The following is a 43,178-nucleotide window of genomic DNA, read 5'->3' on the forward strand; positions in this document are numbered from 1 at the left end:
ACCGGCTCCGGGTGGCCATGCTGCGCGGGCAGCCGGAGATCCGGGTCTGCTTCTTCGAGGGGTCCGCGGCCGACGCCTTCGTGCTGGCGGTGAAGTCGAACGTCGGTCACGGTCTGCCGCTGACGCTGGCCGAACGGGTGAGCGCCGCCGAGCGCATCATCGCCTCCCACGCCCAGTGGTCCGACCGCGTCATCGCCTCGGCGACCGGACTCTCGGCCACGACCGTGGGCGGACTGCGGCGCCGCAGGAGCGAGGCCGGCACGGCTCCCACCTCCCGCATCGGCCGGGACGGCAGGGTCCGTCCGCTCAGCGCGGCGGAAGGGCGCCGGACGGCGGGCAGGCTGATCGCCGCGTCACCCGACGCGCCGTTGAGGGAGATAGCGAAGCAGGCGAACCTCTCGCTGGGAACGGTGCGCGATGTACGCGACCGGGTCCTGCGGGGCGAGGACCCGGTACCCGCCCCGCGCCGGGCAGCGCCGAGGCAGCGGACGCGGCCACCGGCGCCGAGCCCGGCAACCCGGCTTCCCGGGAAGATCGGCGAGGCGGAGAAGCCCCTCGCCACCGCGCCGGACGCACCGACGAACCCGCCGAACCCGTCGGCCGCGAAGACCCCCGACGGCGACGCACAGGCGGATCTGACCGCGGTCTTCAAGAACCTGTGCGGAGACCCGTCCCTTCGCTACACGGAGACGGGGCGGCTGCTGCTGCGCCTGCTGGAGACGCAGATCGCCGGTGTACGGCGCTGGGACGAGATCGCGGAGTCCGTCCCCTCCCATCAGGCCGCGATGGTCTCCGCCGCAGCCGCTGAATGCGCCAGCGCCTGGCAGATACTCGCACGGAAGATCTCGCAGCGATCTCCTGCCTGACCAGCGAACCGAAGCGGTCGACGCCGCCCGGAAAGTGTCTTCAGCGGCACAAGAACCCCTTTGACGTGATCCGCACCACATACATCTATGGGCCGAACGGCTCTGGCAGCGCAAGGCCGAAACGCGTTGCATGGGGGCCGCCAGACCTGCCAGTGGCACCGACCCTGTGCGGCGGACGAGTACCGCCGTGTGCGAAGGACATCCGCCCATGACGCATCGGTTACCTCCCGAGCCGCGCCGCACCGTGGACCTGGACCCCGACGAAGCCCTGCGCCTGCTCAGCAGCGTCCCCCTGGGCCGCATCGTCTTCCCGACCGACTTCCCGCAGTGGGCGCTGCCCGCCGTACGCCCCGTCAGCCACATCCTGGATGACGGCGACATCATCGTCTGCGCCCGCAACGGCGCTGTCCTCACCGCCCCCATGGAGCAGGCGGACTCCCAAGGCGTCGCCGTCGCCTACCAGGCCGACGAGATCGACCACAACACCGGCCTGCGGTGGAGCGTCGTCGCCACCGGCCACTGCCACCTCGTCACGGACCCGGAGCAGGTGGCGCGCTACCGGGCGGCGCTGCGCTCGCAGTCGGACCACGGCCCGGACCACGTCGTACGCATCCGCCCCGACCTGGTCACCGGCATCCGACGGGCGGTGAGCGACTAGGAAGAGCCTCGCCCCAGAAGGCTTCGGCCTCGGACGAGCCGAATCCGGTGGCGTCGATGAGCAGTTGAGCGAACCGCCGCATCACGGAGGTCCTGGCAGGCGGCACTTCGATGCGGAACGCCGTGTCGAGGTGGCTCCTGGGGGCGAGGAGCCGTTGCCGGGAGTCGAGTGCGAGCGTGGCGCGCGTGCGGCTGTCGGCGGCGGCTTCCAGCTCGACGCCCTCGTGCCGCAGGGCATCCGCGACGGGGACTGGCCGGGAGCCGTGCCTACGACGTGGGAGGGCGTCTGCTCCTCTCTGCCGTCCAAGTGGGGCTGTTCCGCAGACTCGCACGTCGACGCGGTAGGCCCTCTCCCGTGGCGGGTCGGCCGTGTCACGCCGGGCCGGTCATGGATTCCGCGACGCAGCCACCCGAACATGCCCCGCGCTCGTGGCGGCTGCCGCCGTACGACCGGAGCCCGAGGAGCGGCCTCCATCGCCCGGGAGGCCGCGGTGTGGCGAGCGACCGTGGTCTCACCAGGTGTCTCGGTCCCTCGGTCGGTCGTGGTCTCAGGCCGCGTCTCGTCCGGAACACAGGGCGACGGACGCGGCGCCTGCCGGTGCCGACGGGCCTCGGTGAGCGCCTGCCGCAAGTCGGCCCGGAGGCGGCCGATCTCGTCGGGGTCGTCTGCTGTCATGATCCGGGCGGTGATCCGGCCGGCGGCCGATTCGGGTGCCCCGCTCGCGGACCGCGCGGGCTCCAGACGGCGCAACTGGGCGCGCTCATAGGGACCTTGGACGATCTCCGCCACCTCCACCGGATCCAGCAGGGACGCCACGGCAGCGGCTCTCACCCACGGATCCTCCGTCTGCCGCAGGTGCCAACCGAGGTGGCGTCCGCGCCAGTTACGGGGCCGCAGGTCCAGGCCCGCGTCCAACTGATCGCGCAGCCCTTGTGGCGTCGTGCCGGTGAGCAGCAGCGCGTTCTCCTCCTTGGCGGCGAACTGCTTCAGCTCCTCGGCCAGATACAGCCAGACCACGGCCCGGTAGCGGTTCAGATACCACTTCACCGGCACGAGCAGGCCCAGGCGTGCCAGCCGAGTGAACCTGCCGGGCGCCACCCCCATCAGGGCCGCGCCGTTCCTTGTGCCCACGGTCTTCACCCGCTCCCGCAGCGCCGCGGGGAAGCCGTCCTCGCCGCGTACGCGGTCGATCTCGGCGCGCGTGACACGACGGCCTCCACCGCCCTCGTCGGGAACGGTCCGTACGTATCCCAGCCGTACCGCGAAGTCGAACTCGCTCTGCTTGAGCTCCAGTTCCCGTGCGGCGCGGCTCGGGGTCAGTGCGGGGTGCCGTGATGCGGAACCCCTGGCGCTGCCGGTGGTGTCGGTGGCGGTGGCCGTGATCGCGTTCGCTGCCATGGCGGTTCTCCCCCGTGGAGTCCGTGGCGAGTGCGGTGTGCACCCGCTTCGGACAAAACGGTAGCTGGAGAACGAAATCGGCGTGCGGGCCTGTGGATAACCCTGCCCGCCCCGTCATTTCCCTTGGTCAGAGGGGTGATTCAGAGGGGTGATGGTGACGCGGTCAGCGGGTCGAGTCCGGTGTGTCTCCCTGCTGCCTGGCGTCCACGGCCAGATGCTCCCCGACCCTGTTCACCAGCAGCGTCATCTCGTAGGCGATCCGGCCGATGTCGGCCTCGGCGGCGCTGAGCACGCACAGACAACTGCCCAGCCCGGCAGCGGTGACGAAGAGGAGTGCGTCATCGAACTCGATCATGGTCTGGCGTACCTGACCGGCGCCGAAATGGCGTCCCGATCCCTTGGCCAGGCTGTGCAGCCCGGACGAGACCGCCGCGAGATGCTCCGCGTCCTCACGGCGCAGCCCGGTGCTCGTGCCGGTCACCAGACCGTCGTTGGACAGCACCAGTGCGTGCCGTATGTGTTCCACGCGCTCGGTCAGATCGTCCAGGAGCCAGCCGAGCCCCGTGTTCTGCGCCATGGTGCCTTCTCCCCGTGGTGTCGCTCCCCCCGGCCGGAGGGTCCCATCAGCAAGCCTTCACCACGGTCGCCGTCCCGGCAAGCAGAATGAGGGCATGGCACACAAGATGACCGACGAGGAATGGCGCGCCTTCGTCTCGCACGGCACCCGTACGGGCAAGCTCTCCACGGTCCGCGCCGACGGCAGCCCGCACGTGGCGCCGATCTGGTTCCTGCTGGACGGAGACGATGTCGTCTTCAACACCGGGAAGGGCACGGTCAAGGGGCGGAATCTGGCCAGGGACGGCCGGGTCGCCCTGTGCGTGGACGACGACCGTCCCCCGTACGGCTTCGTCGTACTGCAGGGCCGGGCCGCGCTGTCGGAGGATCTCGACGAGGTGCGGCACTGGGCCACCCTGATCGGCGCCCGGTACATGGGCGAGGCACGGGCCGAGGAGTTCGGCACCCGCAACGGCGTTCCGGGTGAACTGCTCGTCCGGGTACGGATCGAGAAGGTGCTGGCCTATTCGGGCGTCGCGGAGTAGCGCGTCAGCTCACGGAGTCCAGCAACCGGGCGGTGTGCACGCGCCCGGCGTACTCGACGAGGCGGATCAGCACGTCCTTCCCGGATTCCCGGTCCCGGGCGTCGCACAGCACCACGGGCGTGCCGTGGTCGAGGTCGAGGGCGCGCGACACGTCGTCGGCGTCGTAGGTGCGGGCTCCCGCAAAGCAGTTGACGGCCACCAGGAACGGGATGCGGCGGCGCTCGAAGTAGTCCACGGCGGGGAAGCAGCCTTCCAGGCGCCGGGTGTCCGCGAGGACGACGGCTCCCAGGGCGCCCTGGGAGAGTTCGTCCCACAGGAACCAGAAGCGGTCCTGGCCCGGCGTGCCGAAGAGATAGAGCGAGAGCCCGGAGCGGATGGTGATGCGTCCGAAGTCCATGGCGACGGTCGTGGTGGCCTTGTGGTCCACTCCGTCGGTGTCGTCCACGAACTGGCCCGCCCGGGTCAGCAGTTCCTCGGTACGCAGGGGCCTGATGTCGCTGACCGCGCCCACCAGGGTGGTCTTGCCCACGCCGAATCCGCCGGCGATCAGTATCTTCAACGCCAGGTCGGTCGTCTCGCCCTCCGTCCTCTCTGCCTGGGCCGTCTCGCCGTCGGGCGGCTCGTCGGAGTGCTCGGAGACCATCGATCACTTCTCTCGGGAGTGCCGACCACGGTCGACGCCTGCACATCTGTACGGAGTCAGCATCATGTCAACTGCGCTGTCATCTCAATGAGTTGAGCGGCATATCGGCCAAGATGCGGGCCGAGAAGTGGCGGGATCCGGCGCGAGCGAGCCAGGGAACGATCGCACCCTGCTCGAATGCGCGTACCGACACACCCTTCGCCCGAGTAAGGAATCATGCGAAGCATGAGCAACGACCACACACAAGTACAGGAGTTCTTCACCGCGCGCGCGGCCGACTGGGACACGCGGTTCCCCGACGACGGTCCGGCGTACGGCTCGGCGATCGCCGCGCTCGGGCTACGCGCGGGGGACCGTGTGCTCGACGCGGGATGCGGTACGGGCCGGGCCCTCCCGCCGCTGCGCGCGGCCGTGGGGCCCTCGGGGGTGGTTCTGGGGGCCGATCTGACCCCGGCGATGCTGGCAGCCGCCGTACAGGCGGGACGGAACCGTGACGGGCACCTGCTGCTCGCCGACGTGGCCGGGCTTCCCTTGCGTACGGAGTCCCTCGACGCGGTGTTCGGAGCGGGGCTGATCGCCCATCTGCCCCATCCTGCCGAGAATCTGCGGGAGTTGGCGCGCGTGGTGCGGCCCGGGGGTCTGCTGGCGCTCTTCCACCCGATCGGCCGGGCGGCGCTCGCGGCCCGCCAGGGGCGGCAGATCACCCCTGACGACCTGCGCGCCGAATCCAATCTCCGCCCTCTGCTGGCGGGTTCCGGGTGGCGCATGACGTCGTACGTCGACGAGGACGCCCGCTTCCTCGCGCTGGCCGTCCGCGAGGGCTGAACTCACTCGGCGGCGGAGACCGGCGCCGTCCTCGCCCGGTGCACAGGGCAGCCCTTCACTCCGGGGACCGGACGCGTGCCCAGGTCGGTGATGCGATAGCCGTTCGGATAGCTCCGGATCTCCCAGTTCTGCCGTGCGAAGTGCGGGGCACGGCGCGGCGGCATGAGGCGTACGAGGCGGCCACGCGCGCGTACCGCACGGCGCACCCACGCGCGCGTGGCATCGCTCGGCCGCTCGTACTGGAATGCCTTCAGCAGCGGGTCGTCGAGCAGGGAGAGTGTGGTGAGCTTCAGGAGGGGGGCGAGCGGGCGCGGATACCAGGAGGCCATCAGGTTCAGGGTCGCGTCGGCCACGCGGCGGCCGTCGGGGTCCCACGCGAAGTGGCTCTTCTCGTAGGCATCGAGGCAGGCCTCGAACTCCTCGTACGTCCCGGGGATGTCCTTGATGCCCATGTGCCGCCCCAACGTGCGGTAGTGCACGGCGGAGGCGATGGTCTCGTGCCGCGACAGTTCGCGCCATCCATAGGCGTCGATCCACCGCTTGGGCACGACGACGAAGGTGCAGAGCACGTACCTCATGTCGTCGTTGCTGATGTCGTAGCTGCGGTGCATCTGGTTGATACGGCGGATCGCGGTGCGGCCCTCGTCGCTGGCGAAGCCGTGCTCGACGACCGTGTCCAGGAGAATCGCGGTGTCGTCGTAGCGTCGCTGCGTACGGTCCGTGAGTTCGGCGGTCTCGGCGAGCAGCCGGCCGATGGACGGGACGGCGTACGTGCGGTAGAGGGCCAGTTCCAAGGCGCGGGTGTGGTCCCAGGGGAACTCGTAGGCGCTGCTGAGCCGGTAGATCTCCGAGGCGTCCCGCTCGGGATCCATACGCAGCATCTGCTCGAGCCGCTCGAAGCGTTTCACCGTCCGGTCCCCCTTCTGCACCTCCGGAGATCCCACTCTACGGGGCACGGCGAGTCGCCAAGTGCGGTCGCGCGCACGCCTGTCGACACGCACGCTGCCCGACATCGCGCCCGGGCCGGTCGTTTCGCCCCGGTTCTCCCTTGTCTCCGCAGCTCTTCAGGGGGTCCGGGGTCGTGACAACCGATTCGGGGGCGCATTAGGGTGCGCCGACGGACGAACCGATGGGGAGGGTGACATGGTCGGGACGGGTGATGACGCCGTCGCCGTCGGGGACGACGCGCTGTATCTGCTGACCGCGGTGCTGTTGACACCCGCGCAGTTCCCGAGCGTGCTGGGCGACGACTATCCGGAGGCCTGCGCGGCGCTCGGTCTCCCTCCTGTGGCCGAGGGCTATGGCCTCGTGCTCGGTCAGGACGGCGACGGTGCGCGCTGGACGGTGGCCACCGACGATGTCTCCCTGGTCGCCGTGGCGATCGCGTCCTGGGACTGCGGGATGGAGCACGACCTGTCGCCCGCCGAGCGCACGGTCGTCGCCACGCTGCCGGGGTGGCCGCTGGCCGTCGCCGTCGCCGCGCCCGGTGTGCCCGCCCCGCACGATCCCGCGCCCGAACTCACCGAGCACGCGCTGCTGGCCCCGCCCGACACTCAGACCTGGGGTCCCGCGCAACGGCGCCTGGGAGCGGACGAGATCGCGCTGCAGTGGGCCCAGTGGCGTGAGCAGATCGACGATGCCGACTTCGCGCCCGCGGGCAGCGGGGCGTCGGCCGGAACAGCCGCACGACCCGCGGCGGGTGAGGGCACGAGCCCGCCTCGCGGCGGCGTTCGTCGGGTCCTCGCGGAGGCGCGGGCGTATGTGGACACGCCCCCACCGCCCGGCCGGGTCCGCTCCTCCTTCGCGCCCGGTGAGGCGCGCACCCTGCGCGCCGACGGGCCTGGCTGGTCCATGGTGGCCAGGACCGACGACATCGCGTTCGTCCTGCTGGACGAGAAGCCCGGCGAGGTGCTGCCGGTGGGGCGGGGCCCGGAGTTGCCCGGACTCCTCGAGGCGCTCGACAGGATGGCGGTGCGCCCGGCGTGACGCCGTGAAGGCGCGCCCGCCCGCGAGGCAGGGACACACCGGAGCACAGGCCGGAGGGCGCCCCTCCCTCAGCGGCCGAGTTCCTTGCGCGTCACCCGACGCAGTCTGCGCCGCTGCGAGGGGTCCAGCGTGAGGTACGCGGCGGTCGGGACTCCCAGCACGATCAGGAGGACAGCCCACCAGGGCAGCCAGATCCACAGGATGAGCCCGACCACCACGCCCCCGGTGGCGATCTTCGCGTTCTTCGACATGTGTCGCCTCCTTCACGGCCAGTGCCGCTCTCTGTGGTGAGAACGGGTGCGCGCCGCGCGCGGTTCCGGGCCGTGACCCTGATACGACCCTGAGACCGGATCCTGATACCGCTCAGGATTCCCGGCATCCCGCGCGGCGGCCGGCCGGTCTCTCGGCCGGCCGGCCGGTCGGGAAGGCTCCGGCAGCGATCAGCCGCGAGCGCCCAGCAGGTGGTCCATGGCCAACTGGTCCAGGCGTTCGAAGGCCATCCCGCGCGCGGCGGCAGCGTCCACGTCGAAGTCCTCGAAGGCACCGCGGTCCGCGAGCAGAGCCTGGAGTCCGTCCGCGGCGGTCGGCTGCGCCAACTCGTCCAGGCGGGAGGCACGCAGCGCCTCCCGGACCTCGGGGTCCGCCCGGAACGCGGCCGAACGCTCCTTCAGGATGAGGTAGTTGCGCATGCAGCCCGCGGCCGACGCCCACACGCCGTCGAGGTCCTCGGTCCGCGGCGGCTTGAAGTCGAAGTGGCGCGGTCCGCTGTAACCGGCGCTCTCCAGGAGGTCGACCAGCCAGAACGCGGCGCGCAGATCGCCCGCTCCGAAGCGCAGGTCCTGGTCGTACTTGATGCCGGACTGGCCGTTGAGGTCGATGTGGAAGAGCTTGCCCGCCCACAGGGCCTGGGCGATGCCGTGCGGGAAGTTCAGCCCGGCCATCTGCTCGTGCCCGACCTCGGGGTTGACGCCGTACAGCTCCGGGCGCTCCAGGCGCTCGATGAAGGCCAGGGCGTGGCCGACCGTGGGCAGCAGGATGTCACCGCGCGGCTCGTTCGGCTTGGGCTCGATGGCGAAGCGCAGGTCGTAGCCCTGGGAGGTGACGTACTCGCCGAGGAGGTCGAAGGCCTCCTTCATACGGTCGAGGGCGACGCGCACGTCCTTGGCTGCGCCGGACTCGGCGCCTTCCCGACCGCCCCACGCGACATACGTCGTCGCGCCCAGTTCCACCGCCAGGTCGATGTTGCGGATGGTCTTGCGCAGGGCGTAGCGACGCACGTCCCGGTCGTTGGCGGTGAACGCGCCGTCCTTGAAGACGGGGTGCGTGAACAGGTTGGTGGTGGCCATCGGCACGGTCATCCCGGCCGTTTCGAGGGCCTGCCGGAAGCGCTTGACGTGCGCCTCGCGCTCGCTGTCCGAGGAGCCGAAGGGGATCAGGTCGTCGTCGTGGAAGGTCACGCCGTAGGCGCCGAGTTCGGCGAGTCGCTGCACCGTCTCGACGGGGTCCAGGGCGCCGCGCGTGGCGTCGCCGAAGGGGTCCTTGCCCTGCCAGCCGACGGTCCACAGACCGAAGGTGAACTTGTCCTCGGGGGTGGGCTGATAGCTCATGTCGTGGCTCCTTGCTCGCTGAAGACTATTTCGTCATGGCGCTTAACAAATTAGTATGCGGGGGCATCTCTGGGAAGAGACGCCGTGTCCCGTCCGGAGAGTTCGTACGGTGACGAGGGCGCGCGCCGGGCCGAGGCGGCCCGGTGACACGCGCGCCGACACGCCAGAGTCCCGCGAGCCGCGGAAGAGGGAGAGCCGGATGTCAACAGCCGAGGGTCCGCTCGTCGTCGGGGTGGATTCGTCCACCCAGTCCACCAAGGCCCTGGTCGTCGACGTGGCGACCGGCGAGGTGGTGGCGAGTGGTCAGGCGCCGCACACCGTCACGTCGGGCGCAGGCCGTGAGAGCGATCCGCGTCAGTGGTGGGACGCCCTGTGCGATGCCCTGCGCCAGTGCGGCGAGGCGGCGCACGAGGCCGCCGCGGTGTCGATCGGCGGCCAGCAGCACGGCCTGGTCACCCTGGACGCGCAGGGCGAGCCGGTGCGTCCGGCCCTGCTGTGGAACGACGTGCGGTCGGCGCCGCATGCGCGCCGCCTGGTGGACCAGCTCGGCGGCCCCACGGCCTGGGCGGAACGCACCGGGAGTGTGCCCGGCGCCTCGTTCACGGTGACGAAGTGGGCCTGGCTGACGGAGAACGAACCGGAGGCCGTCCGGGCGACCGCCGCCGTACGGCTGCCTCACGACTACCTGACCGAGCGTCTGACGGGGCAGGGCACGACCGACCGCGGCGATGTCTCCGGCACCGGCTGGTGGGCTTCGGCGACGGAGGCGTACGACGAGGAGATCCTCGCGCGCGTGGGCCTCGACCCGGCCCTGCTGCCGCGCGTGGTCCGGCCCGGAGAGGTGGCCGGCACCGTGCGCGACACCCATGACCTGCCCTTCTCCAAGGGCACCCTGGTCGCGCCGGGTACCGGCGACAACGCTGCCGCCGCGCTCGGCCTCGGACTGCGGCCCGGCACCCCGGTGTTGAGCCTCGGCACCTCCGGCACGGTGTACGCGGTCGCGAAGCGGCGCCCGGCCGATCCGACGGGAACCGTGGCGGGCTTCGCGGACGCCCACGGCGACTGGCTGCCCCTGGCCTGCACCCTGAACTGCACGCTCGCCGTCGACCGGATCGCCGCGCTGCTGGGTCTCGACCGCGAGGCCGTCGAGCCGGGCTCGGGCGTGACACTGCTCCCCTACCTCGACGGCGAGCGCACCCCCGCCCTCCCGCACGCCTCGGGACTGCTGCACGGGCTGCGGCACGACACGACGGCGGGGCAACTGCTGCAATCCGCGTACGACGGGGCGGTGCACGCGCTGCTGGGCGCACTGGATCTGGTGCTCGAAGCGGACGCGGACCGCAGTGCTCCGCTGCTGCTCATCGGCGGTGGCGCGCGGGGCAGGGCCTGGCAGGAGACCGTACGTCGGCTGTCGGGACGTCCTGTCCAGGTGCCGGTGGCCAAGGAACTGGTCGCGCTGGGGGCCGCCGCGCAGGCCGCCGGACTGCTGACGGGCGAGGACCCGGCGGCCGTCGCCCGACGCTGGGGCACCGCCCGCGGACCGGTCCTGGAGGCCGTGGAGCGGGACGAGGCGACGCTCGCGCGGATCACCGGGGTACTCTCCGATGCGGCGCCGCTGCTGGAGCGGGAGCCGGACCGGCGCTGACGAGTCGCCGACGAGACCCGGGGGAGGCATGCCCGCACCACTGCACGAAGCCCATCCGTCGAGCCCCGGCCGTCGACTGCCCGACACCCAGCAGGGCATGCGCCGCCGCAATCTCGCGCGGGTGATGCACACAGTCAACGCCGAGGGTCCGCTGTCGCGTGCCGCGGTCGCCTCACAGATCGGGCTGACCCGGGCGGCCGTCTCCACGCTGGTGGACGAACTGATCCGCTCGGGGCTGCTCGAGGAGCTGGGACCGGAACGTCCCGGCCGGGTGGGGCGCCCCGGATCCGCCCTGGCCGTCAGCGGGCGTGGCCCGGCCGGGATCGGCGCGGAGATCGGCGTCGACCATCTCGCGGTGTGCGCGGTCGATCTGCGCGGTGCGGTACGGGCTCGGGCGGTGCGGCACGGCACGAACCGTCGGCGCCCACCGCAGCCGGTGGTCGCCGAACTGAGCGCCCTGGTGGAGCAGGTGGTCGCGAAGGCGGAGTCGGAGGGGCTGTGGCCGGCGGGCCTCGCCGTCGCGGTGCCCGGTCTGGTGGCGCGTGACGCGCGCACCGTGGTCCGCGCCCCCAACCTCGACTGGCACGACATCGACCTCGGCGCGCTCCTGCCCGCCGAGCTTGCCCTGACCGTGGACAACGAGGCCAACTTCGGTTCGCTCGCGGAACTCTGGCTGAGGGACGACACGCCGCTCGACTTCCTGCATGTCTCGGCCGAGATCGGCATCGGCGGCGCGGTGGTCGTGGACGGGTGCCTGCTGCGCGGGACACGCGGTTTCGCGGGCGAGTTGGGGCATGTGCCGGTACGCCCGGAAGGTCCCGCCTGCGCGTGCGGCGGGCGCGGTTGTCTGGAGCAGTACGCGGGCGAGGAGGCGGTGTTGCGTGCTGCCGGGCTGACGCCGGGTGTGGATCGCGTCGACGTGCTGGCCGGGCGTGCCGCGCAAGGGGACGAGGAGGTTCGTCGGGCCTTGCGTGACGCCGGGACCGCGCTCGGGATCGCGTTGACCGGGGCGGTGAACCTGCTGGATCCGCAGGCCGTGGTGCTCGGCGGCGCGCTGGCCTCACTCGCTCCCTGGCTCCTGCCGTCGCTGGAGCGGGAGTTGGAGCAGAGGTCCGCCGGGCGGGCCTGCGCCGTGCGGGTCTCCCGGCTGGGACCCGAGGGCCCCCTGCTGGGTGCCGCGCACTCAGTGGTACGGGCGGTGCTCGACGATCCCGCGGCCGTGGGGACTCGGGCGTAGGGCCTGTCCCACGTCGCCCGTCCGCCTGCGCCACGAGGCCCGGCGATCCTTGGCGGACCGCCCGGCGTGTTCAGGGCCGCTTCCCTCGCAGGAGTGAGGGGGTTGTCCACATTCCCGCCGTCGTCCACCGAAGACACCGGGCTCTTCCTGCCCGATCGCCGAGCGCCGTACCGTGATGCACACGAGGTCGCAGCCACGGGGGCTGTGTGCCGGTCGCTTCGGGGGGTCACATGGCGAACGCGACACCAACTGCACCTGCGTGGCCAAGCTCCGCAAGGAATGGCTTCCGACGCGCGAGACTCACCGCGGACACACGCCCGGCTGCGCGACGCAGCGGCAACGCCGAGGCGTTGAGCACACGTACAACGCGCTGGACACAGGAAGAACACGGCAGAACGATCCCGGCACGTCTCCACGGAAGGCACTGTCTGCATGCGGAACCCCGAATCGGAGCGGGTGAAACCGCTCATGAGCCGGCGCGGGTTACTGAAGGGCGCGGCCCTGGCCGCCGTTCCCTATGCGCTCCTCCCCTCGACGTCGGCACAGGCCCGGCCCCGAGTCGTCGACCATCCCTCCGCGGACTGGACGGCAGCGGATCCGGAGAACTACACGGCTTCCGACCGGCCGCTGAGCTATCCACTCGACTTCGTCGTCATCCATGTGACACAGATGACGTACGCGGGCACCTTGGGTATCTTCACGAACCCGCAGGCGAAAGTGTCGGCTCACTACGTCGTCAGATCGGCGGACGGGAACGTCGCGCAGTGCGTCCGTGAGCACGACATCGCCTGGCATGCGGGCAACTGGGACTACAACACGCGCAGCGTCGGCATCGAGCACGAAGGATGGGTGGACCGGCCCGAGTACTTCACGGACGCCCTCTACGAAGAGTCCGCCAAGCTCACGGCGGCGATCTGCGAGAGACACGCCATTCCCAAGGACCGGGCGCACATCATCGGGCACATCGAGGTTCCGGGGAGCGACCACACGGATCCGGGGCCGAACTGGAACTGGCGTCGCTATATGAGACTCGTCCGCGCCGCTTGAGCGACGTGAGCACGTGGTGTCGCCCACGAGACCGATCCCTTCGTGAACGGCTCGGACACCGGACGCATCCCGCCGAACGGGTGAGGGTGTCGCGGGGCGACTCCGCACCGGGCGACGCGCGGCCGACCCGGCTCTGGGCAGCGACCCTTAGCTCAGGACCACCCTCCGTATGCTCTCGACACGCGGAGGATTCGGTAAAGGTTTAGCGTGGGAGGCGGGCGCCCGGTCGGGGAGACAGACCGGAACCCCGGCCCGATTCCGGCGGGCCGGGGTTCTCGTTCCTGCCTCATGGGCGACTCGGTCAGTCCCTGTCGTAGTCGTCGCCCTTCTCGTCGTGGTGGTGGCGCTTGATCACGCGGAAGCTGCCCACCACACCGTGCTTGACCTTCACGCCGCCCTTGATGTGCCGCAGGAACAGGCCGTCCGCCTGGCTCCAGGGGCCGACGGTCGCGATGGGAGCGCCGTTGTCGCAGGTGGCACCGTTGAAGACCTCGACGGTCCGGTGGCTGTCGTTGCGGACGTTGAGGCTCGTGGAGCCGAGACCGCTGACCACGACGACACAGCCGTCCGGGATGGCCGGGTACTCACGCTCATTGACACGGATCTTGCCAATGTGGAAGTGGTGCCGCTTCTCGTGCCCACCACCACCCTCGTGGCCCTCATTGCCCTTGCCCTCATAGCCCTTGCCGGTGTCGCCGCCGCCCTGGGGGACGGAGGCGGGGGCGGCGATGGCCTGCTGGGCGACCGGAGCCGCCTGAGCCGGCTCGGAGGCCGCGGAGGCGTAGGTGATGCCCGTGGCCGCCAGCGCCGCGGCAGCCGCGACTGCGGCGGTAACAGCGGTGGAACGCGTTGCCATGTCACTTCTCCTGTCTGAGAGTCGTCGGCTGTGAGCCGATGCGAGATTGAACGTACAGATGATCTCCACACGTGTCATATCCGACATACCGACAATATGAGGATCAATACGTTTGGCGTAATGGCGCCGCTGATGCCCTGTGGAATACGCGGCGTCGGAGAGCCGTTGGGCTCTGCTGTGATCGAGCAAGCCCTGTGACACATGGGCGGCCACAGCGGCGCATACGGAGGGACGAGACACATGAGCGACGGGACGAGCGAAGGACGTACGAGCACTGCGAAGGAGGCCGTCGGGCGGTACGGCATCTGGAGCGCGGCACTGCGTTCGGAAGACCCGAGCAGGCGCGGGGAACTGGCCGAGGCTGCCGCCGAATTGGAGGAACTCGGGTTCGGCGCCGTCTGGTTGGGCAGCAGCAGCGCGGTGCGCCACGCGGTGCCGCTGATCGAGGCGACCTCCCGCCTCACCGTCGCGACGGGCATCCAGAGCATCTGGCAGTACGAGGCGGCCGAAACTGCCGCGAGCTGGGCGGAGTTGGAGAAGGCCACCCCGGGCGCTTCCTTCTCGGCCTCGGTGTGAGCCACGCCGTCCTGGCGGATCAGCACCGTCGCCCGTACTCGGCCATGGTCGGCTATCTGGACGCTCTTGACGCGGCGGGCGTGCCCGCCGGGCGCCGGGTCCTGGCCGCGCTCGGTCCGAAGATGCTGGAGCTGTCTCGTGACCGGGCCGCCGGCGCGCACCCGTACCTGGTCACGCCCGAACACACCGCTCGGGCCCGGGAGATCATGGGCGAGGGCCCGCTGCTCGCCCCTGAGACGAAGGTCGTCCTGGACACCGACCCGCACAGTGCCCGCGCCAAGGCCCGCGGCAGCCTCGCCGTGTACCTGGGGCTGCCCAACTACATCAAGGCGCTGCGGCAGTTCGGCTTCACCGACGACGACTTCACCGATGGAGGCAGTGACCGTCTGGTCGACGCGTTGTTCGCCTGGGGTGACGACGACCGGATCCGGGAGCGGATCGGGGCCTTCCGGTCGGCGGGCGCGGACCATGTGGCGCTCCAAGTGGTCGACGACCAGCCGCGCGACTCCCTGCCGCGCGCGGACTGGCGCCGCCTGGCCGACCTGCTGAGCTGAGGGCCGGGACCCGAACACGCGGGAGAACGGCGCCGGTCAGCATGGGTCGACACGGAATTCGGGGTGAGACAGCGGGGATTCCTCAGGTCACGTCGGCCCGTGCGGGGGTGGTGTCGTCGAGGAATCCGCCGGACTGGTGCTGCCACAGCTTCGCGTAGGCGCCGTCGGACGCGAGCAGTTCCTGGTGGGTGCCCTGCTCGGTGATCTGTCCACGGTCGAGGACCACAAGCTGGTCCATGGAGGCGACGGTACTCAGTCGGTGCGCCACCACGAGCGCTGTCCGCCCCTCCATGAGCCGCCACAGCGCCTCCTGGACGAGGATCTCGCTCTCGGAGTCCAGGGCGCTGGTCGCCTCGTCGAGCAGCAGGATCGGCGCGTCGCGCAGGATCGCCCGAGCGAGGGCGACTCGCTGGCGCTGCCCGCCGGACAGCTTGATACCGCGCTCCCCCACCATGGTGTCGAAGCCCTCCGGGAGCGTGTCGGCGAACTCCGTGACATGCGCCGCCTCGGCCGCGCGGCGGATCTCGGCGTCCGTGGCGTCCGGCCGGGCGAACGCGATGTTGTCCCGCAGGGTGCGATGGAACATCGCCGGGTCCTGCGGCACGTAGGCGATCAGGCTGCGCAGGTCGGCCTGGCGCAGCCTGCTGATGTCCTGGCCGCCGATGAGGATGCGACCGGCGTCGATGTCCGTCATCCGCAGCAGCAGTCGGGTGAGCGAGGTCTTGCCGCCCCCGGACCGGCCGACGAGACCGATCTTCGCCCCGCTGGGTACGGCCAGGTCGAGGCCCTTGAACAGGGGATCGGCGCCCGCGTGGGTGAAGGTCACCTGTTCGAAGCGAATGTCGGCGGACCGGTGCGCCAGCGGCTCCGGCGAGGCGGGGTCGAGCACGGTCGGCGGCGTCATGAGGAGTTCGGTGAACTGCGCGGCCTCCGTCATCGAACTCTCCAGACGCCGGTAGATCTGGTTGAACTCGAACATGATCCGCGTCGCGTTGGAGTAGTAGGTGAAGGCGACCACGACCGCCTCCACGCCGTGGTGGCCCCCGTCGAGGCTGATGGCGAGGAACAGACCCAGCGCGTTGGTCAGTACGGACATCGGCGCGACCAGCGTGTCGATGCGCAGGTTGCCGTAGTCCCACGACTTCAGCGTGAGGTGCCGCGACTGCGCGACGCGGGAGCGGTGCTCGGCGGCCTCGCGGTCCTCGGCGGCGAACGCCCGGACCGTGTCCATGTTCATCAGGCTGTCGGCGACATGGCCCGACACCCGGGCGATGGCCTCCTCACGTCGGCCGACGAGCGCCTGGCGGCGTCGGATGAGCGGTGCCACACACAGCCCCGTCAGCGCGATCATCACCAAGAGACCGACGACGAGCAGCGGTTCATAGCGCCACAGCACCACCGATCCGAACACCAGCGGCACGAAGCTGCCCACGACCGAGAAGGTCAGTGTGTCGACGCAGTCCTCGAAGCGGGAGGCGAAGCTCAGGACCCGCTTGGTCAGCGAGCCGGCGAAGTGGTCGTGGAAGAACGCCGCGTCCTTGGCGAACAGTTCGTCCATACCGACCACGTACAGATGCTCGATGCCCAGGGCATCGAGGCGGTTCAGGCAGTGCAGACCGATGCGCCACAGCGCCTCCGCGAGCAGAAGGACACCCGCGAAGCCGAGGACATAGGGCAGCGTCGAACTCATGGTCGTGCCGGTGTCGCCGGCGATCCGGCCCACCAGCTTCGCGACGACCAGCGGTGCGATGTAGTAGATACCGATGTTGCCGAGCGCCGGCAACAGCATGGCGGGCGCCGTCCAGCGCCGGAGACGGGACAACTCCCGTCCGTAGTAACGGAGTGCAAGGAGCACCGAGCCCCTGCCTGGCGGAACCTCACGCGATTCAGGCGATCCCATTCCAACCCTATGGTGGCGAGTAGGTACCCACGCTCGGTCGTTCGGTGACAGGCGGGGCACGACGACGGAGCCCCGGCACAACCCGACAGTGATCCGATTTGTACGAGTACGGGCGGGCCGGGAACGGCAGTGTCCCGCGACGGCCCACAGAGCGTCCAAGCGTTTTCTCAGCCGAACAGGGCGGCGTCAGGATCCGGCAGCGGACGCGTCGCGGGCCAACTCGGCTGCCAGGCGGCGCATGACGATGCGGTTGGCGCGCCGCATCGTGGCCCGGACGACGGGCTCCAGCAGGCGGTCGGCGAGCGGGGCCCGCACCCAGGCGTACGTGAACGAGACGCGGCTCCCGCCCGTTCGCAGCGGGGCGATGGTGTACGTGCCGTGCGCTATGCGTCGTCCGGCCGCGCTGACGTTCCGTTCGACGATGCGCCGCGGTGGGTCGACCTCGACGACCTCCATGGTGACGTCCGTCTTCGTACCGCCCAGCGCGGCGGTGACCGTGACACAGGCTCCTGTGCCACGGTCGGGGCCGCTGTAGCGCCAGTTGGTCAGATAGTGGTTCGTGAACCGCTCGTGGTGGGCCATGACGTCGAGGAAGGCGTAGACCTGCTCGGACGGGTACGGAACATCGATCGACACGGTGACGGGCCTCATCCACCCCACGGTACAGAGAGCATGTCCACCAGGTGTCCCATACTCACTGCCCGACGACCCCTGTGCCGTGAGGCCGCGTCAGCGGTGCGACGCGGGGCGCTTCGGCGGGGCTATGCGGACGCGCTTCTCCACGGGGGCGCTCTCGATGTCGTCGAGTTGGGCGACGATCGTGCGGCGCAGGTCGTCATAGTCCTCGAAGGAGTAGTCGTGGAAGAGGGTGTGGCCCGTCCACATGAGGTTGGCGCACACCCGCGCGGGCACCCGGCCGGTGCGGGCACCCATGCCGACCAGCGCCACGGACTGGATGCTGCCCGGTGCCTTCTTGTTCTGCTGGTGGATCGCCTGGAACGCGGCGGCGCAGGCCAGGGCCACGTTCAGGGTCTCGCTGACGTTCTGCGAGGACGTCTCCATCGTGGGCGTCGAGATCAGGAACCTCGGCTTGACCGCCCCGGAGGCGACGCACACCGCGCTGCCCACCGGAAGCGACCCCGCGAACCGGTCGCGGATCGCCTTCTGCACCCGCAGTTGGATGCCCGCGCCGAGATACCGCTTGATGACCGCGTCGACCCCGCCGTCCATCCGGCCCCGGGAGTTGGTGGGGCTGACCCAGGCGTCCACGTCCTCGTCGAGGATCGAGCCCTTGCGAATCTCGATCTCGGGGGTGTCGGCGAAGGCCGCTCGCCACGCCTCCACCACGGCGGTGTTGACGTCGGTCAGTACGACCCTGAGCGGCGTCTGCGGACGGTCTGCGGTCATGGTTCACTCCGATCGAAGCGGTCACTCAACTGCTCCAGACGCTAGCGCGCCCCACTGACAGAGCGGTCGTCCCGCCCCACTCACCGGCGACGGAAGGGGGATTGTCAGTGGGCGGCCCTATTCTCGATGGCACTTCGTCAATCAGGCCCTGTACCAGCACAGTTCGGCTGTTCGACCTTTCGGAGCCCTCCATCATGAGCGATGTCCAGACCCCTGCTACGCCCGACCCGAGCGACCCGCTCGCGCTCGCGGAGTTGTTCAAGGGCGGCGGTGAGCCCTGGCTTCCGCTGCTGAAGCCGGTCATCGAGGCCCAGCCGGACGCGGCCTCCTTCATCGGCCCGTCGCGCAGCCCGGAGGTCGTCCCGGTCCGCGAACTGACCTTCCAGGCGCTCAAGCCGAACGCGCCGCACAAGTGGAAGGTCGTCGTCTTCGGCCAGAACCCGTATCCGCGGCCGGAGAGCGCCACCGGCATCGCCATGTTCGACAACACCTTCCACGACTGGAAGGACAGCCAGTTCGGCAGGGTCGTCAGCATCCGCTGCATCATCAAGGCGGCGGCCATGTGGAAGTACGGCATCCCCAAGAAGACCCCGATAGCGGATGTGCGCGCGCTGCTGAAGAAGCAGGACACCGTCCAGCCGCCCGAGTGGTTCCAGGCCATGCTGACGCAGGGTGTGCTGCTGCTGAACGCGGCCCTGACGGCCAGCAGCGACGGGGCGACCGGCACCGACCGGCACACCAAGTTCTGGCGGCCGGTCGCCGAGCGGATCGTCGAGGAGATCCTCAAGGCCAAGCAGAACGCCGAGGACGAGGAGGACCGCGGTGTCGTCTTCGCCTGGTGGGGGGCGCACGCGCGCAGCCTGAAGAAGGTCGTTCTGCGGCTCCAGCAGAAGTATCCCGACGTCGAGGTCCGGCACATCGACCACGCCAACCCCGCCGCACAGGGTGACATCTTCTGCGAGGGCGACCACTTCGCCACGGTGAACGAGGCCCTCGCGTCGCTGGGCGCGGACGAGATCGACTGGCTGCCGAGCACCGGCTGGGACAAGCTCACGGCAAAGACCGGTGGGGCCGACAGTGGCACAGCCGACCGCATGGGGACGTTCATCGCGTCCACCATGGAGCTGCATCAGCTCTATCTGGACCGCCTTTCCAGCGTCAAGGACGAGGGACTCGTCCTGCCCGCGATCACAGGCGTGTTCGACACCCCGCTCATGGACTTCCGTGAGGCCGTCGACCCGGTCGCCTCGCTGCTGTCCGGGCTGCGCCGGAACATCGACGAGTCGCACGAGTTCGCCAAGCGGCGGGCGGACGAGCTGGCGAACGGTCTGTCGGCCGACGCGATCGCCGCCCTCTACCTCTACACCTGCGAGTCTGCGTTCTACCGGGAGATCAACGCCGTCCTGCGGTCCCCGGACCGGACCAAGCTCGTCCCGTATCTGCCGTATCTGCGGCTGCTGTTCTCGGCGGTGTCGCAACTCCCCGCCCGTACCGCGCCGTTGTGGCGAGGGGTGTCGCTGGATCTGCGGGCGCAGTATCCGCTCGGGCGGACCGTGACCTGGTGGGGCGTGTCCTCGTGCACGTCCGAACTGCACGTGGCCAAGGCGTTCCTCGGCGGTCGCGGCAAGCGGACCCTGTTCGAGGTGACGCCGGCGCGGGCCGTGGGCATCCGTGACTTCTCGGCGTTCACCGGCGAGGAGGAGTTCATTCTCCTGCCGGGCACGCAGTTGAAGGTCACGGACGTCAAGGCCGAGCGCGGGGGTCTGTGCACGGTGAAGCTGGCGGAGGTGGAGGAGGAGCCTCTGGTGTCCTGATGACGTGAGGCCGACGCCCTTGGCGAAGGCCCCGCACCGCGCGGCGGTCTCCCCCTCCCCCGTACAGTCCTCCCCTGCCCTACGCCATATACGTGACCAATACGGTCAAAACGACTGTTCCGCTGTTACGTTCGGCAGGTGGTGCATGGCGAAGACGAGGGGGAGGCCGACGTTCCCGCGGCGGCTTCGCCGGCGGCGAAGGTGTCCTTCCTGACCCTGACCTCCATGGTCGTGGGCTCGATGGTGGGCGCGGGAGTGTTCTCGCTGCCGCAGCGGTTCGCGCAGGAGAGCGGCGTCGCGGGAACGGTGATCTCGTGGGTGATCGCCGGTTTCGGCATGCTGATGCTGGCGTTCGTGTTCCAGACGCTGGCCGTGCGGCGCCCCGACCTCGACGCCGGGGTCTACGCCTACGCGAAGGCGGGGTTCGGCGAATACCTCGGCTTCTTCGCGGCGTTCGGCTACTGGGCCAGCGCCTGTGTCGGCAACGTCACCTACTGGGTGCTGATCATGTCGACGGTCGGGCAGGTGGCCCCGGCGCTGGGCAACGGCGACACCGTACCGGCCCTGGTGCTCGCCTCGGTGGGCCTGTGGGGGTTCTACTTCCTGATCAGGCGGGGGGTGAAGGAGGCGACGGCGATCAACCGGATCGTCACCGCGGCCAAGCTCGTCCCCATCCTGGTCTTCGTCGTCCTGGCGCTGTTCCAGCTCAGGCCCGCCGTCTTCGCCGACAACCTCCAAGGAGCGGCGCACGTCGGGCCCCTGTTCCAGCAGATCCGCGGCACGATGCTGGTGACCGTCTTCGTGTTCATCGGTGTCGAGGGTGCCAGTGTGTACTCGCGGCACGCTCGGCGGCGTGAGGACGTGGGCCGGGCGACGCTCCTCGGATTCCTCAGTGTCTTCGCCGTGTTCGCGTCGGTGACCGTCGTGTCCTACGGCATCCTGCCGATGGAGCGGATCGCGCGGTTGCACCAGCCGTCCATGGCCGGGGTCCTGGAGGCCGCGGTCGGCACGTGGGGCAAGGCGCTCGTGAGCGTCGGACTGATCGTCTCGGTGCTCGGCGCCTATCTGGCGTGGTCGCTGATGGCCGCCGAGGTGCTGTTCGTCGCGGCCAAGGACCGGGACATGCCCCGGTTCCTCGGCAGAGCCAACCGCGCGGACGTACCCCTGCCGGCGCTGCTGATGACCACCTGTCTGTCCCAGGTCATGCTCGTCGTCACGTTGTTCTCCGACGACGCCTTCGACTTCGCCCTTGACCTGACCAGCGCTCTGGTCCTGATTCCCTATCTGCTCGCCGCCGCCTACTGCGTACGCCACACCGGTGGCCCGCGCCGCGCGCGGACCGGTGCCCGACGCGACCTGATCACGGCTGTACTGGCCACGGTCTACACCATGTTCCTTCTCTACGCGGCCGGGCTGAAGTTCGTCCTGGTGTCGTTCATCCTCTACGCGCCCGCGACCGTGCTGTTCGCGATGGGGCGCCGTGAGCAGGGGCGCAGGGTCTTCTCCCGGCCGGAGGCCGCCCTCTTCGCGGTGTCGGTGGTCGGCGCGGTCCTCGGTGTCCTCGCGCTCACGCTCGGCTGGATCCACCTGTGAACAGCGCGTCGCAGCACGGGTATCGCCCACCCGGCCCCTGGGTACGGATGGGATCCGGCTCGGTCTCACCACACGCTTGTCTGGAGGACTGTGTGACACGCAGACATCGACTTCACCGGACGCTGGCCTCTGTCGCTCTCGCCGCCGCCGTCGCGCTCGGCGCGGCACCGCCCGGCTCCGCCTCGCCACGCCCGTCCGCCGATGCGGAGCAGGCGGCTCCGCCGGTGTCCCTGCGCGTGGCCACGTACAATATCCATGCCGGAGCCGGTGAGGACGGCGTCTTCGACCTCGATCGCACCGCGCGGGCGATCCGAGCGCTCGACGCCGATGTGATCGGGCTTCAGGAAGTCGACGTGCACTGGGGTGCCCGGAGCGACTTCGCCGACGAGGCAGGCGACTTGGCACGACGGCTGCGTATGCGGGTCTTCTTCGCTCCGATCTACGACCTCGCGCCGGCCGAGGGGCACGCGGAGCGGCGTCAGTTCGGCGTCGCGGTGCTGAGCCGCTATCCGGTGACCGGCGCGGAGAACCACGAGATCACCCGCCTGTCCACCCAGGAGCCCGACCCGGTACCGGCGCCCGCACCGGGCTTCGCCGAGGTGACGGTCCAGGTACGGGGCGCGTCCGTCCACGTCTACTCGACCCACCTGGACTACCGCGCCGACCCGTCGATCCGACGGATCCAGGTCGACGACATGCTGGCCGTCCTGGCCGAGGACTCGGGTCCGAAGGTACTGGTCGGCGACTTCAACACCGAGCCGAATGCGCCCGAACTGGCCAAGCTGTGGGGGCCGTTGGCCGATGCCGCGCCGAGCGGCGGCATGACGTACCCCGCGGTCGACCCGGACCGGCGCATAGACCTCGTGACGGTCTCCCCCGAGATCACCGTGACCAGCGCCCATGAGGCAGCGACCGTGGCGTCGGATCACCGGCCGGTGGTCGCCGATCTCCAGGTCCGCCGACGCGGCGGCGCGTGACCCGCTCCGCGACCACCGCGTCCCCCCAGGGCCCACCCTCCGGACGGGCCCTGGGCTCGGTCCTACGCCGGGTCGGCGGGAGGATCCGTGTGAAGAGTGAGACGGGAGATATGGCCCGCCTGGATGAGGGGACCGTGCTGGGTTCCCCCGCTGACGGTGTTGGTCACGGCGCTCCGTTGTGACTCCGCGCGCGCGACGTCCTGGAGGGATGCGAGCAGGTCGCGCAGGTCGTCGCCGGTCGCGGAGTCCGGCTGGAGGAGGTGGCGCAGGTAGGCGTACCACTGGTTCCTCGCCTGCGGGTCACCCGTAGCCTCGGCGGCGAGGATCCTGGCTCGGGCGGTGTCGAGGTCCGTGATCTCGGCGCTGCCCGACCCCGTGCGCGAGAAGAACCGTCTGACGACCTCGCGGGCGTGGGTCCAGGAGTCGGTGATCATGAGCGCGACCAGCGTGGTCGCTCCTGATGCGGCGAGAGCCGTCAGCTCACTCTCCATCAGGGGTCCCGTCCAAAGGCTCGGACGACTCGGACGACTTGGATGACTCGGGTGACCTGAACGACTCGGACGGGGAGGCCCCAGGAGTCCCGTCGGTCGTGCCGGGCGCGGAAGCCGGTGGCTCACCGGCTTCCGGTGCGAAACCCGTCGGCGGGTGGAGCCTCGCCAGGAGTTCCTCGGCGATCTCGTCCTGGTCCTGGGTCCGCAGGACGTCGGCGAACTGCTTGGCCACCATCGGCCGCCGGTCGTCCTCCTCCGTCATCCCCATGCTGGCGAGGAACGCCTCGAAGAGGTCCGCGGGCATCGGCTCTTGTTCGACGGGAGGCGCCGTTTCCCGCGTCTCGTACGCATCGGGCTGTTCGCCGTACGGCCGCGGCATGAGATCACGCAGCCGCTCCGGTACGTCGGTGTCGTTGGCGGCGGAGGTGAGCCGGGCCAGCAGCCCGAGGTCCGCCACGGTCTTCTCCACATGGTCGTCGTGCTTCGCGAGCCACCAGACGACCGCGCTGCCCGTGTCCTTGAGTACGTCCTCGCTCAGGTACTGGCGCTTGCTCTGCTCGTACTTCCGCTGGTGTTCCCACACCGCCTTGTCCTTGCGTACGTTCGCGAGCCGGGTCAGCCGCTCCTGGTCGTGTTCGCGCAGGACGAGCGTGATGTCCTCCGCCATCGCTTGCAGGTGCCCGGCCGGGTCCGGGCTCAATGTGCTGAGCGCACCGCTCAGTTCGTGCTGGACCAGGGAGGGGCGGCCCGGCTCCCGCTGCTCGGTGATCCGACGGGCTCGGTCCAGAACCGATTCGACCGCGAGACCGGCCGGATTGAGGACGGGATCGGTGCCGGGCGCGTCGAGGGGGTACCACCGCACGGTGGCCGAGAACAAGAAGTCGTAGTCGGCCCAGTTGCTGGGCAGGGCCACCCGCCTGATGTGCAGTTCCCTGCGTTCGATGGGCGGATCGGTGCGTTGTTCCTCGACCTCGACGTGCAAGGGTCCGCGCCGTAGCGCGGCGACTTTGAACGCCACCGCGGGAACTGCGACGAGCAGCACGGCCAGTACGGGCCAGGCCGCCGTGGGCCACTCCTGCGTCAGACCGAGGATGGTCAGCAGCAGGCCGCACAAGGTGGTGAGGAAGATGGTCGTCGTCTTGCAGCCGGTCGTCACGGTGCGGTCCCCCTGGATGATGCCGCCCGCGGCGGCGTGGTGTGCGGGCCGAGGCCCTGTGCTGCGGAGATCTTCTGGAGCAGCCGGTCGGTGGTCGCGGTGGCCCGCTCGGCTCCCGCGGGGCAGGTGCGCTCGGCGGCTCGGGCGCTCACGTACAGCGCGGCGAAGGTGGCGCCGCGCCTGCCCTCGCACCGGTCGGCCGCGCGGACGACGAGGTCCAGCAGCAGATCACCTCGGCGTCCGCTGTCGCTCGCCACGTGCAGCCAACATTCCGCGTACCGCTGCCACTTCGCACGCGGGTGCCCGCCCAGTACCGCCTGCCAGCACCTGGTCACGGACTCCTGCACCCCCCTCTCCTCTATCAGGGCGCGTGAGTTGTCGTAGGAGGCGATCAGCCGCGCCGGTTCAACGGCCCTCAGGAAGATGCGTAGTTCGGAGGGTGAGAGGGCCGAACGTGCCAGTCGGTCCAGCAACTGCCGGTACAGTCGGCTGCTCGTGGCCACCAACTCGCCGAGCGCGTCCACCGCTCGGGTGCTGTCACGCTCGCGGCGAGCCAGGTGGTACAGCCGGACCAGGGCCTGATCGGGGTGGCCGGCCGCGATGACGTCCGCGCAGACCTGGACGAGGACCTGCGCGAACTCCCCCTTGAGCTGTTTGACGGCACACCACTGGTAGATCTGCCGACGGAAACTCCTGCCGTGGTCGGGGTGGTTGAGACCACAGGCCAGTGCGTGGACCGCGGCCTCCAGTCGGGTCGGGCTCGGCGTCGTGGCGCTCCACTCCTCGGCCAGGGACGCCAGGCCTTCTTCGTCTCCGGTCCGCAGATACTGCCCGGCCAGCCGCGCCACCAGGTCGGCGCGCAACTCCCGGGTGATGTGCGGTCCGGTCAGCTCCACACTGCGCGCCGTCCAAGTGCCGAGAAACCGGCGCAGCTCGGGCATGTGGTCCCAGAAGTGCGCACGGATCGCGGTGTCGTGGTCCAGCTCCATGAACCGTACGTGGCCGTCCGGTCCGGTGCCCGCGGAGATCTCCTCGAACTGCTCGGCGAGATCCTTGCGTTGGAGCAGCGGTCGGCTGTCCGGTGGGAACTTGACCGTCTTGAGCAGGAGTTGGGCCGCCTCGTGGATGACATCGGCATGGGCGCCGTGCAGCATGGCGAGGGTGATGAGCAAGGCCCGCTGCGGGCCCTCGTCCAGTTCGGCGACGCGTAGGGCGATCTCCTTGCGCCGGTCGTCCCTCGCCCGGTGAGCCGTCTCGCACCACTGCGCGAGTCCGGCATCGGGGCGCGCCTCGCGGGCCCGGCGTACCAGGTCGGCGAAGGTCGCGACCTCGCGCATCGGCCTCTGCTCGTGCAGGAACTCCTGCAGGAATTCCTTGGCGGTCGGGTCGGACTCGGCCTGCGTGTACTGCTCGTACGGCAGGCCGTGTACGCGGAGGTGGCGCCGGAAGACCCGTATGGCATCCGGGCGTTCGACCTCGACCCGGTAGAACTGCAAGTCGGAGTCGAGAGCGCTGCCGTGCGGCATGACGACGGCGAGATGGGCCTGTTGGTCGTGGACTGCCTTACGGAGGGCGGAGAGGTCCGACTGGGCCGCCGTCCAGCGGCGGAAGTCGGCGGCCGACAGGTCCAGGAGCAGCCGGTCACCGGCTCCGACCAGCCCCGGGTCCCTCAGCGATAACTCGTCCTCGTCGTCCGGGAGGAGTTCGTGGAAGACGCCGGTGTCCTGGTGGTATTCACGCAGCAGGACCCGCGCCGTCGCGGTCCGGCCGCTTCCCGGATCTCCGTCCAGGATGACGGTGCCGGTGTCGGCCAGCTTGTGACGGGCTTCTCCCATGCCGGTCGGGGCGACCAACGCCCTTCGTAACCATGCCAGTTGGTCGTCGGCTACGCGCCGGAAGGCGAACCGGTCCGCGTCGTCCAACTGATTGCCCACGGTGACGTACATATCGCCGCTGCCGGTGTGCACGGGGCCCTGGGCGTGACCGAATCGTGTGTAGGGCGACCCGTTCACCCGTTGTCGCCGCCCTCGCGTCGGTCGGGCGCGCCGAACTGGTTCCGGACGTCTCCGTGATGGTCGCCCTCGTAGTACGTCATCCCGGCGCCCGAGAAGTTCCGATCACCCGAGACGTGGCGCGAGTTCTGGTAGATGTTCCCGTTTCCCGTGTGCACGGGCCCGTTGGATCCCTTGATGACGGTCCCGCCGACGTCTCCGGTGAAGTCACGGCTCTGTACGGCTGTTCCGTTGATGTCTCCGGTCGAGTTCGTCACCGAGCCGGGCACGAGCGTCGTGGCGGCGTCCCGGTCCAGGTCGTGCAGTTCGGCCAGCTCGGCCACCAGGTCGCCGAGGCGCTTCAGTCCCGTCTCGGTGTCGTGCCCGTCGAACGGGACGGACTGAAGGTCGGCCAACTGCGCGAGTTCGGCGGGCAGTCGGTCTCGGCTCAGCCGGTCCGTCTTCCGGCCGTCCAGTACGGGGACGACCGGGATCTCACATGTGAACGCCTCCAGGATCTCCTTGCGTACCCAGTCCTCCGGGTCGCGCAACCGGGACTGGAAGTTCGTCCAGTCCGGCCCGATGACCGCCAGGACCACGGAACTGCTCCGCAGACCGGTCAACAGGCCGTCGGGGTAAGGGCTTCCGGGGGCGATGGACTTCGAGGCACGGAAGATGCGATCGCGTCCGAAGCGGCGCGACAACTCGTGGTCGATCAGGGCCGCGGTCTTGTCACCGTCGCCCGTCCGGTAGTTGATGAAGACGTCGGTCATGGTGATGCTCCTTGTTCTGGTGGTGGGAAGCGCTCTTTCAGGTGTTGGGGAAGCGTTCGTTCAGGTAGCGGGGAAGGGTTCGTTCAGGTGGTGGGGAAGCGCGTCAACGTGCCGAGGCGAGCGGCCAGTCGGCGCACCGAAGCGTGATCGGCGTGGCGGCCCAGGACGCGGGCGAGACGCCGCAGATCGATCGTGACGGTCGCGGAGCGGACCGCTGCCACTCCGTCGAGCAGCGACGCCGTCAGCGCACAGGCCTCGTCGATCTCACCGGCGGATGCGAGAGCCAGCGCTCGCCGTACGCCGTACCGCGACTGGGTTCTCACTGCCTCGGGGGAGACCTGTGCGAGTTGCCGGGTCAGTTCCTCGGCCGCTTCCCGCGGTCGGCCGAGGTCGAACAGGCACCAGCCGGTGACCATGCCGACCGAGTCGGGCAGGTGCATGCTGCCGATCACCGGGGTGTCGGCGTCGCTCTCCTGGCGGTCCAGCAGGGTCCGCGCCCGGTCCAGAGCACGGAAACAGGCGCCGTACTGTCCGGCGAGGGCGTGGCCCTGCGCCTCGCGCTGCGCCGCCAGTCCGCGGATGCGCGGCGGGAGCGTGTCCCGCTGCGCGCGCTGGGCCAGGGCGACCGTCTGCTCCGCGTCCTCCTGGTACAGCGTGACCAACGCGCGGCGGACCAGCGCATACCCGGAGAGCGCCTGGTCACCGGCCGCCCCGGCGAGATCGACCGCGCGTTGTGTCCACCACAGTGCGGCTCGTTCGTCTCCGGTCTCCTGCACCAGCCATCCGATGTATTCGGCGTAGCGGGAGCCGAGAGCCAGCAGCTTGCCGCGCATACGGGGGTCGGCGTGCACGGACAGCTCCCGTAACGTGTGCGTCTGCGCGATCAGGCCCGGCAGCAGGAACCCGGGTTCCACGCTCTGGCCGAGCCGTCGGTAGTGCGTGAACAGCGAGCGGGACGCTTCGAGCATGCCGCCCCCGGCGGCCGGGGAGACGGCCCCCTGGCCACTCACACTCCAGCTCATCAGCGAGGCGGCACCCGCACCGACGACCTGTCGTCGGCCCATGGGCTGGAACCAGCTCGAACCGTCCGGAGACAGGTGCATCATCCACTCCTCCTCATCGAAGCCACTGGGTGCCACCGCCTCCGGCGTCCCGGCGGCGGGCGCGGCGACCAGGGCGATCAGCGCTCCGTCGGCTCGCAGGGCCGCGTCGCACAGTCGAGCGAGATCACGGCTGGGCGCCTTGAGGCCTCGTTCGACCTTGCTGAGCTGTGCCTTGCTGTAGTGCACGGCGGTGGAGAGCGCGGTGAGGCTGAGACCGGCCTCCAGACGCCGTTTCCTCAACTCCTCACCGAAGCGGGTGGACGGCTGCGGCACGAAGAACCTCCATGACCGTCCGTCCAGGTGAACGGGGTTGCCGCACGAAAGCGTGCGACAACCCCGGCTGGACGGACAAGGCGAACGGTGCTGTTTCCCGTTTCCTTTCCCGTGGACGCGACGCGGTATGGGGCCGACGCGACGCCATACGAGACCGACACGACGTGGTACGAGGCTGCGGTACGAGGCGTCCGGATTCCGGTGGCCGAGAACCGGCGGACGGCTTGAACGCACCCCCGCCTTCCGGTGCCGAGTTAGGCACGCCTAGCCTTGGTTCGTCCGATCGGACGCTAGGGAGGATGTCCATGCGCCTGCGCGACTGTGCCCCGGGAGACCGGCTCACCCTGCGTCGTCTCCGCGTGCGCGCCGGGGAACGGCTGCGGCTGCTGGAACTCGGCTTCGTACCGGGTGCGCTGCTGCACGTGATCGCCCGCGGAGCCACCGGCGGGCTGCTGGTGGGCCTGGGCGACGCACGGGTCGCCCTCGACGGCGCCACCGCGGGCGCGCTGCTGGTCGAGCCGGACGTGGCCCGCTGATGGCGCTCCAGGACCGGGCCGCCGGACTGCGCCGCGCCACCCGCGCCACGATGCTGGAGAAGCCCTGCTGCGACCCGGTGGAGGACGCCGGAGACGTCGCCGTACGGGGCGAGGTGCCCCGGGTGGCCCTCGTGGGCAACCCCAACGTCGGCAAGTCGACCCTGTTCAACGCGCTCACCGGCGCCCGCCAGCACGTGGGCAACTGGCCGGGCAAGACCGTTCACGTCGCCCGCGGCACCTGGCGCCCGGAGCCCACCGCGTACACCGACGGGCTGACCCTGATCGACCTTCCGGGCACCTACAGCCTCGTACCTCGCTCCCCGGACGAGGAACTCACCCGCGACCTGCTCGTGGACCACGGCCTCGACGGCCGTCCCGAGGTGGTCGTGGTGACCGTCGACGCGGCCAACCTCGCCCGCAACCTCTACTTCCTCAGCCAGGTCCTGGACACGGGCGTCCCGGTGGTGGTCGCCCTCACCATGGTCGACGTGGCCCGCGCCCGCGGCCTGAAGGTCTCCGCCGAGTCACTGGCCGACGCCTTGGGCACCCCCGTCGTCGCGGTCCTCCCGCACCAGGGGCAGGGCCTGGACGACCTGGCCGAGGCTGTGTGCGCCATGCTCGCGGACCCTCGTCCGCCTCGCCCCGCCGATCTCGGCAGCGCCCTTGAGGAGGAGACCGCGGCGCTCACCTCGCTGGTGGCGGTGGGACTCGGGGAGCGCTACGCCCCGCGGTGGCTGGCACTCGCGTTGCTGTGCGGCGAGCCCGTCCCCACCGTCCCCGAGGGACTGCGCGAGCAGGCCCGCGAGGCCGGGCGGCGCCTGCTTCCCGCCGACCCGGAGAGCGCTGCCCCGGAGAGCGCTGCCCCGGACAGCACGGCCACAGACAGCCCCGACCGCCCGGCCGACCTCGGAGAACTGCCGGAGGACGACCCCGAGACGCTGGTCGCGGAGGCCCGCTACGCCTGGGCGCACCGGGTGCTCGCCGCCGCCGTCGACCGCCGTGCCGCCGACCGTCCCACCCTGACGGACCGGGTCGACCGGGTGCTGACCTCCCGATGGCTGGGCATCCCGGTCTTCCTCGCCGTCATGTGGGGCGTCTTCACCGCCACCACCACGCTGGCGGTCCCCCTCCAGGACGGCTTGCAGGCACTGCTCGACGGTCCGGTCAACCGCGCCGCGACCGCCGTTCTGGAGGCGGTGCACGCACCCGGCTGGCTCTCCGGACTGGTGCTGAACGGACTGGTCGGCGGCGTCGGGCAGTTGCTCACCTTCGTACCGCTGATGGCGATCATGTTCGTGCTGCTGGCCCTGCTGGAGGACTCCGGCTACATGGCCCGCGCCGCCTTCGTCGTCGACCGGGTGATGCGCCTCATCGGTCTGCCGGGCCGCGCCTTCCTGCCTCTCATCGTCGGCTTCGGCTGCAATGTGCCCGCGCTGGCCGGGACCCGCATCCTCGCCCATCGCGGCCACCGGCTGCTGGTCGGCATGCTCATCCCCTACGTCACCTGCAGCGCCCGGCTGACGGTCTACGTCCTGCTCGCCAGTGTCTTCTTCGGCAGCCGGGCGGGCACCGCGGTCTTCGCCATGTACGTGCTGTCCATCCTGCTGGTCATCGGGATCGGCCGGCTGCTGCGCCGGGTCCTGTTCCGTGACCTCGCGGACGAGCCGCTGGTACTGGAGCTGCCGCCGTACCGCAGGCCGACCGCGCGGGTGGTGGGCATGCAGTCCTGGCAGAAGCTGAACGCCTTCCTGCGTACGGCGGGTGGTGTCATCGTCGCCACCGTCGCCGCAGTGTGGCTGCTCTCGGCGATCCCGCTCGGCGGCGGCCAGGGCGGTTTCGGCAAGGTCCCGCTCGAGCACAGCGTCTTCGGCGGTACCGCGCGGACCATCGCCCCGGCGTTCGAACCGGCCGGGTTCGGCGACTGGCACTCCTCGGCCAGTCTGATCACCGGGTTCGTCGCCAAGGAGGCCGTGGTCTCCACGATGGCGCAGACGTACGAGGTGCAGCAGCCGGGCGACAACCACCACGCGGGCTCGCTCGGCACCGCTCTGCGGTCCACGTTCGAGCGCACCTCGCACGGTCACACGGTGCCCGCCGTGCTCGCCTTCATGGTCTTCCTGCTCGCCTACACGCCCTGTATGGCGACACTCGCCGCGCAGCGGGCGGAGATCGGCACCCGGCTCACCATGCTGGGCACCGGCATCCAACTGGCCGTCGCCTGGCTGCTGGCGGTGACGGTGTACCAGATCGGAGCACTGCTGTGGTGAGCCTGCCGTGGCGACGCCACGCACCGGCCCCCGCGCCGTCCCCGGTCGGCGGGGGCGCGCTGCGCGCCGTACTCGCCGAGATCCGCGCCGCCCGTGGTGGCGGGGTGAGTCTGACGGAGGTGGCTCAGCGGGTGGGGGTCAGCCGGGAGGAGGCCGAGGCGATGGTGGAGTACTGGGTCCAGCGCGGCGCCCTCGCCACCACCGACCTCGGCCGGGGTTGCGCCTCCGGCGGCTGCGGCGGCTGCCCGTCCGCGGCCCGGGACGGGGGACCCGGCTGCGGGACGGACGGCCCCTCGGGACCCGTGCTGGTGGCGATCACCGTACGGCCCCGCTCCTGAACGACCTCGCTGATCGCGGGCGTACGGATTCGGGGCGGCGTACGAATGCACAGCGGCGTACGGATTCGGGGCAGGGACTCGGTCACGGCTGAGGACGGTCCGAGGAATCGCCGTTCTCTCCATGTGGTGCCCCAGGAGCGGCGGCGGACCGGCGGAGTCCGATGACCAGGAGGGTGATCGTGGCGACCACCAGGGCGCCCGCCGCGGCCCACCAGGGCCAGTCCGGCGCGTCGTCCGTGCCTGTGCCCGTGTCTGTGCCTGTGCCCGCGCCCGTGTCCGTGGAGGTCACCGGTGGCGCGGAGGCGGGGGAGGTCTCAGTGGCCGGTGGCGACGCGGGCGTGGGCTGGGCGGGGGCCGTCTTGTCGGTGTTGGTGAACGTGTAGCGGCCCTGCATCGGTGCCCCGTCGGCCGCGATGGTGCGCCAGGTGACCTGGATCCTGCCGCCGGGCAGCGCACTGACCTTCTGCCGTACGTCGGTGCCCGTCACCGTCGCCGCGCCGTCGCTGTAGGACGTCCCGTCGAGGCCGGCGACCACGACCGTCGTGTACTCCTGGCTGATCGGGCTGTCGAACGTCAGCGTGACCGCGGTGGGTGTCTTCGCCACCTCGGTGTCGGCGGCGGGGCTGGAGTCGAGCAGTTGCGCGTGCGCCCATGCCGGTGACGCGGGCAGGAAGACCCACAGCATGGCCAGCAGGAGTGCCGTGAGGGCCGGTACGGCGACCGGACGGGAGAGGGCTCGTCGCTTCACATACCAGTACGTCGGCCGGGGCCGCCCGAAAGTTCCCGCGCATACGTCGTGAACTCCCGGGAACTTTCGCGCGACCCGCGCCGACTACTGCTGTGACTGCGGGACCGATGCCGCAACCGAACCGAAGAAGGCCGATCACGCCATGCGTACCTCCGCCACCCACACCGCTCAGGGTCGCTACGCCCGCCTGCGCCTCCTCGCCGCCGCCGTGACCGCCGGGGCGATATCCCTCACCACCCTCACGGCCTGTGGCTCGAGCGACGACTCGTCCTCGTCGTCGTCCTCGTCCCCCTCCTCCACTGCGAGCACCCCCGCCAAGGCCGCGGCCCCGGTGACCGTGCAGGACCCGTGGGCGAAGGCCGCCGACTCCGGGATGACGGCCGTCTTCGGCACCCTGGTCAACACCACCGACTCCAAGGTCACGGTGGTGTCCGCCACTTCGACCGTCTCGAAGAAGACGGAGCTGCACGAAGTCGCCGACGTCGAGGGCAAGCCCGTCATGCGGCCCAAGAAGGGCGGCTTCGTCATCCCCGCCCAGGGCAACCACCAACTCCAGCCCGGCGCCGACCACTTGATGCTCATGGGCCTGGACAAGGCCGTGAAGCCGGGTGACGAGGTCACCGTGACCCTGACGCTCAAGGACGGCAAGACCGTGCGCTTCACCGCCGTCGCCAAGGCCTTCGCGGGCGGCAAGGAGAACTACAGCTCCGGCATGGACTCCGACATGAAGATGAAGAAGGACTGACCTCCCGGCCATGGACGACACCCCCATCGACCCCGCCCCAACCACCACCGCGGCCGAGGGCACCACCGGGGTCAGCCGCCGCCGACTGCTGACCGGCGGCGCGCTCACCGTCGGCGGGGCCCTGGCCGGAGCCGGCATCGGCGTCGCCGCGACCGGCGACAGCGGCGGCCCAACCCCCGACCCTGGTCAAGCACGACCGAAGGAGGCCGCGTACGGCGCGCAGAAGGTCCCCTTCCACGGACGGCATCAGGCGGGCATCGCCACCCCGGCGCAGGCCCACGGTGTGTTCCTCGGCTTCGAGTTGGCCAGGACGGTGGACCGCGCGGCCCTCGGCCGGATGATGCGCCTGCTCACCGACGACGCCGTACGGCTCACCCGCGGCCAGGCGGCGCTCGCCGACACCGAGGCGGAACTCGCGGCGCTGCCCGCCCGGTTGACGGTCACCTTCGGGTTCGGCCCCGGTCTCTTCAAGGCCGCCGGACTCGACGACCAGCGGCCCGCGTCGCTCACGCCCCTGCCCCGCTTCCCCATCGACCGGCTCCAGGACCGCTGGAGCGGCGGCGATCTGCTGATCCAGATCTGCGCCGACGACCCACTCACCGTCGCGCACGCCCAGCGGATGCTCACCAAGGACGCGCGCACGTTCGCCCGGCTGCGCTGGGCCCAACGCGGCTTCCGCCGTGGGCGCGGCGTCCAGAACGACGGCGTCACCCAGCACAACCTCATGGGCCAGCTCGACGGCACCGCCAACCCGCCACCCGGCGGCGACATCTTCGCCAAGTCCGTGTGGACGGACAGTGGCCCCGCCTGGCTGCGCGGCGGCGGCACGACCCTCGTACTGCGGCGTATCCGTATGGAGTTGGAGACCTGGGACGCCGCCGACACCAAGGCCAAGGAGTTCACGGTCGGCCGACGGCTCGGCAGCGGCGCCCCGCTCACCGGCACGGTGGAGGCCGATGCGCCGGACTTCGAGGCCAAGGACAAGCTCGGCTTCCCGGTCATCTCCGAGTTCGCCCACATCCGCCGGGCGCATGTGACGGACGACCGCATGCGGATCTTCCGTAGGCCCTACAACTACGACGACGCCCCGGCCGCCGACGGACGGCCCGACACCGGGCTGCTGTTCGCCTCCTTCCAGCGGGACATCGGCGAGCAGTTCCTGCCGATCCAGCGCCGTCTCGCCGCCTCCGATCTCCTCAACCAGTGGACCACCCCGATCGGTTCCGCCGTCTTCGCCGTCCCACCCGGCTGCGCACCCGGCGGCTGGATCGGCGAGTCCCTGTTGGGGTAGCCCGCCGCGCGGCCGAGGAGCGGCCGAGGAGCAGCCGCCTGCCGGTATTCCGGGTCACGGAAGCGTTGCACGTGATCCGGAATATCCTCTTCCGGGTTCTCGGTGGTGCCGTCATCGGCACAATGGCAAGGGTGTCGGACTTCAGTGAACTCCAGTTGGCGGACGGGACGTCCGTCCGGTTCCAGCTCATCCCGCAGGACGGCGAGGTCGACCTCGCCGAACCGGCCGAGGACCTCCCGGAAGGCATGGGGGCCACGGTTCCGGTGTCCCGGGGCGGGCGGCGTGTCGCCGACCGCGCCGTCGAGACCCTGCGCACCGCACTGCGGCCGTTGGGGCCGATCGTTCAGGAGATCCACGACGCCGTGGTGAGTGCGGACCAGCCGCCCCAGGAGATCAACGTCACCTTCGGCGTGCAGATCGGGCAGGACCTCAAGCTGGGCTTCGTCGCGGGGAACGGGCAGGCTCATCTGACGGTCTCGGCCACCTGGCGGCCCGTGCCCGCCGAGGACTGACGGATGGGCTGGTTCATGAAGGCGGGCCCGTCGGCCGCGGCGGACCCGCGTCACTGCGTGGTCTCCGTGCTGGAGCCCGTCGGCTCCCAGAGCGTCGGCGCGGGCGTCCTGCTGACCCCGGACCACCTGCTGACCTGTGCCCACGTCGTCAACGACGCGCTGGGACGACGACCGTTCGATCCGCGGCACCCGGGCGACGACGCCGTGCCGGTCGCCGTGCACGGCCGGGCCCGCACCTCCAGGGTCGACGCCCGGGTGACCCACTGGGTGCCCGCGCGCCGCCGGGACGGCGCGCCGGGCGTCCCCGGGGCCAAGGACCACGAGTGGCTGGGCGACCTGGCGGTCCTGCGTCTGGAGACCGGACCGCACCACCAGATGCCGCCGCCCCAGTGGCTGCCGATGGCGATCGGCCAGTCGCTGCGCGCCTGGCACAGCAGCGGCAGGAGCCACACGTTCGCGGACGTGCGGGTCAAGTCCTGTGACGAGGCGGTCGGTTACGTCGACGGCGACGCCACCGGCATGGCGATCGGCCCCTCGTACAGTGGCTGCCCGCTGTGGTCGATCGCGGACAACGCGGTGGTGGGCATCGTCGCCGGACATGTCATGCCGCCCCACGACCCGGTCACCGGCCGGCCGTTGCCCCACAGCTCCCAGCACGTCGCGCGGCGTAGCTGGAGCATCCCCTGGCAGCGCATCGAGGCCGAGCTGAGGACGGTCGGCGCGGGCACGCTGTTCGAGACTCCGGAACCCGACCCGGACGATCCGGCGTACGAGATGCTCGAACACCTGCTGGACCGGTACATGCCGGCCTCGGGGCTGCGCAGCGAGCATGCGCGTGCCGTCGCGGAACACTGCGGATACGAAGTCCACGACAGTCTGTCCGCGCCCACCACCGAGGAGTTCGCGGCGCTGCTGCTGACGGAGCCGCGGGCGCTGGCCGCGCTGACGGAGGTGCTGCACCGACGGGAGCCGGCGGCGGTGCCCCCGCTGCTGGCGGCCGGCCGGATGTCGCAGGTGCCCCGGCTGCTGTCCCCGCGCGAGCACCACAAGCTGACGCGCCATCTGGACGCCCTGCCCGCGCCGTTGCGCAACCGGCTGCCCGAAGTGGCGCGTGCCGCACTGCCGTTGGCCGCCGCGCTGCCCACGGGCGAGGGCGTCAAGGGGCTCCTGGACCACCTGGAGTGTCTCACCGGCGACAGCCGTACGGACGCCGACGGTCTGCGGGTGCCGGGGCTGCTGCGCGTGGTGGAGTACCTGGCCGCGCTCGCACCGTCCGCGCAGCAGGCGTCCCTGCGGCTGTGGACGATGTCCGTCGTGGACCGGCTGGGCATCCCCCACACCTCGCTCCTGGAGCGCCGCACGGACGCCGAGGAGTGGGCGCGCGCGGCGCGGGGGCGGACGGCCGCGGTCTGGGTGACGGCCCGGGTGGAGCGGGCGGGTGCGGACCGCTATCGGTTACGGGTGTGGTGCGACGAGGGCGGCGGCCCCCGCCGGACGACGACGGACACCGGGGCCGCCCGCTCGGGTGCCGAGGTGGCCCGGGAGCTGCTCGGGGTGCTGGAGTCGCTGTACCGGGCGGCGCCCGACCGGGACCGGCCGGTGCTGGAACTCCTGGTTGGACGGGACGAGTTGAACCTGGCCGTGGACGAGTGGGGCATGACCGACCCCGACGGCCATCAGTTCGGGCCCGACGAACTGCCGGGGGTGCTCGGCGCCGAGTTCCCCGTCGTCGTCACCTGCCCGGAACTCCTGCGCCGTCACGAACGTTTCCATCCCGACTGGCGCCACCGCTGGAGACTTCTCGACTCGGACGCGTTGTTGACGTTCGACGACCCCTCGCAGGGGCGCAGTGAGGTCTATGGCGCCCTGTTGGCCGAGAAGGACGCCGTCCGGGTCGCCGTGGACGTTCCCCCGCGTTCACGTGACGAGATCGTGCAGACGTGCCTGCTGATGGGGGTGCCCGTGGTGATGTGGGACCGCGAGCGGGTCGACCGCTCCCCTGCCCTGGCCCGGCTGTCACCGGTGCCGGTGCGCACGCTGCCGGAGGGCACGCGCGCGTACCGGGCGATGCGGCTGGGCAGTCCCCATCAGTACGCGGGCCGCCCCGTCCTCGCCTGGTCGGACGCGGACCGCTCGTTGCCCCGGCTGCAACTGGCAGAACCCCAGGAGAACGGATGACCACGTCGGCACACGGCAGTTGGCGGATCTTTCGCGGAGACGGTGTGGCCCGCCCGGTCACCATGCCGCCCGCTCCCCCGTGGCGGCGCTTCAGCCCCGGCGGCCGTACGGCCGGACCGCTGCCCTACCTGGTCGCGCCGGAGCACGCGGACATCGTCAACGCGGCCCTGCATCTGCGCCGCCCGCTGCTCGTGACCGGCCCGGCGGGCACGGGCAAGTCCTCACTGGCCCGCGCGGTGGCGCATGAGCTGAGCCTCGGCGAACTGCTGCGCTGGCCGGTCAACAGCCGCTCCAGCGTGCACGAGGCGCTCTACCAGTACGACGCGATCGGGCGGTTGCGGGAGACCACGCTGAGCCGGGACCGGGGCGAGGCGGAACCCTCCATCGGCACGTTCATCCGGCTCGGCCCGCTCGGCACCGCGCTCGCCCCGCACCGCACCCCGCGCGCCCTGCTGGTGGACGAGATGGACAAGGGGGACGTGGACCTGCCCAACGATCTGCTGACGGTGTTCGAGGAGGGCGTCTTCGAGATCCCCGAACTCGCCCGCCTGCCCGAGGAGTTCGCCGAGGTGGAGGTGCTGACGGCCGACCACCGGGGAGTGGTGACGGTACATCAAGGCCGCGTGGAGTGCCTGGAGTTCCCCGTCGTCATCATCACCAGTAACGGCGAGCGGGACTTCCCGCCCGCCTTCCTGCGCCGCTGTATCCGGCTCGATCTGCCGATGCCCGACGAGGAGCGGCTGCGGTCCATCGTCGCCGCGCATCTCGGGCCGGAGATCCTGCCGGACGTGGACGATCTGCTCCAGGCGTTCCTGCGCCGCCGCGCCCCTGGTGAACTCGCCACCGACCAACTCCTCAACGCGGTGTTCCTGCGCACCAGCGGCGTGGATCTGGACGCCGACGGGCTGCTGGACGCCGTCCTGCACCAGCTCACGGGAACGGTGTGAACCGTGCCGGGGACGGGGGGAGAGCACGCGGGCGACCGGCTCGGCGCGCTCCTGCGGGTCCTGAAGGGGGTCGGCTACGACCCTGATCCGCAGGAGGTGCTGGACATGCTGTGGCTGGCCGGGCGCCTGCCCCGCGACGGCCAGGACCTGCCCCTGCCCCGGCTGTTGGGCCGCACGGCACCTTCGGCCCGGCCCGCGCCCCCGGAGCCACCGGAACCGGACGAGCGACCGGAACCGGAGAAGCGGCCGGACGAGGACGAGGAACCGGGCACCCTGCGGTCCGGCCCCGAACTGCCCCCGCTGACACGGCCGGAGCTGCACGCCGCGCCGCAACTCCCGCACCTGCCCGACCTGCCGACCGCACCGCCCCCGTCGGCCCCGGACCCGGGCCCGTCGGCGCTGCCCCTCCTCGTCCCGGAAGAGAAGGCCCTGCGCGAGGAGTTGGCCATCGGGCGGGCACTGCGAGCGCTGAAGCGCAAACGGCCCAACCCCCGGCTGCACGAGGTGGACGAGGCGGCCACGGCCGCCCAGCTCGCCGAGACCCGGCTGCCCGACGTCGTGCTCCGGCCGCGTCAAGAGCGCTGGCTGAACCTCGTCCTGGTGGTCGACGACGGCCTGTCCATGCTGCTGTGGCACCGGCTCACCGCCGAGTTGCTCGCGACCCTCCAGCGCATCGGTGCCTTCCGCTCGATCCAGGTCCGCGGCCTCGACACCCGCACCCCCGGCGGCCCGACACTGCGCGGCCATCCGTTCGACCCGGCCGGCTCCGTGCTGTCGCCCTCCTCGCTGGTCGACCCGTCCGGGCAGACCCTGGTCTTCGTCGTGAGCGACGGCATGGGCTCCGGCTGGCGCAGCGGCGCGGTCCACGACGCCCTGCTGACCTGGGCGAAGAACGGCCCGGTGGCGATCCTGCACACGCTGCCGCCCGCGCTGTGGGACGGCTCCGGCATCCAGGCCGACCGCTGGCAGGCCACCACCCGCAGGCCCGGCGGCGCGGGCACGGCCTGGCGGATCAGCGACCCTGTCCTCCCCATCGAGTTCAGCGGTCTGCCCATCCCGGTGCTGGAGCCGACCGCCGGGTCCCTGCGCGCCTGGAGCGAGCTGCTGACCTCGCCGGGCACCACCGTGCAACTCCCCCTGCTGACCCGGCCCCGCCAGCACGCCCCGCTCGCCTCCCGCCAGGTGGGCAGCCTCCAGCACTTCCGGGACGCGGCCTCACCCGAGGCCTATCGGCTCGCCGCTCATCTCGCCGCAGTCGCCCCGCTGACCGTGCCGGTGATGCGGCTGGTGCAGTCCGCGGTGCCCTGGCAGGCGGGCACCGCCCATCTGGCCGAGGTCTTCCTCGGCGGCCTGGTGCGTCCCCGACCGGCGCCGGTCCCCGGACCGCTGCCCGCCAAGCATCGCGTCTTCGACTTCACCGAGGAGTCCAAGACGGCCCTGCTGGACGCCGTCCCCAGCGGTGAACTGGTGCGCACGAGCCGCCGGATCGGTCGCCGCCTGGAGCAACTGGCGGGCCGTTCCCCGGACTTCCCGGCCTGGCTCGCCCATCCGGACGGAACGGACCGGCTGCCGAGCGGATCGTCCGCCTTCACCGCCGTGGAGCAACGGCTGATGCACCGGTTCGGGATCCGCCCGCCGACCCCGGTCTCCGCTCCCGAGCCACCGCCGCGGGTGCTCCGGCCGCCGGTCTGGCACGAACTCACCGCGCAGGACCCGGTCCGGCTCGGCCCGTACACGCTGCGCGGGCGTCGGCCGGGCCGCCGTACGATCGTCTACCTCGGCCACGCACCGCGCCTCGGTGAGGTGGCGCTGCGCACCGTACGGCCCGAACTTCCGCTGTCCACCGCGCAGTTGCTGGCCACCGAGGCGGAGGCCCTACGGCGGATGGGCGGCCGATACGCCCCCGAACTGCTCGACGCCGACCTGGACGGCCGCCCCGCCTGGATCGCGGTACGGCTCTTCCCCACGGTCGACACCGCCACGGCCCAGCCGCCCCGCCTGAGCGATCTGCTGAGCTACGTCGGTCCCGAACGGACGAGCGCCTTCGACCTGCTCACCAGCCTCCAGATCGGCTTCCACCTGGCCACCGCGCTGAGCATCTGCCATCTCAACGAACTGGTCCCCGCCGATCTGGCGGCGGACTCGGTCGTGGTGCTGCAGCGGACAGTGCTGCTGACCGGGCTGTCGGACTGCGCCGTCGACGGTGAGTACCACGGCGCCGGGGCCCCGCCCACCAAGGAAGACAACATCAGGGCCCTCGGTGAACTCCTCCGGATGGTCAGCAGCCTTCCCCGGATGCCGTTGCACGGCCTGCCCGAGGGCATGCACCTGTGGTCGGGCGACACCTGGCAGCATCTGCGCGAACTCGTCCTGCGCTGCCTGGACTCCGATCCGGCGGTACGTCCGGCGGCCGGTGAGGTGGCCGACAAGCTCGCCCAGTACGTGGCGATCGCGGCGGCGCTGGCAGGCAGGGCGTGGCCCGCACCGGGCGCCGACGCGGACGCACCCGAGGCGTCTCGCACACGGGTGGCGCCGCCCGCGCTGACACCGGGCCCGGCGGACCTCGTGGCAGCGCCGACGAGCGGCCCGGAGGAAGCGATCCGGCTCACCGGCGACACCGAAGGGGAGGTACGGGTACCGAGGGTGGAGAGCAAGCCGCCCCGGCCGCCCTCCTTCGGCTACTTCGACCGGACGGCACGCGACCACAGGCTGGCGCTGGCGCACCGCCGTCTGCCGTACAGCCGCCGGATCACGCTGGTCGGGGCGCGGCCCCACTCCGGGCGGCTCACCACGACGGTCGTCCTCGGTTCGCTCTTCGTGGCGCTGCGTCAACAGGCGGCGCTGGCCCTGGACGGGGCGCCGTACACCGGAGACCTGCACAGCCATCTGCCGCCGAACGCCTCCTCGACCCCGCGCACGCTGACCCGGCTGGCGTCGGACGCTCCGTACGAGGAGGTGTGGCGCAGCACGAGCATCCTGCCCTCCGGTCTGCATGTGCTGGCCCACCGCGCGCTGCGGGCCACGTCGAGCGCGGCGTACGCCGACGAGTACCGGCACATCCTGTCCCTGGCGGCCCGGTACTACCCGGTCGTGCTGATCGACTGGGCGGCGGAGCGCTTCGACGACATGGCGGACACCGTGCTCCAGCACACCGATCAGTTGGTCGTGTGCACCTCGCTCCCGCATAAGGAGGACCCCGTCGCCGGGCTCCTGGACGGGCTGCGCGACCGCGGCTGGGGCGGGCTGGCCGACGGCGCCGTGGTCACCGTGAGTCAGACCGTAAGCAACGAGTCCGTGTCCGGGCTCGCCCGCTCCGGGCTTCTGGAACGCTACCGGGACCTGGTCGTCGTCCCCTTCGACCCTCATCTGGCGTCCGGGCGTGCGATCCACCTCTCCCGGCTCAAGACCCGTACGGCCAACGCCTTCCTCGACCTGGCGGCGCTGGTGATGACGGACCCGGACGATCCGTCGCCGACCGAGGTAGAGGCATGAGCGCCCTCGGCAAGGCCGACACGACGAGCGCGGACGAGGCGTACGGCGGGCCTGAACCGCCCCGCCCCGTCGGCTCGCTCTTCCGTATCCGACGCGCCCCGTCGTACGGTCAGGGCCGCCGCTCCGGGGGCAGGGACAGGTAGAGGCGCTTGCCCTGCGGCCGGTAGCCGATCCGCTCGTAGACACGGCGGGAGCCGTCGCCGGAGTACTCCAGCCATACCGAGCCCGCCCCTTGGGCGAACATGGCTTCGGTCAGCGCGGCGGTGACCGCGGCGGCGATGCCCCGGCCACGGTAGGCCGGGCGGGTCCCGACGCCCGCCAGTTCGGCGGTGTCCTCGGCCACGGCGGAGCAGGACGCCCCACCGGCACAACCACCGTCCCGGGCGCGGACGAAGCGCACGGCCCCGCCGTTCTCCTGGACCCGCCGCAGCACGGCGGCTCCCGCCCCGGAGGAGTCCAGGGGTTCGCCGAACGCCTCGGCGAGCGCGGCATCGAGCGCGGCGTAGTCCTCGTCGATGATGGGAGTCTCCACGCGTGGCGCATCGACGAACTGAGGCACCGTCAGAGTGTCCGGGGTACAGACGAGATACTCCTGCACCTCCTCGGTACCGAAGCCCGCCGCTCGTAGCGCGGGCTCCACGCTCGGCGCCGCGTTCGGCGCGAACTCCAGCCGGGGCAGCAGGCCGCGCTCCCGGAAGGCCTCGATCAGGGCCGCCACGTCCCGCTCGGTCGGTTCCGAACCAGGCAGCGGAGTCGCGTAGTTGACGTACGGGTTGTCGGTATCGGGCGTGAACCCCGCGACGAACCCGCCGACCTCGACGACGGCGGGGCGCCTGCGGAGATGGGCTACGGCGAAGCGCTGGACCTGTATGTCCACGGTGGGGTACCTCGTGAGGATGACGGACGAGCCCAGGAGGGCTCGGCGTACTCGGGCAGGGGCGGGTGCGATATGACGAAGCGTCAGGCACATCGAACATCGTGGGCCGCCGTGGGACGGGCGCGGCGAGCCTTCCACGCCCCGCGGCGGCGATCAAGCCAATTGTCCGGAACTCCTCGTCACTCGCGAGAGATGCTGCTGGACTCCGCCCGCGCATACCTGCACCGCCTGCGGCAAGGTCGGCCAAGCCAACTCCCTCGGCCCGGCCGGGGCGCTCGCCGGGCCACCGCCGAAAACTGGTGTTGTTCAACACGCGGTACATGGACGCCGCGGTGAACCAACTGCGTGCGGACGGCTTCGACGTCCGTGACGAGGACGTGGCAGTCTCGCCGTTTGTGAGGCATCACATCAACATGCTCGGCCGGTACTCCTTCCAGCTTCCCGACCTGCTCGGCGGCCTGCGTCCGCTTCGCGATCCGGACGCCACCGACGAGGAGTGACCGGCCCTGGCCTGCGCTGCCGGATGGGAGGACCCTGGGGTCATGGCCAGGAGGTACGTCCGGCGGTGCGGTCAGTGCGGTATGGAGCTGCCCAAGGGCAGCAGGCGGTCGCGCCGGTACTTTGCGACTCGGCCTGTCGTACAAGGGCCTGACGGGTGACACGGGCCCGCTGGGCGGCGATCGACGCCAGCAGTGAGGCGACGCGGACTTCCTCGGATGAGGCCTCGACAGCGTGAGCGTTGCTGTTTAGGATCACGGGCACGGCATCGCG

General features: G+C 70.9%; 36 protein-coding genes and 4 pseudogenes (1 of these 40 only partly in view). 23 read left to right on the forward strand and 17 right to left on the reverse strand.

The genetic code is table 11. From position 1 onward, the window contains the following. Together NGF19_RS23870 and NGF19_RS23875 are read left to right on the forward strand one after the other, a co-directional pair. Positions 1-866: the 3' portion of a ParB/RepB/Spo0J family partition protein gene (locus NGF19_RS23870; protein WP_252427332.1), read on the forward strand. It extends 253 nt beyond the left edge of the window; only the last 866 of its 1,119 coding nucleotides appear in the window; the start codon falls outside the window, past its left edge; it ends in the stop codon at positions 864-866. 208 nt (positions 867-1,074) lie between these two features. Continuing rightward, entirely contained in the window at positions 1,075-1,524 is a 450-nt protein-coding gene (locus NGF19_RS23875; RefSeq protein WP_252427333.1) for a pyridoxamine 5'-phosphate oxidase family protein, read from the forward strand. A gap of 396 nt (positions 1,525-1,920) precedes the next feature. Here NGF19_RS23875 and NGF19_RS23880 read toward each other — a convergent pair. Further along, positions 1,921-2,922 (reverse strand): annotated as a pseudogene (locus tag NGF19_RS23880) (DUF6397 family protein); the annotation flags it as partial. A gap of 163 nt (positions 2,923-3,085) precedes the next feature. After that, the gene (locus NGF19_RS23885) at positions 3,086-3,499 is read right to left on the reverse strand and encodes a roadblock/LC7 domain-containing protein (protein ID WP_252427334.1); all 414 of its coding nucleotides are present in this window, start codon (positions 3,497-3,499) and stop codon (positions 3,086-3,088) included. A 94-nt stretch (positions 3,500-3,593) separates the two neighbouring features. On the opposite strand from NGF19_RS23885, the gene NGF19_RS23890 reads away from it, so the two are divergent. Then, complete coding sequence (locus NGF19_RS23890; protein ID WP_252427335.1) at positions 3,594-4,022, forward strand: PPOX class F420-dependent oxidoreductase; 429 nt, start codon at positions 3,594-3,596, stop codon at positions 4,020-4,022. A gap of 4 nt (positions 4,023-4,026) precedes the next feature. Here NGF19_RS23890 and NGF19_RS23895 read toward each other — a convergent pair whose 3' ends face one another. Then, complete coding sequence (locus NGF19_RS23895; RefSeq protein ID WP_252427336.1) at positions 4,027-4,665, reverse strand: GTP-binding protein; 639 nt, start codon at positions 4,663-4,665, stop codon at positions 4,027-4,029. 216 nt (positions 4,666-4,881) lie between these two features. Here NGF19_RS23895 and NGF19_RS23900 point away from each other — a divergent pair, with 216 nt between their 5' ends. After that, complete coding sequence (locus tag NGF19_RS23900) at positions 4,882-5,490, forward strand: class I SAM-dependent methyltransferase (RefSeq protein ID WP_252427337.1); 609 nt, start codon at positions 4,882-4,884, stop codon at positions 5,488-5,490. Between the two features lie 2 nt (positions 5,491-5,492). Here NGF19_RS23900 and NGF19_RS23905 read toward each other — a convergent pair whose 3' ends face one another. Next, positions 5,493-6,398 (reverse strand): oxygenase MpaB family protein, encoded by a 906-nt coding sequence (locus tag NGF19_RS23905; RefSeq protein ID WP_252427338.1) that lies wholly within the window; start codon positions 6,396-6,398, stop codon positions 5,493-5,495. 235 nt (positions 6,399-6,633) lie between these two features. Between NGF19_RS23905 and NGF19_RS23910 the strand changes: the two genes are divergently transcribed. Beyond that, positions 6,634-7,476, forward strand: a complete 843-nt coding sequence (locus NGF19_RS23910) for a hypothetical protein (RefSeq protein ID WP_252427339.1) — start codon at positions 6,634-6,636, stop codon at positions 7,474-7,476. Between the two features lie 68 nt (positions 7,477-7,544). Here NGF19_RS23910 and NGF19_RS23915 read toward each other — a convergent pair whose 3' ends face one another. Together NGF19_RS23915 and xylA are read right to left on the reverse strand one after the other, a co-directional pair. Continuing rightward, the gene (locus tag NGF19_RS23915) at positions 7,545-7,727 is read right to left on the reverse strand and encodes a tail-anchor membrane protein (RefSeq protein ID WP_071365621.1); all 183 of its coding nucleotides are present in this window, start codon (positions 7,725-7,727) and stop codon (positions 7,545-7,547) included. Between the two features lie 189 nt (positions 7,728-7,916). Continuing rightward, positions 7,917-9,083, reverse strand: coding sequence for a xylose isomerase (xylA, locus tag NGF19_RS23920; RefSeq protein WP_252427340.1), 1,167 nt, complete (start codon positions 9,081-9,083; stop codon positions 7,917-7,919). A gap of 199 nt (positions 9,084-9,282) precedes the next feature. Between xylA and xylB the strand changes: the two genes are divergently transcribed. The 4 genes and pseudogenes from xylB to NGF19_RS23940 all read left to right on the forward strand — a co-directional run bounded on the left by xylB (position 9,283) and on the right by NGF19_RS23940 (position 13,012). Next, positions 9,283-10,728, forward strand: a complete 1,446-nt coding sequence (gene xylB / locus NGF19_RS23925) for a xylulokinase (RefSeq protein ID WP_252427341.1) — start codon at positions 9,283-9,285, stop codon at positions 10,726-10,728. A 28-nt stretch (positions 10,729-10,756) separates the two neighbouring features. Further along, entirely contained in the window at positions 10,757-11,965 is a 1,209-nt protein-coding gene (locus NGF19_RS23930; protein ID WP_252427342.1) for an ROK family transcriptional regulator, read from the forward strand. 241 nt (positions 11,966-12,206) lie between these two features. Next, a pseudogene (locus NGF19_RS23935) lies at positions 12,207-12,319 on the forward strand (acetamidase/formamidase family protein); the annotation flags it as partial. A gap of 114 nt (positions 12,320-12,433) precedes the next feature. Beyond that, on the forward strand, positions 12,434-13,012 hold the full coding sequence (locus tag NGF19_RS23940) for an N-acetylmuramoyl-L-alanine amidase (RefSeq protein ID WP_252427343.1): 579 nt from the start codon (positions 12,434-12,436) through the stop codon (positions 13,010-13,012). A gap of 301 nt (positions 13,013-13,313) precedes the next feature. On the opposite strand, the gene NGF19_RS23945 is transcribed toward NGF19_RS23940, so the two are convergent. Continuing rightward, the gene (locus NGF19_RS23945) at positions 13,314-13,868 is read right to left on the reverse strand and encodes a hypothetical protein (protein WP_252427344.1); all 555 of its coding nucleotides are present in this window, start codon (positions 13,866-13,868) and stop codon (positions 13,314-13,316) included. A 240-nt stretch (positions 13,869-14,108) separates the two neighbouring features. Here NGF19_RS23945 and NGF19_RS23950 point away from each other — a divergent pair. Beyond that, a pseudogene (locus NGF19_RS23950) lies at positions 14,109-14,998 on the forward strand (LLM class F420-dependent oxidoreductase). Between the two features lie 82 nt (positions 14,999-15,080). On the opposite strand, the gene NGF19_RS23955 reads toward NGF19_RS23950, so the two are convergent. The 3 genes from NGF19_RS23955 to NGF19_RS23965 form a co-directional block, all read right to left on the reverse strand. After that, the gene (locus NGF19_RS23955) at positions 15,081-16,898 is read right to left on the reverse strand and encodes an ABC transporter ATP-binding protein (protein ID WP_252427345.1); all 1,818 of its coding nucleotides are present in this window, start codon (positions 16,896-16,898) and stop codon (positions 15,081-15,083) included. 186 nt (positions 16,899-17,084) lie between these two features. Further along, positions 17,085-17,549 (reverse strand): SRPBCC family protein, encoded by a 465-nt coding sequence (locus NGF19_RS23960; protein WP_252427346.1) that lies wholly within the window; start codon positions 17,547-17,549, stop codon positions 17,085-17,087. Positions 17,550-17,627: 78 nt separating this feature from the next. After that, entirely contained in the window at positions 17,628-18,305 is a 678-nt protein-coding gene (locus NGF19_RS23965; RefSeq protein WP_252427347.1) for a macro domain-containing protein, read from the reverse strand. 194 nt (positions 18,306-18,499) lie between these two features. On the opposite strand from NGF19_RS23965, the gene NGF19_RS23970 reads away from it, so the two are divergent. The 3 genes from NGF19_RS23970 (at position 18,500) to NGF19_RS23980 (ending at position 22,689) form a co-directional block, all read left to right on the forward strand. Then, a complete protein-coding gene (locus NGF19_RS23970; RefSeq protein WP_252427348.1) occupies positions 18,500-20,119 on the forward strand; it encodes an ADP-ribosyltransferase domain-containing protein in 1,620 nt (539 codons plus the stop codon). Positions 20,120-20,257: 138 nt separating this feature from the next. After that, on the forward strand, positions 20,258-21,712 hold the full coding sequence (locus NGF19_RS23975; RefSeq protein WP_372505756.1) for a basic amino acid/polyamine antiporter: 1,455 nt from the start codon (positions 20,258-20,260) through the stop codon (positions 21,710-21,712). 47 nt (positions 21,713-21,759) lie between these two features. Next, entirely contained in the window at positions 21,760-22,689 is a 930-nt protein-coding gene (locus NGF19_RS23980) for an endonuclease/exonuclease/phosphatase family protein (protein ID WP_289737001.1), read from the forward strand. A gap of 62 nt (positions 22,690-22,751) precedes the next feature. Here the strand turns inward: NGF19_RS23980 and NGF19_RS23985 are convergent, their stop codons facing one another. From NGF19_RS23985 to NGF19_RS24005, 5 genes are all read right to left on the reverse strand, one after another. Then, on the reverse strand, positions 22,752-23,180 hold the full coding sequence (locus NGF19_RS23985) for a hypothetical protein (RefSeq protein ID WP_252427350.1): 429 nt from the start codon (positions 23,178-23,180) through the stop codon (positions 22,752-22,754). Continuing rightward, positions 23,170-24,336: a hypothetical protein gene (locus tag NGF19_RS23990; protein ID WP_252427351.1), complete on the reverse strand. Its 1,167-nt coding sequence runs from the start codon at positions 24,334-24,336 to the stop codon at positions 23,170-23,172. The genes NGF19_RS23985 and NGF19_RS23990 overlap by 11 nt, the downstream gene beginning before the upstream one ends. Next, complete coding sequence (locus NGF19_RS23995; protein WP_252427352.1) at positions 24,333-26,303, reverse strand: hypothetical protein; 1,971 nt, start codon at positions 26,301-26,303, stop codon at positions 24,333-24,335. Before NGF19_RS23995 ends, NGF19_RS23990 begins: the two co-directional genes overlap by 4 nt. Before the next feature lie 41 nt (positions 26,304-26,344). Next, on the reverse strand, positions 26,345-27,100 hold the full coding sequence (locus NGF19_RS24000; RefSeq protein WP_252427353.1) for a toll/interleukin-1 receptor domain-containing protein: 756 nt from the start codon (positions 27,098-27,100) through the stop codon (positions 26,345-26,347). Between the two features lie 83 nt (positions 27,101-27,183). Beyond that, a complete protein-coding gene (locus NGF19_RS24005; protein WP_252427354.1) occupies positions 27,184-28,476 on the reverse strand; it encodes a helix-turn-helix domain-containing protein in 1,293 nt (430 codons plus the stop codon). Between the two features lie 305 nt (positions 28,477-28,781). Here NGF19_RS24005 and NGF19_RS24010 point away from each other — a divergent pair, with 305 nt between their 5' ends. From NGF19_RS24010 to NGF19_RS24020, 3 genes are read left to right on the forward strand one after another with little or no spacing between them, the layout of a single operon-like run. Further along, positions 28,782-29,012, forward strand: coding sequence for a FeoA family protein (locus tag NGF19_RS24010; protein ID WP_252427355.1), 231 nt, complete (start codon positions 28,782-28,784; stop codon positions 29,010-29,012). After that, on the forward strand, positions 29,012-31,279 hold the full coding sequence (gene feoB / locus NGF19_RS24015; protein WP_252427356.1) for a ferrous iron transport protein B: 2,268 nt from the start codon (positions 29,012-29,014) through the stop codon (positions 31,277-31,279). Before NGF19_RS24010 ends, feoB begins: the two co-directional genes overlap by 1 nt. Beyond that, positions 31,276-31,617, forward strand: a complete 342-nt coding sequence (locus NGF19_RS24020; RefSeq protein WP_252427357.1) for a FeoC-like transcriptional regulator — start codon at positions 31,276-31,278, stop codon at positions 31,615-31,617. The genes feoB and NGF19_RS24020 overlap by 4 nt, the downstream gene beginning before the upstream one ends. Before the next feature lie 82 nt (positions 31,618-31,699). On the opposite strand, the gene NGF19_RS24025 is transcribed toward NGF19_RS24020, so the two are convergent. Beyond that, complete coding sequence (locus tag NGF19_RS24025) at positions 31,700-32,365, reverse strand: copper resistance CopC family protein (protein ID WP_252427358.1); 666 nt, start codon at positions 32,363-32,365, stop codon at positions 31,700-31,702. Positions 32,366-32,507: 142 nt separating this feature from the next. Here NGF19_RS24025 and NGF19_RS24030 point away from each other — a divergent pair, with 142 nt between their 5' ends. The 6 genes from NGF19_RS24030 (at position 32,508) to NGF19_RS24055 (ending at position 41,530) form a co-directional block, all read left to right on the forward strand. After that, positions 32,508-33,110 (forward strand): copper chaperone PCu(A)C, encoded by a 603-nt coding sequence (locus NGF19_RS24030; RefSeq protein WP_252427359.1) that lies wholly within the window; start codon positions 32,508-32,510, stop codon positions 33,108-33,110. 10 nt (positions 33,111-33,120) lie between these two features. Then, the gene (locus NGF19_RS24035) at positions 33,121-34,401 is read left to right on the forward strand and encodes a Dyp-type peroxidase (protein ID WP_252427360.1); all 1,281 of its coding nucleotides are present in this window, start codon (positions 33,121-33,123) and stop codon (positions 34,399-34,401) included. A gap of 131 nt (positions 34,402-34,532) precedes the next feature. Then, positions 34,533-34,913, forward strand: a complete 381-nt coding sequence (locus tag NGF19_RS24040) for a CU044_2847 family protein (RefSeq protein ID WP_252427361.1) — start codon at positions 34,533-34,535, stop codon at positions 34,911-34,913. Between the two features lie 3 nt (positions 34,914-34,916). Next, the gene (locus tag NGF19_RS24045; RefSeq protein ID WP_252427362.1) at positions 34,917-37,091 is read left to right on the forward strand and encodes a VMAP-C domain-containing protein; all 2,175 of its coding nucleotides are present in this window, start codon (positions 34,917-34,919) and stop codon (positions 37,089-37,091) included. Continuing rightward, entirely contained in the window at positions 37,088-38,038 is a 951-nt protein-coding gene (locus NGF19_RS24050; protein WP_252427363.1) for an AAA family ATPase, read from the forward strand. Before NGF19_RS24045 ends, NGF19_RS24050 begins: the two co-directional genes overlap by 4 nt. Before the next feature lie 3 nt (positions 38,039-38,041). Further along, positions 38,042-41,530, forward strand: coding sequence for an SAV_2336 N-terminal domain-related protein (locus NGF19_RS24055; RefSeq protein ID WP_252427364.1), 3,489 nt, complete (start codon positions 38,042-38,044; stop codon positions 41,528-41,530). 109 nt (positions 41,531-41,639) lie between these two features. On the opposite strand, the gene NGF19_RS24060 is transcribed toward NGF19_RS24055, so the two are convergent. Beyond that, a complete protein-coding gene (locus NGF19_RS24060; RefSeq protein WP_252427365.1) occupies positions 41,640-42,407 on the reverse strand; it encodes a GNAT family N-acetyltransferase in 768 nt (255 codons plus the stop codon). A 296-nt stretch (positions 42,408-42,703) separates the two neighbouring features. Here NGF19_RS24060 and NGF19_RS24065 point away from each other — a divergent pair. Further along, a pseudogene (locus NGF19_RS24065) lies at positions 42,704-42,907 on the forward strand (Tn3 family transposase); the annotation flags it as partial. Positions 42,908-43,178 lie beyond the last annotated feature (271 nt).

Origin of the sequence: Streptomyces macrolidinus (genome assembly GCF_023887685.1) — a bacterium.
Taxonomy (GTDB): domain Bacteria; phylum Actinomycetota; class Actinomycetes; order Streptomycetales; family Streptomycetaceae; genus Streptomyces; species Streptomyces macrolidinus.

Excerpts from the sequence above, each read along its gene's own strand:
- NGF19_RS23875 (WP_252427333.1), top strand. The coding sequence starts at position 1,075 with ATGACGCATCGGTTACCTCCCGAGCCGCGCCGCACCGTGGACCTGGAC.
- NGF19_RS23885 (WP_252427334.1), bottom strand. The coding sequence starts at position 3,499 with ATGGCGCAGAACACGGGGCTCGGCTGGCTCCTGGACGATCTGACCGAG.
- NGF19_RS23890 (WP_252427335.1), top strand. The coding sequence starts at position 3,594 with ATGGCACACAAGATGACCGACGAGGAATGGCGCGCCTTCGTCTCGCAC.
- NGF19_RS23895 (WP_252427336.1), bottom strand. The coding sequence starts at position 4,665 with ATGGTCTCCGAGCACTCCGACGAGCCGCCCGACGGCGAGACGGCCCAG.
- NGF19_RS23900 (WP_252427337.1), top strand. The coding sequence starts at position 4,882 with ATGCGAAGCATGAGCAACGACCACACACAAGTACAGGAGTTCTTCACC.
- NGF19_RS23910 (WP_252427339.1), top strand. The coding sequence starts at position 6,634 with ATGGTCGGGACGGGTGATGACGCCGTCGCCGTCGGGGACGACGCGCTG.
- NGF19_RS23915 (WP_071365621.1), bottom strand. The coding sequence starts at position 7,727 with ATGTCGAAGAACGCGAAGATCGCCACCGGGGGCGTGGTGGTCGGGCTC.
- xylA (WP_252427340.1), bottom strand. The coding sequence starts at position 9,083 with ATGAGCTATCAGCCCACCCCCGAGGACAAGTTCACCTTCGGTCTGTGG.
- xylB (WP_252427341.1), top strand. The coding sequence starts at position 9,283 with ATGTCAACAGCCGAGGGTCCGCTCGTCGTCGGGGTGGATTCGTCCACC.
- NGF19_RS23930 (WP_252427342.1), top strand. The coding sequence starts at position 10,757 with ATGCCCGCACCACTGCACGAAGCCCATCCGTCGAGCCCCGGCCGTCGA.
- NGF19_RS23940 (WP_252427343.1), top strand. The coding sequence starts at position 12,434 with ATGAGCCGGCGCGGGTTACTGAAGGGCGCGGCCCTGGCCGCCGTTCCC.
- NGF19_RS23945 (WP_252427344.1), bottom strand. The coding sequence starts at position 13,868 with ATGGCAACGCGTTCCACCGCTGTTACCGCCGCAGTCGCGGCTGCCGCG.
- NGF19_RS23955 (WP_252427345.1), bottom strand. The coding sequence starts at position 16,898 with ATGGGATCGCCTGAATCGCGTGAGGTTCCGCCAGGCAGGGGCTCGGTG.
- NGF19_RS23960 (WP_252427346.1), bottom strand. The coding sequence starts at position 17,549 with ATGAGGCCCGTCACCGTGTCGATCGATGTTCCGTACCCGTCCGAGCAG.
- NGF19_RS23965 (WP_252427347.1), bottom strand. The coding sequence starts at position 18,305 with ATGACCGCAGACCGTCCGCAGACGCCGCTCAGGGTCGTACTGACCGAC.
- NGF19_RS23970 (WP_252427348.1), top strand. The coding sequence starts at position 18,500 with ATGAGCGATGTCCAGACCCCTGCTACGCCCGACCCGAGCGACCCGCTC.
- NGF19_RS23980 (WP_289737001.1), top strand. The coding sequence starts at position 21,760 with ATGGGATCCGGCTCGGTCTCACCACACGCTTGTCTGGAGGACTGTGTG.
- NGF19_RS23985 (WP_252427350.1), bottom strand. The coding sequence starts at position 23,180 with ATGGAGAGTGAGCTGACGGCTCTCGCCGCATCAGGAGCGACCACGCTG.
- NGF19_RS24000 (WP_252427353.1), bottom strand. The coding sequence starts at position 27,100 with ATGACCGACGTCTTCATCAACTACCGGACGGGCGACGGTGACAAGACC.
- NGF19_RS24010 (WP_252427355.1), top strand. The coding sequence starts at position 28,782 with ATGCGCCTGCGCGACTGTGCCCCGGGAGACCGGCTCACCCTGCGTCGT.
- feoB (WP_252427356.1), top strand. The coding sequence starts at position 29,012 with ATGGCGCTCCAGGACCGGGCCGCCGGACTGCGCCGCGCCACCCGCGCC.
- NGF19_RS24030 (WP_252427359.1), top strand. The coding sequence starts at position 32,508 with ATGCGTACCTCCGCCACCCACACCGCTCAGGGTCGCTACGCCCGCCTG.
- NGF19_RS24035 (WP_252427360.1), top strand. The coding sequence starts at position 33,121 with ATGGACGACACCCCCATCGACCCCGCCCCAACCACCACCGCGGCCGAG.
- NGF19_RS24045 (WP_252427362.1), top strand. The coding sequence starts at position 34,917 with ATGGGCTGGTTCATGAAGGCGGGCCCGTCGGCCGCGGCGGACCCGCGT.
- NGF19_RS24050 (WP_252427363.1), top strand. The coding sequence starts at position 37,088 with ATGACCACGTCGGCACACGGCAGTTGGCGGATCTTTCGCGGAGACGGT.